The sequence below is a fragment of the Legionella nagasakiensis genome (genome assembly GCF_900639915.1).
In the GTDB taxonomy this organism is placed as follows: Bacteria; Pseudomonadota; Gammaproteobacteria; order Legionellales; family Legionellaceae; genus Legionella_A; species Legionella_A nagasakiensis.
Genome location: NZ_CAAAID010000007.1, coordinates 1 through 57671 on the forward strand (window position 1 = coordinate 1; position 57671 = coordinate 57671).

Here is a 57671-nt window from a genome sequence, read left to right on the forward strand (position 1 = left end):
TTTTTTGGCAGCTTGAAGCAAGAACGAGTGCAATGGAAACATTATCAGACGCGTTCTGAAGCACATCGAGATGTACTAAATTACATCACGGTTTTTTATAATGATTTTCGGCTTCATTCAACGATTGGTTATAAAAGCCCTAATCAATTTGAAAAGGAAAGAGGGTTGTTAAAAATGGTTGCTTAACTGGTGTGTCGCAATTTGTTTGACCACGTCAACTGCCTGGTTTTGGATTTAGTTGCTTAATAATATGGATTATATGATGAAGTCTTTCGTCATTCATATGATACTTTTTCATCAACTGCCGATAATGACGATGACCTAACAACTCGATATCTTCACAAACCATTTGCTTTGCTAGCAAGACATCCGGAGTTTGTTCAAAAAAATCAAGCTGAACCAGCAAGGCCTCTACCAAATCATTGGTTGCACATCCAATTGGGTCAAACCGTTGAATACGATGTTTCACCACCACAATCTCTTCTATATCAACCGGATATAAACGACTAGAAAGCATTGCATGAAGCTCTGTCAAGGGAAGCGTGAGAAAACCATCTTCATTAATGGCGTCAATGATAGCAAGACCAATGGCCCTATCAATATCAGACATTGGCGTTAAATCTAATTGCCATCGTAAATGGGCTCGTAAATCAGAGGTCGTACTGCAACAATTCTCGTAATTTAGAGAACTGTCATCCAGATCAAAATGATGTCTTTTATCAGGATATTGGCTTATTTGTAAGTTGGTGTTGCAGCGCTCATGAGAGAATGATGCAACAGAAGATTGCCATTCATCTTGATTATCGTCTTTTAATTCAAGCATGGGATTTGATTCAATCTCATGTTGAATTTCTTGTTGCAGCTCTACCGTAGATAACTGCAACAATCGAATAGACTGCTGCAATTGCGGCGTAAGTTTTAACTGCTGGTTCATTTTTAGTTGCAGCGATACCTTCATGCCATTCCCTTAATTTATGAAATGATCGTGCTGACTTAGTTTAAACAATACCCGAGTAAAATATGGTTAACAAGTTTTATGGACAGTGGAGAAATATCTACCTCAATTGCGTTGACTTGTCTGGTTGCAATCCTATATGGAGGTTAATTTCTTCAAATGGATCAGGAGCATTGATTAGATTATAAGCCTGTAAATCCGCTGCTTCATGCTCATGTTCAGCAATATAACATTCAGCAGCTTTATCTGATATATAGCCTTTTCGAACAGGGTGTGAATCATTACGATATGAAAAATATTGACTGCCGGCAATACTATGATTTGCTAGTGGTCTAGAACCATGACCGATGGCATGTGATTGTAAAGCCCCTTCAATTTCCTGCATAATATTCAACCAAGAAGCCGCATCAACGGCCTTATTTTGAAATTGATAAATTGTAATTTGTTTACAAGCAACCTCCGCTCTGCCTTCTTCACTGTCTGCCATTTTTCTTGCCAAAACATCAGGACTTAAAACTTTAATGCCAGTGACCCGATGTGCCATCAAAATTGGATAGATGAGCGCCCAGGCTTCAGAGATCTGTGTAGGCTCTATGGATATATGTAACTTCCAACCGGTTGGTTGTGCATGCATGGCAAGAAGTGCAGCGCGGCGGTCAAGCGGTGCGGTACGTTCACGAGGCGCTTTTTTTTCAAGAAAATTAATATGGATGTATGACCCAAGGGCATAAGCCTTATAACATCCTGTTTCTTTACCAAGAATATGGGGCAAATTGTCGTATCTATAAATCTCTTTCACCACAACCTCCTCTTGGTGTGAAACCCTTGGTGGGGCATCAAATACACCCTCTACAGGCTGACTTTTTATTCCTCTAAACCGATGGATCAATTCTGCCGTTTTAAGCACTTGTTTCTTAGACAATAGCATTTTTTGTTTTAAGTCTTCCTCTCGCATCGCTTTCTTTTCTTCAGGCTTTTGCAGACTTCGCTTCGTTGTTTTCATCTTTACAACTCCTGCTCTTTAATAATTCAAATAAATTACCGCTCGGGAGTTAAAAGAGTATATTCCCGCATGGATTTACAAAATGTTTCTTCAATGACCAAAAAACTTAATATAAAAGCAAAAAAACCAAGCACTATCATTAGGCTAAATACCTGTTGATAATCACTAAGCTGGTAAACGCCATGACTACCGGATACGTTTGCCAGAAGATAGCCCAATAATGGGGCATTAATGGCCGCACAAAACATAATCATGGTATTGTTAAATGCAAGTCCGACAGCAAGATAACTTTCTTTGCAATACTCAGCAATAATTGCAAAACCAACGCTTTGACCACTGGCGCCAAGGCCGAGAAGGAAGAAGCAAATGGTGGTGGTCGTTTTGCCAATTGGAAGATAAAGAATACCGGTCAGAGCAATCAACATAACAACGGCACTTAAAATCATAACAGGCGTTCGCTGCTCTAACCAGTCAGAGAGATAGCCAATTAAAGGGCAGCCGAATGCATATCCCAGCCATGCCAACGTTATCATGTAGGAAGAAAAAGTGGAGGAAAATCCTTTGGCCATTAAAAAAGACGTCCCCTCATTTTCGGATAAATATTCAATTGAAAAATAAACCATCGCCGAAAAAAGCGCGATAAACCAAATTTGCCTTTGGCTTATCAGGCGGCGAAGATTCAATAATATCGACGATGAGCGTGATAAAATCAAAAATTTTTCAGTGGTTTGTTTTTTATTAGCGACAAAACTTAATACTAAAACTGAAATGACAGCTGCCACCATCGCAAGAGAAATAAAAAATCCGCGCCAGCCAATACGGTTTGTGTCAGCCAATGCATTTAATGGGCCGGCAGCCAGCATGGGGCCGAGGGTACCTATAAATTGAGACAAACCAATAAATAAGGCGATATTTTTGCGCGGCATCCAATCATAAACAGCCACCAAAAGACAGACGAACCCAAAAGAAGAACCAAATCCCATCATAACCCGAAAAAGAACAGCCATATCAAACTGATGGGTAAAAGCAAAACCCAAATTAGCCAAGCCGCAAGTAAACACAGCAAACAACAATGTTTTTTTCAGTCCGAACCGGTCAACAATGATACCAACAGGCAACTGCATGATGCCATAAATCAACTGATAAGCCGTTGAACTCAAAACAGCAAATTTCAACGGTGAAAGTTGCAAGTCTTTCATAATGGGGTATTGAAAGGTACCTAGCACAGTTCGCAATAAAAATTCATACATAAAAAACAAGGCACAAACAATCCATACGATCAGGCCACGGGGAGTAATTTTATTTGAATTCATACGTTTTCAATTTGTTGAGATTCGTTCCATGCCTCCAAAGCAGTCTCCGCACGTGTATTATCAATAAAAGTAGCTATTTTGAAAATGGTCTGGCCTTCATGAATAAGCGGATGACGATTTACACCAACCACAATCCCATTATGTGGTGCTTTTACCGGCTCAACCGTATCAGCACTAAAAGGATCGCTAATAAGACCAATCACTTGGTTTTTGCGAATCTTTTGGCCTAATTCGACCTCTGTATTAAGCACACCACTACGATGGGAATATATCCATTCTTGATCTTGCGAAAAAATAGGTTTAAAACCACTATCGTCGACGGTTGTATCATTAGGAAGCATTTCAAGCGCTTTCATGACATTTTTGATTCCTGCCAAGCCAAGCTCGATTTCTGACTCACCAAACCGCATTGCCTCCCCCGCTTGATACACTAAAAGAGGCATACTTAAGTTTTCTGTGGTTTGGCGTAATGTATTATTTTCTGTAACCACGTTCGTAATAACAGGTGCTGCAAAACATTGAGCAAGTTTCTTACTTTCAGGGTCAGCCAGATTGCAATAAATCTGCGGTAAAATATCATGATTCAGAGAACCAGTTTGCAGCTCAATGCAGTAATTTGCTTTAGATAAAATCTCTCGGGTAAAAAAGTAGGCAATTCGCTGGCCATACGTTCCATCTTCTTGTCCGGGAAAGCAATGCTCAAGATTTGTTTCATAATTCAGATTGTTTGAATGACTGGTCAGTCCAAGCACATTTAGGACAGGGATAGCAATTAAAGTACCATGCAACTGTTTTAATTCATCCGACTGCAGCAATCGATTAATGATTTCAAGTCCATTGAGTTCATCCCCTTTTACGGTAGAAAAAATAAGCAAGCATGGCCCTGCCTGCTTACCATGAACCACTTTGATGGGCATATAAAAAGAAACACAGGAATAAAATTCTGGGAGAGGCAGCGCCAAATTAGCGGTTTCACCGGGATGTATCGTCACATTACAAATAGGCAAATTAGAATTTTTCATAAATACTTAAAATTTATCTCATTCCTCACTGTATACAAAGAGAACATCTTAACAAATTTTGCAATAACGGGCAAAAAACAGGGGATTCAGCAATAAAATCAAGTCGGCTTTGCCTATGAGGCTTATAAAAAATTCTAGTCTTTAGGCTTAAAAGGTGACAAATGCACCTTAGAAAAAGGATCGTATTCTTCCTGATGATTTGCATTTACTGAACGTTTGTTTTCCTCATGGATACGCTTGAATAATTCATCGATGTCTTCCGGGCATTCCTTCTCATTATCCGTTTGTTTTTTTCTCATTTTATCCGTCATTTCTTTTGACCCTGTTGACATAATCTCCACCTTAAGCAATGACTGTCTAATATTAAGCATAGCAGTTAAAAAATTAACCTGCTTATTAACTCATGAGTGATTTAAACCAATCATTAAAAAAGCTAGAATAAAAATCCAGAATCCATCTTCATAGTGACTATGCGCCATTTTAGCTTATTTGATCATGTTTTATGCGAAATTGATACAGCAATACGTACCTTGCTTGTGCCTAAGAAGCGGGTCGCCCGCCGGCCAAACCCAGGAGAAATCATTCCAGACCACCCCATGAGCGAACAAGAAAAACGTCACGTCGCCGGATTAATGCGTGTCAATCATGCTGGAGAAGTATGTGCTCAGGCACTGTATCAAGGTCAGGCTTTAACCGCGAAATTAACTCGGGTGAAAGCACAAATGGCTGAGGCAGCCGCCGAAGAAATTGATCATCTGGCATGGTGCGAGCAACGTTTAGATGAGCTGAACAGCCAAGTTAGCCGACTCAATCCTTTATGGTATAGTGGTTCATTAATGATTGGCATGCTTGCAGGACTGGCGGGGGATCAATGGAGTCTTGGATTTGTTGCGGAAACGGAACGCCAAGTTTCAATGCATCTAGAAAAACATCTAAAAAAAATTCCTCCAGAAGATGACAAAACCAAAGCGATTTTAGCTCAAATGAAAGCGGATGAAACACATCATGCCCAAATGGCTCACGAGGCCGGGGCTGCAGAATTACCTTATTTTATCAAACAACTAATGAATGGCGTATCAAAACTAATGACCCAAAGCAGCTATTATATATAGGCCGTATTAATGAACTGACTCAGCATGATGCCTTGATGGGGGAAATGCATGGAAACAGGTACACTTTTTATTCTCCTTGTCATTTTAATAGCTTACTTATTTGATTTTATTAATGGATTTCATGATGCAGCCAATTCTATCGCCACAATTGTCACCACAGGCGTTCTAACGCCTCGACAAGCAGTACTTTGGGCAGCCTTTTTTAATTTTATTGCGTTTATGTTCTTTAATCTAATGGTGGCTAAAACCATTGGCCACGATCTAATCGATACCAACATAATGAACACCCAATTAATTTTCTCAGCACTCATTGGCGCAATCAGCTGGAACTTACTGACGTGGTATTACGGCTTGCCCTCCAGCTCTTCTCATGCCCTGGTCGGTGGTTTGGCAGGGGCGGCAATCGCTCTACACGGCACGGCCGCATTAAAGCCAGCTGGATTTATTAAGGTAGCGGTTGGGATATTCATTTCGCCCGTTATAGGATTTTTAATGAGTGTATTGATTGCATTTATTTTATTGCGCATGCTTCATCGTCACAGTGAATACACCTTAAATAAAGCATTTAAACTATTCCAATTAGCTTCATCCGCACTATTAAGTTTGACGCATGGGGGAAATGATGCACAAAAAACCATGGGCATCATTGCTGTATTATTATTTTCAGCATCATGGCTGGATGGTACATTTTATATTCCTTTTTGGATTGTCATTTCCTGTCATGCCGTCATCAGCTTAGGAACGCTGGCTGGAGGCTGGCGAATCGTACATACCATGGGTACTAAAATAACCACACTCAACCCCATGAAGGGATGCATTGCTGAAACTGGTGCCGCATCGATTATTTTCGTTTCGACTGAGCTTGGAATCCCAGTCTCGACGACGCAAACCGTGACGGGCGCCGTTGCCGGAGTGGGACTTACTGCGGGCTTAAAAGGAACGCATTGGCCAGTTCTGGGAAAAATATATCTTTCCTGGCTTCTGACCATTCCAGCAGCAGGCATTATTGCGGCAATCTTACAAACACTTCTTCAGTAAATACGTTCAATGGCATTCGGCAGAACATTCGTCGTCTCGATGTAATGTACTGTTTACCCGACTAAAGGCGAAATAAACCACCACACCAATTATCATCCAAATAATAAAACGCAACATAGTAAACCAAGGCAGATTAAAGATTAAATAAGCACAGGATAAAATTCCCAGTATTGGGATATAAGGCATAAGCGGCGTTTTAAATGGTCTTGGCAACTCCGGTCTAGTATAACGCAAAATGATAACGCCAGAGCACACGATAATAAATGCAAACAGCGTGCCAATGTTCACAAGTTCCGCAAGATCACCAATAGGAACCAGAGCGGATGTTAACGCCATAACCAGCCCACAAAGAATAATAATGCGCACAGGGGTTCTTGTTCTGGTATTAATCACGGAAAAAAATTGTGGCAACAAGCCATCACGTGACATGGCAAAAAATACTCGACTTAATCCATAAAACAACACCAACATCACGGTCGTTAAACCCGCTATAGCACCCACCCCAATCATGCCGGCTATCGTTTTGTGACCCAGCATTAACAAGGAGTGACTGATAGGAGATGCAACATTAAGCGTACTATAATGAACAATTCCCGTTAAAAGACCTGAGACCACAATATAAAGCAAGGTACAAATCAGCAGTGAACCAATGATGCCTATGGGCAGATCCCGCTGAGGATTTAATGCTTCCTCTGCCGCAGTTGAAACAGCGTCAAAACCAACATACGCAAAAAAAATGAGCGAGGCGCCCTGCATGACTCCATTCCAACCAAAAGGAGAAAATGGAATCCAGTTTTTGGGATTAACTTCTATGACAGCAATCGTAATAAAAAGGAAAATAACCAACAGCTTAATCAATACCATGACCGAGTTAAAGCGCGAGCTGGATTTAACGCCCCAAATCAACAGCACAGACAAGACACCAATAATGCTCATTGCCAACAAATTAATAACACCACCATCCATAGGCCCATGCAGGAGAAAGAAAGGCAAATGAATTTTCATCGCCAGTAAAAAATCATTAAAATAACTGCTCCACCCCACAGAAACGGCGGAAACAGCAATAGAATATTCAAGCAACAAATCCCAACCTACAATCCAGGCAATAACCTCGCCAAATCCAGCATACGCATACCCGTAAGCACTACCACAACCACCAATCGATGCGGCAAGCTCAGCATAGGATAAAGCCGAAAAAGCACAGGCAAGTCCTGCCATAATGTATGAAAAGACAATGGCAGGGCCAGTTTGGGTGGCAGCAACAATACCAGTAAGCACAAAGATCCCTGCGCCAATAATGGCGCCGATGCCAAGAAAGGTCAGATCCATTGCGGACAAACATTTAAGCAAATGTTCACTGCAATCCGTCAAACTGTTAATCTCTTTTTTACGCAACAAGTCCATGTTAATATGCCCAAATCAAAGGTGTTATTTTTATAATCATTGGATTACTTCCCTAAAAAACATATCAATTAAATGATAACATTTCATTCAGAATACACTCTTAGATACTTTATCACCAAAGAATATCTTACAAAACATCGGATAATTTTTAAACAAATAAAATATACCATTATTTGCTCCTTTTTTTTGTTATTTCAACCTCATGCTCATGCTTCCGAAATCTGTCATAATTGGCTAAAATGGATTAGACCAGTCTGCCAGCGCATGCATCAAATCTGGCGTGAAGGGGATAATGAACTCTACTTAACCGGCTACGCATGGCATAATCGTTATACTTATTCAAAAGAAAAGATAGACAGCTATAATGAAGCAGCCTGGGGAGGAGGACTCGGAAAAAGCTATTACGATCAGGATGGTGATTGGCATGGGCTGTATGCATTTGCATTTCTGGATTCCCATAAAAATATAGAGCCTATCGCTGGCTATGCTTTTTTAAAAACAGCACATTTAAATGAAAATATTAAAATAGGGGCGGGGGTAACACTCTTTATTACCGCCCGCTCAGATATTTTTAATAACATTCCTTTCCCAGGGGCCTTACCTGTTCTTTCATTGACCTATCGTAAAGCCTCCTTGGGCGCACTCTATATTCCTGGAGCGCAAGGTGCAGGTAATGTACTGTTTTTATTAGGAAAATATCGATTTTAATCTATGTAAACCGCATAACATGCGTTAGTCATTCTTCTCGAAATATGCTATCGTTAGGATGAAAAAGGTCTACACGTCCACAAGGAAGTTAAAATGAAATCATTTACTGAACAAGCCAAATGGTACGCTGAATACCATCAAAAAAAAGCAACGCTGTACACTCATATGGTGGGAGTGCCAATCATCATTCTTTCTTTGATGATTCTACTCGGTTTTGTTCATGTTTATATTCCTGGCATTCTGGATATTAAGCTGGCTGATCTGGCTGTATTGGCATTGCTCATTTATTATTTTCGTCTAAATTGGCTTTTAGCGCTTATAACACTCCCTCTTTTTGCACTTCTTTTATGGATTGCCGATTTATTTAACTATGCTGGGCCAACTTCTTTTGCCCTTTGGTCATTTGTCATTCTTTTAGTTCTCGGCTGTTTTCTGCAATTAGTCGGTCATTTTATTGAGGGAAAACGCCCAGCATTGACCGACAATTTTTGGCAAGCGCTCGTTGCCCCCTTATTCTTGCTTGCAGAACTCTTTTTCTTGGCAGGAAAAATGCAGACGCTTAAAGAAGAGATACACGGAGAAGAATCGACATCGACACCCATTGATACCAAATAAAAGGGGGTCCTAATTACCGCATTTTTTTCCTGACTTTTTGAATGGCGCGAATCTGAGCCACAGCACGTGCAAGCTCAGCTGCAGCAACAGAATAATCAATCTCAGTGTTTTTATTTGCAATGGCTTCTTCGGCACGAGTCTTGGCTGCAAGCGCTGCAGCCTCGTCCAAACTATCAGCGCGTTGGACTGCATCGGCAAGCACCGTGACATAAAATGGCTGAACTTCCAGCATACCACCGGAAATGTAATAGATTTCTTCTGCGCCGCCGGGCAACGTGATCCGAACCTCACCCGGCTTAAGCAGTGTTAGCAAAGGTGCATGTCCTGGAACGATGCCCAACTCACCCAACTCACCAGTTGCCACGACCATTTCAACAATACCGGAAAAAATTTCCTGTTCTGCGCTAACGATATCCAAGTGTGTTGTTATAGCCATGTCTGACTGCCTCATAGATTTTTGGCCTTGGCGACCGCCTCATCGATGTTACCAACCATGTAAAATGCCTGCTCTGGTAAATCATCATATTCACCAGCAAGAATTCCCTGGAAACCTTTAATGGTGTCTTTTAGTGACACGTATTTCCCTGGAGAACCAGTAAACACTTCGGCAACAAAGAAAGGCTGCGACAAATAACGCTGTATTTTACGTGCTCTAGATACGACGCGTTTATCTTCTTCAGATAATTCATCCATACCAAGAATCGCAATAATATCTTTCAGTTCTTTATAGCGCTGCAACGTTTGTTGCACACGTCGAGCCGTATCATAATGCTCTTGTCCAACGATGAGCGGATCCAACTGGCGAGAAGTGGAATCAAGAGGATCAACCGCAGGATAAATGCCTAGTTCAGCAATTTGTCTTGATAAGACAACCGTAGCATCCAAGTGAGCAAATGTTGTTGCAGGGGATGGATCGGTCAAGTCATCCGCTGGCACATAGACGGCTTGAATGGAGGTAATTGAACCGGTTTTAGTCGAGGTAATGCGCTCTTGAAGCATCCCCATTTCTTCCGCCAATGTGGGTTGATAACCTACTGCTGAGGGCATACGACCTAATAATGCCGACACCTCAACACCAGCCAAGGTATAACGATAAATGTTATCGATAAACAATAACACATCACGACCTTCATCACGAAACTTCTCGGCCATGGTCAACCCTGTCAAGGCAACACGTAAGCGGTTACCAGGTGGTTCATTCATTTGTCCATACACAAGTGATACTTTATCCAATACATTGGATTCTTTCATTTCGTGATAAAAATCATTTCCCTCACGAGTACGCTCACCCACGCCAGCAAAGACAGAGTAACCGCTGTGCTCAATCGCAATATTGCGAATCAATTCCATCATGTTAACGGTTTTACCAACACCGGCGCCACCAAACAATCCAACTTTACCGCCCTTGGCAAATGGGCATAACAAGTCAATAACCTTGATCCCTGTTTCCAATAATTCCTGGCTGCCTGCTTGTTCTTCATAACTTGGTGCATGACGGTGAATCGCCCAATATTCTTCAGAATCAATAGGGCCAGCATCATCGACCGGACGACCGAGTACATCCATAATTCGTCCAAGTGTTTTCTTACCAACAGGAACTTGGATAGCCTCACCGGTGTTTTTTGCTTGCACGCCTCGTTTCAAACCATCGGTCGACCCCATGGCAATGGTACGCACAATGCCATCACCTAATTGCTGCTGTACTTCAAATACCAAATCGCCTTCTACCAACTTCAGCGCATCATTAACTTTTGGTACGTCTTCACGCGGAAACTCCACATCAACAACGGCACCAATTACTTGAACAACGGTTCCTAAACTCATCATTTACCCTCTTTATAAAGCATCTGCACCACCGACAATTTCTGCTAACTCTTGTGTAATTGCAGCTTGTCGGGCTTTGTTATAGGCTAGTTGAAATTCTTTAATCAATTCACCAGCATTATCCGTTGCACTTTTCATGGCAATCATTTTTGCGGCCTGCTCACAGGCTATGTTCTCGACAACAGCCTGATAAACTTGCAATTCAATGTACCGCTCTAGCAACTCATCCAACAACTCCTTGGCATCAGGCTCATAGATATAATCCCAATGATGTCCTAATGTTTTGCTGTCTTCTTCAGAAATTGGTAACGGTAACAATTGCTTAATGAGCGGCCTCTGTGTCATCGTGTTGACAAACTCATTATAAATAACGTGCAATGCATCTATTTCTCCCTGGTAAAATGCATCGAGCATCACTTTAACAACACCAATCAATTCATTAACCCCAGGTGCGTCGCCCAAATTATCAATAGAAGCAATAACACGTCCACCCACACGTTTAAAAAATGACTGGCCTTTTCGGCCAATAACGCACAAATCAACTTCCTTGCCTTGAGTATGCCAAGGGCGCATTGAATTCAAAGTTTCGCGCAGTAAGTTGGAATTTAATCCACCACAAAGACCGCGATCAGAAGTTACCACAATAACGCCAACCCGCTTGATTTCACGAGCACTCATAAATGGATGACGATATTCAGAATTTGCACGGGCAATATGCTTCACAACTTCATAAATTTTTGTAGCATAAGGCCTGGAAGCGCGCATTCTATCCTGAGTTTTGCGCATCTTGCTCGCAGCAACCATTTCCATTGCTCGTGTGATTTTTTGCGTGTTTTTGATACTCGCAATCTTCGAACGGATTTCTTTTGCTCCAGCCATAATTTTGCTTTACCTCAGTCATTCACATTGCACATTGATTATCATCTACCAGCTGCCCGTGCGCTTGAATTCTTCAACGGCCGCTTTTAGTTGCGACTCAATGTCTTCATCATACGTACCAGCTTCATTAATTTTCTGCAATAAAGCTTCATAAGAACCATGCATGAAGTCGCGCAGGGACGATTCAAACGCACTCACTTCAGCCACAGGCACATCATCCAGATAACCTTTATCCACAGTGAACAGTGCTAACGCCATCTCAGCAACTGAAAGAGGTGAATATTGAGGCTGCTTCATGAGCTCGGTGATTCTTTGACCACGCTCTAGTTGCTTGCGTGTGGCTTCATCCAAGTCTGAAGCAAACTGCGAAAACGCTTCCAATTCACGGAATTGCGCCAAAGCCAAGCGAGTACCACCGCCTAATTTTTTCATAATTTTTGTTTGAGCAGCACCACCAACCCGAGAAACAGACAACCCTGAGTTAATGGCTGGGCGAATTCCCGAGTTAAATAAATCAACATCAAGAAATATCTGGCCATCTGTAATGGAAATGACGTTGGTAGGAACAAAAGCAGATACGTCACCTGCTTGCGTCTCAATAATCGGCAGGGCAGTTAATGAACCTGTTTTACCCTTAACTTCACCATTCGTCAGTTTCTCAACTTCAGCCGCATTAATTCGCGCAGCACGCTCTAAAAGCCGCGAATGCAGATAGAAAATATCCCCAGGATAAGCTTCACGACCTGGTGGACGTCGTAATAACAGTGAAATCTGGCGATAGGCCCAAGCTTGCTTCGTTAAATCATCATAGACTATCAACGCATCTTCACCACGCTCCATAAAGTATTCACCCATGGTACAACCCGTGTATGGTGCAATAAACTGCAATGCAGCAGCGTCTGCAGCACCAGCAACCACAACAATCGTATGCTCCATTGCGCCATGCTCTTCCAGTTTACGTACGATAGCAGCCACCGAGGAAGCTTTCTGGCCAACAGCCACATAAATGCATTTTATGCCAGTGCCCTTCTGATTGATGATGGCATCAATAGCAATAGCGGTCTTACCTGTTTGTCGATCACCAATAATCAATTCACGTTGACCACGACCAACGGGTATCATAGCATCAACGGCTTTTAGTCCGGTCTGTACAGGCTGGTCAACGGACTTACGCGCAATTACACCGGGAGCTACTTTTTCAATAGGCGATGATTTATCCGTGGCAATTGGACCTTTGCCATCGATAGGATTACCTAGTGCATCGACAACACGCCCTAACATACTTCTACCCACAGGCACTTCCAAAATACGACCAGTGCATTTGCCTTTTTGACCTTCAGACAACGTGCTGGCATCCCCTAAAATAACCGCGCCAACCGAATCACGCTCAAGGTTAAGTGCAAGGCCATAAATGCCACCAGGAAATTCAATCATTTCACCTTGCATGACCTCAGCCAAGCCATGTAAACGCACAATACCATCTTTCAGACTTACAATGGTGCCTTCATTGCGTGCCTCAGAAACAACCGCAAATTGCTCGATTTTTCTCCTGATCAGTTCACTGATTTCAGATGGATTTAATGATATTTGTTCTGACATGGAATCTATCCTCTAAAATTACGCGGCTAAACTTGTGCCAAGTTTATTTAATTTACCTCGCACCGAGCCATCGATGACCAAATCGCCTGCCTGTATAATTGCACCACCCAAGAGTGACTCATCAATTTCCACATCCAAGGTAATTTGTCGCTGCAAACGACGGCTTAATGATTCGATTAAATGCTGCTGTTGCCCGTCGGATAATGTTGAAAAACTACGTACACGAACCTTCAGGGTTTTCTCTTGTGCCGCCCGCAATGCTTCGTATTGAACACTAATATCGGGCAGTAGCATTAAACGTTTATTTTGGGCAAGCAAAGCAATCAAATTCTCTATTGCATTTCGCTCGTTGTCATAACTGGAACTTAAAAACAAAGAACACAATAGTTCACGTTGAAGGGAAATAGTGCTTGTTGGATTATCAATGAATTGCTCGGCATTGGGGTCAAGCACGGCTTGCGCCAAGACATGTAAAACCGTTGACCAGGAAGCAAGTTGACCACTTGCAAGAGCATGCTCAAAAATCGCTCTTGCATAAGGTCTGGCAATAGTAGTCGTATCAGACATGTCAAATCTCTTCGATCAAGTTATCCAGCAATGCACGGCTTGCCTTCTCATCAATTTCCTGCTTGAGTATCCTTTCAGCACCAGCGACTGCTAACGCAGCAATTTGCTTACGTAGGTCATCACGAGCACGATTAACGTCCTGAGCAAGCTGCTCTTGGGCAATCTTAGCAAGTTTTTGTGCTTCAAGGCGGGCTTCGTTTTTTGCATCTTCAATGATTTGGCTTGCACGGCGGTTCGCTTTTTCAACAATATCAGCGGCTTGTACTTTCGCCTGCTTCATATCATCCTTTATGCGATGCTGTGCCAACTCAAGCTCTTTTCGTCCTCGCTCTGCTGCAGCCAGCCCGTCAGCGATCTTATCTTGTCGCTCTTCCAGTGCCTTGGCAAGCGGTGGCCAAACGAATTTCATGGTAAACCAGACAAATGCGGCAAAAACCAGCATTTGTATGACCAATGTTAAATTGATTTCCAAGGTCTTTCTCCTGTAACTTTCAGGTGCTCACACCTTAGTACGTTTTATCAAGAACCCAAACTGCTCAAGAAAGGGTTGGCAAACGTGAAAAACAATGCAATACCAACACCAATCATGGTAACCGCGTCAAGAAGTCCAGCAACAATAAACATTTTAACCTGAAGCATAGGAACCATTTCAGGTTGGCGAGCAGAACCTTCCAAAAATTTGCCACCCAATAATCCAAAACCAATTGCAGTGCCAAGTGCACCCAATCCAATCAACAGCGCGACTGCAATAACAGTCATGCCCTGAACTTGCGCGATTAAACTTGCAGCTTGCATATAATTCCCCTTAATAGATATTATTGATAAAAAACTTGTAATGTCTTAACTAATGCTCTTCATGGGCAAGACTTAGATAAACAATCGTCAACACCATGAAAATAAATGCTTGCAGAGTAATAACCAAAATATGGAAAATTGACCAAGCAAGAGCCAATAAAAATTGAGTAACACTCAGTGTCACGGAGCCAGCAACAGAAGCAGTGGTTGTATTTAAGGTCAGCAAAGCAATGAGAATGAAGATGAGCTCGCCAGCATATAAGTTACCAAATAAACGCAGTGCTAATGAAATTGGCTTCGCAATTAATCCAACCAGTTCCAACAACAAATTAAACGGGATAAATAAAGGATTGTTAAATGGCTGAAGCGTCAGCTCTTTGACAAATTTTTTACCGCCTTTTACCTTGAAACTGTAAAAAAGAATGAGGATAAATACGGAAATAGACAATGCGAACGTCAGATTCAAGTCATTTGTTGGGACAACTCTAAGATAATGCACCCCCAGCAACTGGGCAATAGACGGTAAAAAATCCACAGGAACAATGTCCATAAAATTCATCAGAAAGACCCAGATGAATATGGTCAAGGCCAATGGACCAATGATTTTATTTTTCCCGTGAAAACAATCTTTTACCTGATTATCTGCAAACGTTAACATCAGTTCGGCAAAATTTTGTAATTTTCCAGGCACCCCTGTCGATACCCGGCGTGCGCCAGCATACATCAGAATCAGAAAGAAAACACCCAGCACAACGGAGAAAAATAAAGTATCAAGATTTAACGTCCAAAATCCGCCATCCGGACCAAGACTCATTTTTTTGAGATCATACGTTAAATAAGTTAAATGATGCTTAATGTAATCGGTGTTTGATACCATCTCAGTCACTTTCTGGCCTATTCTGTTTATTAACAAATATCAATGGAGCAAACCAAAATACCATTTGAGTTACGATGTACGCTGCAAAAAATGCAGTGGGAACAACCTTGAAAAAAACGAATACCAGTGAAAACAAAATCATCGATAAAATTATTTTCAACGCCTCGCCTTTATACAGATTGTTAACGATTTGTTTTGCTGCCCTTGCTCCCTGACATCGAAAGAGCTTCCTAGCAAAATAAGCATTGGGCAATGCGCTAATCAAGCCACCCATCACGGCAGACAGCGCTGCCGTACCACCCGAAATCAATGCAGAGAGCGCCGAGATTAGTACGGTTATACCTAGTTGGCATGCAAAAAAGCGCCGCGCACCACGCAAACCTTGCTGATTTTTCACAATTCCACCCATCGTTTGTCGCGGATTATAAAGTAAACAATATGGATAATCAACGTCAATAAGCCAATTTGTTTTATGTTTTATGTTTATTTTTTAATCTTTTTGGGCAAAATAAATCACTCATTTGTTCCGATGAGTATATAATTAATATAGGAAGGGTATTGATTGATGTACTCTTGAATCATCCAACCAATAGAAGGATAAACTCTATGTCTGAAAAACAACAACGCACCGCCGCACACGTGCGGGAAAAAATGATGAATCGCTATAATGATGGCCTACACCACAAACATGACAAATCTCATAAACCCTATCGGCAACACTACCGTTCACATCCAGTCCAGATGGAAAATCATGCTGAAAAAAAGGAAATAAATGAATCAACCGGCCTTTTACGTGCCTTTAAATTACGAAAAATTCGAAAACGACTGGATAAAGGACGCTTCCATTGATAAAGTATAACTATCCACATCAGGTTAGCCACTTTCCTGATTGGGAATAGCAGCAAAAGGCCTGAGATTTCTCAGGCCTTTTTTATTTTGCAACGTGTGAATAGTGACCAAATCTATGCGCTTGGTCGATCGCTCAAATTATAATATTTAAGTAATTTAACGACGCGCTTTACTCCCGCTGTTTTCCTGGCAATCAGGATGACGCGCGCAGCCTGTGAGGGAATAACATCGCCTAGCAAATACACAACACGGTCAACCGTTACAATTTTAAACTTTTTGGGATTAATGGCTGCATCAGCAATGATCTGGCTGCGTATCTTGGCAGTAATCCAGCTGTCTTGCAACAAACTGCTCTGTTTCTGACGAACACTTAATTGATTAAATAGCCTCCGATAACCCGACAAAGACATCATTCGTTTCTGTGCTTCCTCACGTAATGACGTGGAAGGCACGTGGCCCGCTAATAAAATATCGCCATTAAATATGGCCAAATCAATAAAACAATCAGAACACTTGAAAACCTTATCCCGATATAAAGCGCGACTAGCACTTGCTGCCAGCTGAAAATCACCAACTTGTTTATAGACATTATGGCGATCATAAATCAGTGTCGCCCCTGTCCATACACTACTTAAGCAACCAGATAATAAGAGGGCACTAAAAACAAGGAGAAACACCAATATGCAACTTTTGTACATTTTAAGTGATATACCGGAAAATTTTTACAACTTTGCTAACACCATTAACCTGCCTTGCCACATCAACGGCCAGATTGGCCTGTTCATGGGTAGCAATTCCCATTAAATACACCACGGAATTTTCTGTTACAACCCTGATTGAGCCTGATTCTAAACCTTTTTTAGCAAGCATTTGGGCGCGAACCTGACCTGTTATCCAACTGTCTTTACTGCGTTGACTGAACGAAATAGGATCCTGTACCGTGATTTCATTATATACTCGCAACACCTTCGGCGTTTTTTTAGCAATCTTTTCGGCAAGAACACGTAACGTTGCCTTTGGCGTTTGTCCAGCAAGCAAAACGACCTGATTAAAACTACTGATAACAATATGAGAATCACGAAAATTCGGATCACCGGCTATTTCCGTATTAATCATATAGAAAATCCGAGCATCACGTTCAATCATAACCACGCTGCGCCGATCGTAAACGACAAGACCAGCCGCGCCAGCAACAACAGCCGCCACACAACTTGTTAATAGTGCACTTAAGAGTAAGATAATAAAGGCATTCTTTTTCATGTTTATCCCATCATCTGGCCAAATAATGATTGATCAATCAAATCGCAAAAACAATGCAAAATAAATAAATGCATCTCACGAATCCGCGCTGCATTATCAACGGATATACGCAATTCCATGTCTTCCGGTCCCAGATGATTTGTAAGCACACCACCATCTCGCCCGCTGAGTGCAATGGTATCCATGCCACGATCATGGGCGGCATTGACCGCATGTAACACATTATCGGAGTTGCCCGAAGTAGACAATGCCAACAAGACGTCACCCTCCTGACCAAGCGACTGGATTTGCCGTGCAAATACTTGATCAAAATGTCCATCATTGCCGACGGATGTTAATGCTGAAATATCCGCGGCTAAAACAATAATGGGCAGAGCAGGACGTTCTACCTCAAAGCGATTAAGCATCGCTGCTGAAAAATGCAGACAATTGGCAGCTGACCCACCATTACCGCACAAAAGAATTTTGCCATCACTGAGCAAACAATTCACCAAACGGTGGCCCGCTTTTGCAATGCTGGCCGATAATGAATCCGCCACAGCAATTTTTGCTTCAATACTGACACCGAAAAGATGCCGTACTCGCTCTTCCATTTGTGTCATTTTATGTACCTCAAACTTGTTCGCTTAGGGTCTAATAACAAGCTCTAAAAATCAATTCCAAATGCATTTTTTATCCAAGTTATTTTTACTGGCTTTCCTTCTAAACCCACAACATCAAAACGGGTCGCTTGCTTTTCTTGAAGTTGATTCTCTAATAAATACCACGTTGCTGTCTTGATAAGTTTTTGTCTCTTACGATAAGTTACACTGGCTACAGCACCGCCAAAAGCCGTAGACGCGCGCGCACGAACTTCAATAAAAACCAGACATCGACCATCACGCATAATCAAATCTATTTCACCGCATCGACTACGGTAGTTACTAACAACAGGACGTAAACCTTGTGCGATAAGATATTGCTTGGCTTGTTCTTCCGCAGCAAATCCAATTTTTTGCGACATGGTTATTCCTTTAAGTCAGCAAGCCTAAACATCAATTTCTCTAAAGCCTGGGTATCCTTATAATGAATCACTAACGTACCTTTCCCCTTTTTTCCCTGTTTCAAACCGATTTTTGTTTGTAGCCGCTGAGCCAAGACGTCCAGCTGCTCCTTAAATGAAGCAGGAATATCAGCATGATTTTTTTGTGGCAGAGAAGAAACCATCCCTGTTGCCTTCACACGATTTACAAGCGCTTCTGTTTCACGCACAGACAGATTTCTTGCGACGATTAATTGCGCGACGTGACTTTGCTGGCTGTCTTCAAGAATTAAGAGACATCGAGCATGCCCCATATCTAAATCACCATGTTCTAACATTTGTCTGACTTCATGGTTTAGTTGAAGTAATCGCAAATAGTTACTGACTGCCGTCCGCGATTTGGAAAGCAGTTCCGCAACTTGCTGGTGAGTTAGAGCAAACTCAGTCGTCAAACGATGCATCGCTCTGGCCTGATCCATTGCATTCAAATCTTCTCTCTGCAAGTTTTCGACCAACGCCATAGCCATGGCAGTTTCATCATCCACTTGACGTAAAACAACCGGAATTTCTGTTATCCCTGCTAACTGACAAGCGCGCCACCGTCTCTCACCAGCAATAATTTCATAACGTCCTGATGAAACTTCCCGCACAACCAACGGCTGCAACAAACCTTGTTTGCGGATAGATTCCGTCAATTCTGACAAAGAAGCTTCTTCAATTTCACCTCGCGGTTGATATTTCCCAGGTCGCAAATGATCAACTGGAAGATTTATGGTTTCTGAGGTCTGTTTTCCTGATGTTCGCGCAATAGCATCTGTCTGGCTTAATAAGACGGATAAATTTCTGCCAAGACTTCCCCGTTTTCCTATCATAGATACCCCTCGGAAATGAAGATTTGATACATTCAGTTATTCTATTTTTTGCATGGTGTTATAAAACACGAAGCATGGCAAGTTTTAGAGGCCTATTATTCCGTCACCATCTGCCGGCCGATAACCTCTGAGGCCAAAACCATATATGCTGCAGCCCCAGAAGATGATTTATCATACTGTATTGCCGGCATGCCATGGCTTGGGGCCTCGGCAAGGCGCACATTACGAGGAACAACGGTACGATAAACTTTATTATTAAAATGTTCCAATAATTGTTTCGATACCTCAGAGCATAAACGATTGCGAGCATCGTACATCGTTCGTAAGATTCCTTCGATCTGCAAACGCGGATTCACCGAACCCCGAATCTGCTCAATCGTTAATAACAACGCCGCTAAACCTTCTAGAGCATAATATTCACATTGCATGGGAATCAATACAGAATCAGCAGCCACCAGGGCATTAATAGTAAGCGTATTCAATGCTGGCGGACAATCAATCAATATATAATCATAGGAACTTTGTAAGGATTGTAGAGCCTTGAATAAAAAAGTTTCGCGATGATGACGCTCCATTAAACTGACTTCAGCCACGGTAAGATCGCCATTTGCAGGAATTAAATCAAACCCTGAACTCGTGGATAAGGAAGCCTGCTCAGCAAGACAATCCCTCAATAAGACATCGTTACTGGTATGCACTAAAGTATTCTTGTCAACACCGCAACCCATGGTTGCATTACCTTGTGGATCCAAATCCACCAATAAGACCTGCTGGCGGTTCGCGGCCAAAGAAGCGGCCAAATTAATTGCCGTTGTGGTTTTACCTACTCCACCTTTTTGATTGGCAATGGCTATGACTTTCGCCATGGTTATTCCTTCTCAATAATGACACAACAGCGCTGACCCTCAACACCCGGAACAGGATAGTTCTCTACCCGAAAAGGGCGCTTAATAGAGTTCAGCTCAGTGTCAGGACAACGCCCCTTCATCGCTAACCAAATACCGTCCGTTGCTATAAGATGGTGTGTCCAATTGACCATTTTTCCTAGATCACTAAATGCTCGACTAATCACTGTATCAAAACCATACCCGGGATGGTAGTTCTCTACACGTGTTTGCACAATTTCAACATGTTCCAAAGATAATATCCGCTTTACTTCCTGTAAAAAACGGATCTTTTTACCATTACTATCGAGTAATACGACTTGAAATTGATGACAAGCCAGCGCTAATGGAATACCAGGAAGCCCTGCGCCGCTGCCTACATCAAGTACGCGGTATTCTTTTACCCATGGTAAAATGGCCAGACTATCCAGTATATGGCGTGTCACCATGGTTTCCAAATCACGTACCGCTGTTAAATTATAAACCTGATTCCATTTATACAACAGACTTAGATAATCAAGAAAAGAAGCAATTGGTAAATCAAGTCCCAATGCTCGAATGCCTTTTTCCAATTTATCCTCAATAATCGTTAACCCGCTCATGCCAACAGTCGCTGCTTTTTCAAGTGTACCAGCAATAGAGACAGCGCTGCTGGGGTAACGCCAGAAATACGGCCCGCCTGAGCAATAGAGGCCGGTTTTATCGTCATTAATTTTTGAACCACTTCCGTGGATAACCCCAATACCTGTGTATAATCTAATGTGGTAGGTAAGAGGGTATTTTCATGCTTACGCAAACGAGCAATATCCTGCTGCTGTCGCTCAATGTAGCCCGCATATTTGCTTTGAATCTCTACCTGCTCAGCAATCGCATCATCGAGCAAGGGCAAATCCAACGTCGGTAATGCTTGAAGACAGTGATAAGTGATTTCTGGACGTTTTAATAAATCACCAGCCCGACAGTCATGCTGTAAAGGCGTTTCCAGCACATCGCGCAATGCCTCATTATGTTCAAGGCGTACCCAAGTATTCTTAAGTAAATCATTCGTCTTTTCAATAGCTTCACGTTTTTGGCAAAATATCTGCCAACGCACATCACCAACCAATCCAAGCGCTCGACCTTTTTCAGTCAAACGTAAATCGGCGTTATCTTCCCGCAACAATAGCCGATATTCGGCACGGGAAGTAAACATACGATAGGGTTCCTGCGTTCCACAAGTAATCAAGTCATCAATCAAAACACCAATATACGCTTCATCACGACGAGGGCACCATAGTGGTTTGTTTTGAATCAGCAATGCGGCATTCATTCCTGCGATTAAACCCTGCGCTGCGGCCTCCTCATAACCGGTGGTCCCATTAATCTGACCGGCAAAAAATAAATTTGACAATGGCTTAGTCTGTAAAAAAGAGGTTAACCCGCGAGGGTCAAAATAATCATATTCAATCGCATAACCAGGGCGAGTAATATGCGCCTGTTCAAACCCTTTTATGGTACGCACAAACTGCACCTGAACTTCAAATGGCAAACTGGTTGAAATACCATTTGGATAAATTTCATCCGTTGTTAATCCTTCCGGCTCAACAAAAATCTGATGAGACAATTTGTCTGCAAAACGGATCACTTTATCTTCAATGGATGGGCAATATCGTGGACCGACCCCTTCAATAACACCAGCATACATTGGAGACTGATGCAAATTCTTACGAATAATGTCCTGCGTTTGCTCCGTTGTATGTGTAATGTAACAAGGAATTTGCGCTGGATGTTGTTTTGCATGACCCAAATAAGAAAAAACAGGCACTGGCGTATCACCAGGCTGCACACACATTTGACTAAAATCCAAAGTGCGGCCATCAATGCGGGGAGGCGTGCCTGTTTTTAACCGACCCACAGGCAATGCTAAATCACGTAAACGTTGCGCAAGAGCAATGGCCGGGGGATCGCCTGCACGTCCGCCTGCATATTGCCTCATGCCTACATGAATCTTACCATCAAGAAACGTACCAACCGTAAGAATGACAGCGCGTGCACGTAAAACCAACCCCATCTGAGTACGAACACCCGTTACTTCTTCCCCCTCAATGAGCACATCGTCAACCGCCTGCTGAAAGAGCGTCAAGTTATCCTGGGTTTGCAGCATTTGACTTATCGCCTGACGATAAAGCACGCGATCGGCTTGTGCACGAGTCGCCCGCACGGCAGGACCTTTTGAAGCATTCAAGATACGAAACTGAATGCCAGCAAGATCTGCAGCGCGAGCCATCACACCATCCAGGGCATCAATTTCTTTAACCAAATGCCCCTTGCCTATTCCCCCAATGGCTGGATTGCATGACATTTGACCAAGCAAATCCATATTATGGGTAAGTAATAGCGTATCAGCGCCCATGCGTGCAGCAGCCATTGCCGCCTCCGTGCCAGCATGACCACCACCAATGACAATAACATCATATTGTTTTTCAAGATTCATATCAGAGATTCATGAGCGAACAAATCGTGTAATTATACACTTTTTTGGCAACATGCCCAACGACGTTGCTGCAGCGATCATTAAGCTTATCAAAATTAAATGGAAACCCTGTTAGAAAGCGTGTAACTTACACAATTTTAAGAAAACTGTATGAGAAGAAATCATGGGGTTTGTTTTCAAAGTCTGTATCCCCTACACGAATCGTGATTTTTTTGATTACCTCGCTTCAGAACAAGCGCCTTGTATTGGCGCCCGAGTTTGGGTGCCCTTTCGCCAAGGAAAACGTATTGGCCTTGTGATTGGCAAAGGCCTGCCAGATCATGCTCGCATTAAAATCAAATCAATCGAATCAGTCATTGATGAGGCTCCATTATTGTCTGAAGAAATACTATCGCTCTGTCAGTGGGTCAGCCGCTATTATCAATCGCCGCTCTCTGAAGTCATCCCTCTGGCGGTCCCAAAAAAATATCGCGAGGGGAAACCATGCTCATTGCCAACAAGCCATTATTTTTATTTGAAAACCTCTGTTGAACAAGCCCATCGTGTGCTTTCCGCAAGAGCAACTCGACAGCACGCGCTTGTTGATTTCCTTGCAAGTCAACATACTTTCTTATCAAAAAAAATGATCGTACAAGCCGGATTTACCACGAATCAATTACTTGCTTTACAAGCTGCCGGCTTGCTTGATGTGATGGAGCAAATCGACGCACCGTCATTTCCCATCAATCCTAAAAATAAACCTCATTCCTTAAATGAGGAACAAGAGACCGCCGTCAAAACAATCGGTGCAAATTTAGCGTCTTATCATTGCTTTTTGCTGCAAGGCGTAACCGGCAGTGGAAAAACGGAAGTGTATTTTCACATCATCAGCCAAGTGCTTGCCGCAGGCAGACAGGTACTTATCCTTGTGCCAGAAATTGGATTGACACCACAATTATTAAGTCGTTTCAGCAGCCGTTTTCATGAGCCGATGGTAGTCATCCATTCCCATTTAAGTGATGGAGAGCGCCAGACAGCATGGCAGCTTGCGCGAACCCAAAAAGCTCGATTGGTTATTGGAACTCGCACCGCCGTATTTACACCTTTACCAGCACTTGGATTAATTGTTATTGATGAAGAACATGACACTTCTTTAAAACAAATGGATGGTGTTCGCTACTCGGGGCGTGATACCGCTTTGATGCGCGCGCATGCAGCCAATATTCCCATTATTCTCGGTTCAGCCACCCCTAGCCTGGAAAGTCTTTATAATTGCACGCGCCATAAATATCATTTGCTGCAACTGACCCAAAAAGCCATGACTGATCATCCTTTGCAGTTCCAAATCATGGATATTCGTAATCAACCCTTACAACATGGTATAGCCACTCCGACCTTAAAAATAATCAACACGCATCTGCAGCAGCAAAATCAAGTGTTAGTTTTCATTAACCGCCGAGGATTTGCGCCCGTACTTTTATGCCACCTTTGTGGTTGGATAGCTGGCTGCCGTGCCTGTGACAGTCATTTGACGCTGCATCGTCAGCGTAATAAGCTCCTGTGTCATCATTGTGGCCTGGCACAAAATATACCGCCACAATGTCCAGCCTGTGACAGTAAGGAGCTATTGCCTATAGGTACGGGAACACAGCGCGTCTATGACTATTTATCAAGCCAATTTCCTTCAACCTGTATTTTACGGATTGATCGTGATGAAGTTGGCCGGAAAAAAGCACTGGAAAAGGGATTGGAAAGCATCAGCACAGGAAAAGTTCAACTAGTGATTGGCACCCAAATGCTAGCAAAAGGTCATCATTTTCCACGCTTAACACTCGTAGTTATTCTTGATGCTGATAACGGCTTTTATAATCAGGACTTTCGCGCTCTTGAGCGCCTGGGTCAGCTACTAACCCAAGTGGCAGGACGAGCAGGACGAGCAGAACGCCAAGGGCAGGTCGTCATTCAAACTCACTTGCCACAACATCCATTGCTCAATGTACTGATTCAGCAAGGATATGAAACGTTTGCGCAAGCTTTATTGCAGCAGCGTCAGCAAGCTGAATTGCCGCCATTTCATTTTATTGCCATTATTCGTGCCCAGGGAAAAGTGTTAGCGAAATTATTGCAATTTCTTAATAACCTACGGGAACAATTACAGCAATCCAACATCACCACCTTAGGGCCGGCACCAGCCCCCTTGCCACGAAAAGCAAATCAATATCGAATGCAACTGTTGCTTAAATCACCTTGCCGCAGCACATTACAAATCGCATTGACGCAAATACGACACTGGTTAACAATGAATAATATCAGCCGAGGCATACGGTGGAATATTGATGTCGACCCAATGGATTTATCATGACCGAAAAAAAAATCGCAGTACACCAAAGGATATTTGCTATCAGCTGGGGTGATATGGATGCCCTGGCTCATGTTAACAATGGCCGTTATTTTGATTATTTTCAGGAGGCACGCATTGAATGGTTACGTGCCCTAAAACTGGATATGGGGCAAGCCTGCGGACCCGTGGTCATTCATGTTGCCTGCACCTTTTTAAAGCCTGTTATCTATCCAGCTATGTTATGCCTGAACAATAGTATACATAGTTTGGGGCGCTCAAGCTTTATTATGGATCATGATTTGTATCAGGAAAATGTCCTGATGGCGCAAGGCACCAGCAAACTTGTATGGATCAATTACCAAGAAAATAAATCCGTTCCTTTACCGAAAGAAATCCGAGCTTTGTTCTCTTGAGCCTTCATCACAAATAATATAACGCCCATGCCGATATGGATTGCTACGAGAGCGAAACACATACTCACGACAACGCTGGCCGCGGTCATCCACAAACCGTCTTTGCAAACGAAAAGCAAAATCACCAAAATTCATGTCCTGTTGCCATTCACGTTGCTGTTGTGCTTTCTCTTGCTCGTCTCTTTTGTGTAAATACTTGCTCAATTTACTGCCATATACGGTAGATAGACACATCATTCCCAACAACAACACAATGATATTTTTTTTCATCAAAACAACAATTAACAAGACAAACGGTTCCACATTAAACCATATATAGCAATATTATGCCATATGTTAGATGAGGGGAAAATCATACTTTGCTTGCAATATAAACAAAAAGGCTTCATGCTGAAGCTGGAGTGGTATAGTTATCTATTTCATAAATCAACGTATTTTTATCATGAAAACGCTTGGATCGCTTCTTGATTCTCAATTCCAGATTCTATTACTCATGATTGGCAGTGCGTTTTTTGCAGCAACTGGATTTATAATGCCTCTATGGGCTGAATTTACTCAACAGCTGGGGGGGGGGGGGAAATCTAAAAACGGCGGGCATTGCAGTCGCCATTTATTCCATGTCGTTTGGACTATTTGCGTTTTTATTTGGCCTTGTTACAAGCTACTTCAGGCAGAATAAATTATTTCTATGCACATCCTATTTACTTTACAGTGTCTTATGTACGGCTTATCTGTTTGTCTACACGCCTATGCAGCTGTATTGTGTGCAATTACTAATTGCAGTTGCTGCAGCCATGCAATCTCCTGTGCGTAATGCGCTTTATAATAAAACAATAACAAATGGCAAAGAAACCATTGGCTGGGGATTATATAATTTAACGTTTACTTTTTCGATTGGTCTTGGCGCCATGATTGGCAGTCACTTAGCTCATTATTTTGGTTTCAATTGGGTATTTATAGGGATGTCTGTTATGGGCATGACCGCGTTTTTTTTGACTTTAATTTTTGCTTAAACATCAAATCATTAAACGTATTTCATTATGAAAAAAACCAGGCTAATACATATTAGCAATCCATTTCAGTTAATCATACTTATCGTAGCTGGCGCCTTTTTTACTGCCACTGGCTTTTTAACCCCTTTATGGGCTGAATTTGTTAAACATCTGGGTGGAAATTTAAAAACCGCAGGTATTGCTGTGTCAATTTACTCCATGAGTTATGGATTGTTTGCATTTTTATTGAGCTTTATTCAAAACAAAATTAACCAGGATAAATTTTTTTTGTGTTTATCTTATCTGCTTTATGGTGTTTTATGTTTAGGCTATTTATTCATCCGCACGTCGCTGCAGCTGTATTGTTTGCAATTATTGATAGCATTTGCCGGCGCTATGCAATCCCCCGTATGCGACTCACTGTATAGCAAGGCTCTCACCACCGGCAAGGAAACCGTCGGCTGGGGATTGTATGTTTTAATATACACGTTTTCTATAGGTGCTGGCGCGCTCATTGGTTCCCATATTGCTCATTATATGGGCTTTGACTGGGTATTTTTAAGCATGTCTGCCTTTGGTATAACAGCATTTCTCATCGCAGTAATTTTGCTTTGATAGACATCAAACTATACGGCAACTGGGGCCTTGATTGCAGGATGCGACTGATAATCAATAAACTCAAAATCTTCAAAACGATAGTCAAATAATGATTGCGGCATACGACTTATTTGCAATCGCGGCAAAGACAAAGGCTGGCGTTGCAATTGAAGTTTGGCTTGCTCTAGATGATTTAAATATAAGTGACAATCACCTCCTGTCCAAACAAAATCACCGACGTCAAGATGGCATTGTTGCGCTATCATATGAGTCAGTAACGAATACGAGGCAATGTTAAAGGGCACACCTAAAAACACGTCGGCAGAGCGCTGATACAACTGACAAGACAGACGGTTATTCACCACATAAAATTGAAACAAGACATGACAGGGTGCTAACGCCATGTTGTCCAACTCGCCTACATTCCAGGCACTTACCAGCAAGCGACGGGAATCAGGGTTCTTTTTAATTTGCTGCAAAACATCGCTTAATTGATCAATGGTACGACCGTCTGCGGCTAACCAACTTCGCCATTGCTTGCCATAAATCGGACCAAGATCGCCATTTTTATCCGCCCACTCGTCCCAAATGGTCACATTATGCTCATGCAAATAAGAAATATTAGTATCACCCCGTAAAAACCACAATAATTCATGAATAATGCTGCGCGTATGTAGTTTTTTTGTGGTAACCAATGGAAAGCCTTCTGCAAGATTAAAACGCATCTGATAAGCAAACACTGAGAGAGTTCCAGTACCCGTTCGATCCGTTTTTTCTATGCCATGATTTAAAATATGCTCAATGAGTTGTAGGTAAGTTTTCATGTCGTTTCATCCACAAAAAAACTATGCCAATGACGAGCATTGGAATAGATAATAACTGTCCCATCGTCAGCCAGCCAAACGCTATAAATCCCAACTGAACATCGGGCTGGCGAAAGCATTCGACGATGAGCCTTGAAATGGCGTAGCCAATAAGAAATACAGCCGATACACACCCTAAGGATCGCGGCTTGGCCGCATACCACCAAATTAAGATAAATAAGGCAACACCTTCCAAACCAAATTCATACAGCTGCGATGGATGACGCGGTTGGGCGTCAACGTGAGGGAAAATCATCGCCCAAGGTACATCCGTTGGGCGCCCCCATAATTCGCCATTAATAAAATTTCCGGCCCGACCAGCAGCCAACCCCAGCGGCACAAGGGGAACCACAAAGTCAGTCACTGCAAGAAAGGGTTTCTTCACCTTATAAGAAAACAACCATAATGCCAGAATAACGCCTAACAATCCGCCATGAAAAGACATACCACCTTCCCAAAGCTTAAAGATAGCCCAAGGCTGATGAATGAGCTGATGGGTACTATAAAAAATCATATACCCTAACCGGCCGCCAATGATGACCCCTATGGCACTAAAAAAAATCAAGTCGCCGATTTGCTCAGAAGTCCAATCAAGCTGATAGCGCCTCACTCGCCAATGTGCCAAAATCCAGGCAGTAATGAATCCCAGAAGATACATCAGCCCATACCAATGAATACGCATTGGACCTAAAGAAAAAGCGACGGGGTCAATATGTGGAAAAGCCAGCATGTGCATCCTTCATCATCCTAAATAAGCATATCAATTGCAGCTATGATAAGAATTGCCGTCAACCCATATTTTAACTGTTGAACAGGCAAAGCATACGTAAGATGGGCACCAATAGGCGCAAACAAAACACTGGGAATTGCCACCCAGATAACAGCTGGCCAATATACATATCCTGTGGAATAGGCAGGCAAACCCACCTCATTACTACCTGTAATGATCACGGCAATGGTTCCCATCATGGCCACCGATAGGGTACATAGAGCTGATATTGCAGGAATTTTTCGAGTGTCAATTCCGCAAAAACTTAAATAGGGGATAATCAATGCACCACCACCAATCCCTAGAAGACCGGATTTAAGACCGATTAAAAAACTGACCAGGCCATTTAACCATTTACCTGGAAAAGAACGCGGATGGGTTACATGGATATCGGCCAACATTTTAAAACTGATGGCTAATAAAAATAGACCGAATAGGATTTTTAGCCAATAAGTGGATAATTGATCAGCGAGCAAAGCACCAAAAAAAACACCAAGAATAATGCCCGGCCAAAGGCGATGATAAACATCCCATAATAGTTCCCCCTGACGGTGATGGGCACGTACAGATGCCATCGCAGTGAAAATCATAATGGCCAAGGAAGTTCCGGCAGCAACATGCATTTCTACCGCCTGCGGCACAACGCTGGAATGATGAAATATATATAATAAAGCCGGAACAACAATCATCCCCCCTCCTATGCCCAGGGTGCCAGACATAAATCCGGCAAAAGCACCCGTTAAGGCATAAGCCGTGCCGTGCTCTGTTATGCTTTCCAAGATCATGATTTACCCGCCCTAATTAAGCCGCCCAATCCTTCATCTTCAAGCGCTTTTTGTAAATATAACCGTATTTCATCAGAATGCTCAAATTCTAATACGTCAGCAAGAATTTTTCGGGCGTTGGCCATGGAAAAATTGCGAATCACCCATTTTACTCGAGGCAAGCTAAATGAATTCATGCTCAGTGTATCAAACCCCATGGCCAATAATAAAATAACGGCCAAAGGTTCACTGGCCATTTCTCCACAAATGCTGACTTCTACTCCGGCAGCGTGTCCGCCTTCGACAATTTTAAGCAACGCCCGCAACATGGCCGGATGCAAAGCATCATAAAGACCTGCAACACGAGCGTTATTACGGTCTACCGCCAATAAATATTGCGCTAAATCATTGCTGCCAACAGAAAGAAAATCAACACGTTTTGCAAATTCACGCGCCTGATAAACCGCTGCGGGAACTTCTATCATGACACCTATTTGCGGCTTTTCAATCAGGCATCCTTCTTCAAGTAATTCAGTAAAAGCCTGATTGATCAGAAATATGGCCTCATCAAGCTCGCTTAATGTCGTCACCATGGGCAGCATGATGCGCAGATTATTTAATTCTTCATTAGCACGCATCATAGCACGCACTTGTAATAAAAATACGTCAGGATGATCCAATGTGACACGAATGCCGCGCCAACCTAAATAAGGATTGTCTTCTTCAACAGGAAAATAAGAAAGCGCTTTATCCCCACCAATATCCAGCGTGCGCATCGTCACTTTTCTAGGTGCAAATGCCTTGAGAATCTGACGGTAAATGACGTACTGCTCATCTTCTGAAGGAAAGCGGTCGCGACTCATAAAGGGCACTTCAGAACGATAAAGCCCCACCCCTTCAGCACCAACACTCATGGATAAACCTGCATCCATCGCCAATCCAGTATTAACCTGCAGTGATATACGATAATTGTCGGTGGTTTCCGCTTGCTTGTCCCGAAGACTTACCAAGCTTTGATTTAATTCATCTTCTTCCTGTGCCAGCTTCTTATATTCGGCAAGCAAGGCCTTTGATGGGGAGATAAAAATATGTCCATAATAGCCATCAACCACCGCTGCCCGACGGGATAACTGTTCGATATTTAAACCCCTTACCCCCATAACGGTAGGCACTCCCATAGCCCTTGCTAATATAGCCACATGGGAATTATTAGAGCCTTTTGCCGCCACCACACCGGCCAATTGGCCTTCCGGTACCTCAGCAAGCGCCGCGGCGGTAATCTCATCACCGACTAAAATGGTGCGACGCGGATAAACGATTTCTTCTTGTTGAGAGAATTGCAGCTCTGCCAACACTCTGCGACCTAAATCACGAAAATCACTGGCACGTTCGCGCAAATAATCATCTTTCATGCTTTCAAATTGAAAAACATGCTTTTTTATGACGGCTGCAAGCGCAGCCTGGGCACTTATTTGCTCTTCACGAATCACTTTTTCTACTTCAGCACCCAGATTATCTTCATCCAGCAAGCGTAAATACACGTCAAACAGTGCATGCTCATTTTCAGCAACGCTGGATTTTACACGTCGACTTAAGCGGCGCATCTCATCACGAGCAACCTTAAGTGCTTCATAAAAAACAGCGACTTCATGTTCAATGTCTTCGATCACTCGCCGGGGAACTGCATCGATATCAGCAGAAGGGTAAACCACAACGATCGTACCAATACCTACACCAGGAACACTGCCGATGCCGGTCAAAGAAATTTGCGTCACTTCAAGCCTGGCAAGGCCAAGAGGTTGTGGCTGAGTTAATTGGCTTAACTCTCCCGTGGCTTCAGCGTGCGCAATAATCCCACCCAATTGGGCTGCCAAGGTAATCAAAAAGGCTTCTTCCGCATCATCAAAATACCGCTGCTCTGCCCTTTGGGCCGTTAATACACCATATAATTTACGATGCTGAATAATAGGAACCCCTAAAAAGGCGTTAAGATGTTCTTCGCCTAAAAGAGGGTTTTGATGGAAAGCAGGATGCGCAGGGGCATTATCAATGTTAATGGGTTCTTCTCGACGACCAACTAAACCAATCAAACCATTGTCTAAAGGCACACGTACTCTTGATTCAGCTTGCTTATTCAATCCCTCGGTAGCAATTAATACGTATTCGGCGTGCTTATTATCGATGAGAAAAACTGAAACCGCTTCCGCAACCAATGCCTTTCGCAGCTGCTGCACCAAAATGGCCAGTGCATCCGCTAAATGGCTTGTCGTGGTGACATCCTGTACAATGCGCTTTAATATTTTTAACATCTAACGATTATGATTACCTCGTCTTCGGCGCTTCCCATAAGGCGTGCGGCGTTTCTTAAGAAAGTGTTCAAGCTCTTTTAATGCCTGCATGTACACTTGTTTTTTAAAAAAAATAACTTGTTCTTGTGGTTCGAAGTAATCAATCCAACGCCAACTATCAAACTCGGGAGAATCACTTAAATCAAGACGAACTTTTTGTTCACTGGCAATCAGCTTTAATAAATACCATTTTTGCTTCTGGCCAATAACGAGAGGATCACTTCCATGTCGCAGGTACTGTTTGGGCAAGCGATATTTAAGCCAGCGCCTGGTAGAGCCTAATACTTCAATGTCGCCACTTTCTAAGCCAATTTCTTCCCGTAATTCCCTAAACATTGCTTCCAGAGCAGTTTCCCCTGAAATCAATCCGCCTTGAGGAAACTGCCAAGCATCATGCCCATGTCGCCTTCCCCAAAAAACGCGCCCAGAATCATTGACAAGAACAATTCCTACATTCAATCGGTAGCCGGCACGATCAATTACCATGTTTTTACTGCTTACATTTACCATTAATTCCCTGATTTTTTCATAAAATGCAATAGTTTGGCAAATAAAACCACGTTTACAGGACTTCTTTCCGAGCTCTGCTGGACAATAATTCCGAAAAAGAAGAATATGATGAACATTATTTTCTTTCGTTGCAGAAATTTTTCAATAGATTTCATAGACCTTATGAAAAAAAACATATTAATTCTAAATACTGGCGGCACCATAAGCAGTGTCAAAACTCAACATGGTTACGAACCAGTTCAAGGGTACGTACAATCTGCATTAAAAAACATCTCAGCGCTTGCCCATGCTGATATGCCACACTACGTCATCAAAGAATACGATCCCCTACTTGACTCGGCAAACATGACCGTGAGCGAATGGAATCGGATTGCCACTGATATTGCAACGGAATATAAAAACTATGACGGCTTTGTGATTTTCCATGGAACTGATACGATGGCCTATACTTCATCCGCATTATCATTCATGCTGGAAAATCTTGATAAACCAGTTATTCTTACTGGCTCGCAAATTCCCTTATCAGAAGTACGCAACGACGCCATTGACAACATCATTACGTCTTTATGGTTATGCTCTCATGATCCCATTAAAGAAGTATGCATTTATTTCAATCAACATTTACTACGAGGTAATCGCGCACAAAAAGTAAGCGCCCAGCGGTTTAATGCATTTGACTCTCCGAATTTCCCGCATTTGGCAAGCATCGGCATTGACATTGAGATTCATCACGAGTTGCTGATTCAGCCATCTGAAAAGCCTTTTCGTCTGCAAACCATAGTTCCTCATTTTATCGCGAATTTCCGCTTATTTCCTGGCTTTTCTGCCGATGTATTAGCTTACATTTTGCAACACCCTCTACGTGGATTGGTTCTGGAAACTTATGGTACCGGAAATGCCCAAAATAATGATCCGCGCTTTCTGCAATTACTGGAAGATGCCTGCCGGCGAGGTGTTGTCATTGTAAACTGCAGCCAATGCCAACATGGAAGCGTACACATGGATCAATACGCCACGGGATATACCCTGAAGCAGGCAGGGCTCATTAGCGGTCATGATATGACGCCAGAAGCCGCCCATTGCAAACTTTTGTACCTATTTACAAAAAATTCTGATGTAAATCATGTCAAGCAACACATGGAAATGAATCTATGTGGAGAGCTGAGCCAGTGATTAGTCGCATTTTTTCTGGCAATGTATAAAATATCAGTACTATTTATCTAAGGACTTTAAAACATCATGTCATTGCATATCATTATTCTTGCGGCAGGACAAGGCAAGCGCATGCACTCCAAAACCCCCAAAGTCTTGCATCAGCTGGGAGGAAAACCCATGCTTTTGCGAGTCATAGAAGCCGCACAAGCATTAAATCCGGAAAAAATCCATGTTGTTATTGGGCATGGTGGTGATCATATCAGGCAAGCGCTGCCAGAACTTCCCGTCCATTGGGTGGAACAAGCAGAGCAGTTAGGCACAGGCCATGCTGTCATGCAAGCATTGCCTTATATTTTATCGACAAGTCAGGTATTGATTCTCTCCGCAGATGTACCTTTGATTCAGACCAATACCCTACAGGCATTATTAAACCATTGTAACGCGGAATCAAAGCAGTCATCCCCCCTAGGTTTATTATTGGCGAACGTCGTAGAGCCCGCAGGGTTAGGTCGTATTATTCGCAATCAAAACAATCAAATTTCTGCCATTATTGAAGAAAAAGACGCAGATGAGTCACAGCGGCAAATCAATGAGATTTATAGTGGGATATGTTGTGTATCAGCTGCAGCACTTCATCGTTGGCTGCCGAAATTAAGCCGAGCTAATGCCCAAGGAGAATATTATTTAACAGAAATTATTGGCATGGCGGTGGCAGAAAATTTGCCTATTGTCTCGCTCCACACCTTGGATCCTAATGAAATCCTAGGCGTTAACAATCGCTTGCAATTGCAGCAATTAGAGCGTCTATGGCAAAAGCAACTGACCACAAAACTCTTGCTTGCCGGCGTTAGCCTGGCGGATGCTAACCGCGTTGATATCCGCGGTGAATTGCATTGCGGTGAAGACGTATTTATTGACATCAACACCCTATTTGAAGGGAAAGTTATTCTTGGGGATGGCTGCTCCATTGCACCTAATTGCATCCTTAAGAATGTGACAATAGGTGCAAACAGTGCCATTCTAGCCAACACCGTGCTTGAGAACTGCACGATTGGAGAATATTGCCAGATTGGTCCTTTTGCTCGAATAAGGCCAGGCACGCAATTGCAAGCACACTGTAAGATTGGTAATTTTGTCGAAGCCAAAAATGCCCTATTTGGCACAGGCAGCAAAGCCAATCATTTAAGTTATTTGGGGGATGTAACGCTTGGCAAACAGGTGAATATTGGGGCAGGCACCATTACTTGTAACTACGATGGCGCCAACAAACATCAAACCATTATCGAAGACGGCGTATTTGTTGGCTCCGATACTCAGCTGGTGGCGCCAGTTACCATTGGTGAGAATGCTACCATTGGAGCGGGAAGTACAATCCGTAAGAACGTCCCTGCCGGTGAGTTAACCTTAACAGAATCCCGACAAAAAACAGTATACGGCTGGATAAGGCCAAAAAAACAGAAATAACGCTGACAATACAAATTTATCTGCGCCCGCATTCTATATGGCTGATTTAAAAATTATTCAAGCGCTTGTTAACAAACTCTAAAAGCCCCCTCTCGAGCCTATCGTCTTATTTTCAATGCCATAGACGACTAGCCAGGAAATGCCAAGCGAGGCCAATAACGATGAGTCCTAAGCCAAACGCCCAAATCATCGCTGGAACCCAAAACGCTAAAAAAAGGCAAGAGATAAGTCCGCCTATAGCAAACGCACTAGGATAAAGACGATCCTCTTTGGCAAGACGCAAAGCAGCAAGGTTGGTGATTGAATAGTAAATTAATACTGTAAATGCACTGAATGCCCATGTTGTTTCAACACTGCCCGTTAAAGAAAATCCAATGATTACAATACCAATACCGATGATGGCTGCTGAGGGCACACGTCCCTCTTTTGAGAGCTGGCCAAATAATGGAGGGAGGTCGCCTTTACGGCCCATTGCCAGTACTACTCGAGAAAGTCCTAGTATAAGATTCAATAGCACGCCTAACATGGCAGTGCATGCACCTAGCGCTACCATCTTGCTGAGCCCTGGAGTACCCATGGTATTTGCAGCAATCTCCAGTGGCGTAGCTCGGCTTTGTGTCATCTGTGCAAGACGTTCCGATCCGACAGCGCCCACCGCAATTAAGCCAACTGTAATGTAAAGAATAGCGCTGACAATCAGTGTGATTACAATGGCACGGGGAATAAAATGGCGAGGATTTTTTACCTCTTCGCCAAGAGTGGCTATACGTGCATAACCTGTATAAGCCACAAACATTAAGGCTGTAGCATAAAAGAACCCTCTCATCCCCCCTTGTTCTGATTGCGGAAAAAATGGCATCAGATTAGATGCACCATGACGAAAGAAATCGGGTAATCCAAACAGAACAAAGGCTAAAAGTGAGAGTAATGTCAGTGATACAATAATGATGTTTGCCCAATTAGATCGTTTTAGACCACTTAACACCATGAGCGTTATTACACTTGCAATACTGACGGCGACGGGAACGATTGAAATCGAATCAAATCCTAATAAATGCAATAGATAGCCTGCAAACCCGAGGGCGGCCGTCGCTGCCGAAGCCGTTTTGGCACACAAAAACATCCAGCCGGCAGTGAAACCAAGCCAAGGATGCAGGTAACGATAGCCATATTCATAGGTTCCACCACTGACTGCGTGACTGGCTGCAAGTTGAGCACTGGAGAAAGCATTGCACGTGGCCACCAGTGCCGCCAAGGCAATGGCAAGAATAACAGAGGGACCAGCGACACCTGCTGCTACCCCAATACTTACAAAGACACCCGTGCCCACAATGGACCCAAGCCCCATCATAGTCGCGTCAAATACCCCTAATTCACGCTTCAATCCATTTTTTTGTGAATTGGCCGTCATTATTTCCCTCAAAGATTGGCTTATTGATTGCTTTTGAATTGATTTAAATTGGTGCAAAATCCATGCATCTTGGGTATATAGTAATATCAGCCCCGCCGATTTCCTAATCCAGCAATTCCTTCGCTATATGGGTGGCGCGCTTTACGCGCACGTTTTGCTTTATCTCCTGGAGGAGCAAACAATTGCAACGCCATCACCGTCCAGCCTAGCGCTGCACTATCTCCTCGTGGACGCTTTCTATCGCCTCCCAATTGCCTATCCGGCTTTTCACCCCCACCGTCTTCTGCAACAGCACCTTCTGCAGCAGCACCACTGACAACAAGTCCCGGCGGATCAGATTTCAACGCCCCTGTAGAAGGGGCCAATGCTTCCTCCGCTCTTTCTTTGACAGCCGCTTCCAGAACAATCGGGGGGGCACGCCTAGCTCTAGAAGGAAAAGAGAGCAATGGAGGACGAAATGGTGGTAATGATAACTCAAATGCCTCATCAACACCTTCCACAGCACCTCCCTCATGAGGGGCCACCCCCGCCGAAACGACTCTACGTGGCGCACTTACAGCGGCTGCAAAAGGAGCTACGGGTGTTGTTATTGTAATTTCTGCTCCCTTGACATCAGGGGTGTTGCGAATGGCAACCGCTGTCTCTCGTTCGTTCACTTGATGGATTTTTTCAAATTGCTCATCACCTCTTGAAAATCCGCCATGGACAACACAATCACATAAAATAGGCAATCCTCTCCCTGCGCCACCAAAACAATAATCATTATATTGGCGCTTCTCTCTTGAAGAGGTTTTATCATACCTCCTGGATCTAACATTTGTATCAAAACTTGCCAAATAAGCGGCCGGAAAACCGCCAGCATTATCTGTAATTACAATGGATAATGTTTCTCCAACCAAACGCAAAGCAACACGCATCTCCAGCGTTGTATTCGCTGTACGCATTGCTTCTGCCTTTAAATAATTAAGCACAATCGCATCAATGCTGTTTTTTAATAATTCAATAAAGCTGTTATCAAGGCTTTCAAGAGCCAGAGGAGCCGTTCCTGCATCACAGATAACAGAAGACAAGGAAGAAAACAACCGATTTTCTATTGGATCATCCCGATTGCACTGTTCGCTGAGCAAACGTTTGATTTCACACCAATGAAGTTCCCCCTGTAACCCTCTTAAACTCTCGATATAAGGTTCTCGTATCCGTTTAAAATGTTCTTTTGCCTCTGCTGCTGTCAATTGAGCCACACGTTCATGAGCAGCAGCATCTGCCCCAGCCTCACGAGATGCGTGCAACTCTTCTAATGCTTTGCAACTATCATACAACCGTTTAGCCGCCTCGCAGTAAGCCTTCATATCCATCGTCAGTTTTACCGCTAACCTAGAATCCCTATCCAAAGTAATCGTTATCATCTTCTTATACCCTGTCCCCAAGCCCGTCTACTTTTGTACAATAAAATTCATTGAATGTCAAAAATTATCCAACGGGGGTGATTCAAGATCAATTTGGCCTTCATGTTTCCCTTCATAAAGGGGATTGGGACGCTTTTTTGTAAAGTCCTGAAGGAATTAGATTGAGTAGCATCTTTAAAAGAAGAGAAATTCAGGCGGAATATGGCCTTTTCACAATAGAGGTAGTTACGTTTTTGTCTTATGAGGATATTCGCATAAATCGCAAATGATGCATTGAGGACAACGAGGCTTTCGTGCGATACACACATAACGGCCATGCAAGACCAACCAATGATGAGCATTCACTAAAAACTCTTTGTCAATCTGTTTAAGCAGTGCCTTTTCAACAGCCAGTGGCGTTTTGCCTTTAGCAAGTCCCGTTCGATTAGCAACCCTGAACACATGCGTGTCAACAGGAATAGCAGGCTCATTAAATGCAGTATTCAGGATGACATTGGCAGTTTTTCGCCCAACACCGGGTAATTCCTCCAAGGCATCTCGCGTCTCAGGCACTTTTCCCCGATGTTTTTCTAAAAGTAGTTCACATGTCTTAATAATATTTGCTGCTTTGCTATTAAATAACCCAATGGTTTTAATATACTCTTTTAGCTTTTCTTCCCCCAGGGCAAGAATCGCTTTTGGTGTGTTTGCCAGGGAAAAAAGTCGAGCCGTTGCTTTATTCACACCCGCGTCCGTTGCCTGAGCAGACAAGATGACCGCAATTAATAACTCAAAAGGAGATTCATATTTTAATTCTGTCGTGGGATGAGGATTTTGTTGTCGAAAACGTTCAAACATTTCACGACGCTGTCGCTTATTCATGTTTATCCTGATGTTTTGCCTTTACTCTTGCTAGAGCTTTTTGGATAAAATCCTGCTTGGCTTTTTTATCCTTCTGTTTTTCTTCACCCTGTGCGGCAAGTGTGCGTTTCGCTCGATACTGCTGCTGCTTTTCATGTGCTTCACGAAGTAGTCGTATTTGCCTTGCATGATAACGTTGACGCGCAAGGTCTTTATCATAGCCTGCTTCAGGCAATGGCACCATCTCTATGCAATCAACTGGGCAAGGTTCTACACAAAGCCCGCAACCGGTACATTCATGCGCAAGCACGGTATGCATCAACCGGCTGCTGCCAACGATGGCATCCACAGGACAAGCCTGAATGCATTTCGTACAGCCAATACATTCAGATTCACGAATCACCGCTCTGGATGGCAAGCGATGTTTGGCTGCAACCATAGAACCATAAGGTGTGGGATCTATATTCAATAATTGGCCCAAAGCTCTAAGCGTTTCCACACCACCAGGTGGACATCCATCAATCGTAGCGCCACCCTGCGCTAATGCTTGCGCATAAGGAAAGCACCCCGGATAACCACACTCGCCACATTGTGTTTGCGGCAATAGCTTATCAATGTCCTTTGCTAACGCCATCATTCATTCTCTGCAAGCATTGCATCGACTTTTTCTTTGTCAACCCGCACCATCAGCGGCACAAACTCATTAATGGTATGACTCAACAACGGTGTATCCACTCGGCGCCAAGTCAATGGCTCATCGTTTAAAAACATTTCTACCGTTGCCGCCATCTGCGGTAATACTGGCTTTAAACACGTCATGAGAACACGAAACAAATTTAAGCCCATCGTACAAATCGCCTGCACTTCGAGAAGACGCGCGGAGTCTTTAGCCAACACCCATGGTTTATTTGCGTCAATATATTGATTAACGCGATCAGCGCCTTCCATGATAAGACGAATAGCATGAGCATAATCGCGAGCAACCAAAGCCTCGCTCACTTGATCCTTGACAGTCAATAGTTCCGCATAAAGAGCTGGCTCACTAAGCGAATCAGCCAACGTTTGCGCAAAACGCTTATTGATGAATCCGGCACAACGGCTGGCAATGTTGACGACTTTGCCGACCAAGTCCGCATTAACTCGCTGGGTAAAATCCTCGAAATTTAAATCAAGATCATCAACCCGGCCGTTGAGTTTGGCCGCAAAATAATAACGTAAATAGTCAGGATGCAAATGCGCCAAATATCTGCGGGCTTCAATAAAGGTTCCTCGTGACTTTGACATTTTCTGGCCGTTAATGGTTAAAAACCCATGCGTAAAAATCGCCGTAGGAAGACGATGATTGCTACCCGCTAATAAAGCCGGCCAGAACAGCGCGTGGAAATAAACAATATCCTTACCAACAAAATGATACAGCTCAGCCGAGGAATCTTTATCCCAGAAATCAGCAAAGGAAATGCCTTCTCGCTCGCAGTATGTTTGGAAACTGGCCATGTACCCGATGGGAGCATCCAGCCATACATAAAAATACTTGTCTTTAGTGCCAGGAATAAGAAAGCCGAAATAGGGTGCATCACGAGAAATATCCCATTGCTTCAAACCTGCAGCAAACCATTCGTCAAGCTTATTGACCACTTCGGGTTGTAAATGTCCTTGACGTGTCCACTCTTTCAATAAGGCTTCATAACGCGGTAAATCAAAAAAATAATGCTCGGATTCTTTCTCAATTGGCTTAGCGCCTGAAATAGCAGATACGGCATCAACCAAATCCGTTGGCGCGTAAGTGGCACCACAGGCTTCACAATTATCACCGTATTGATCAGGCGTATCGCATTTTGGACACTGGCCTTTGACATAACGGTCAGGAAGAAACATATTTTTTTCCGGATCATAGGCTTGCCGGATGGTTTTTTTCACAATATCGCCTCGGGCTTGCAATTGTGTATAAATTTTTTCGGCAAGCATCCGGTTTTCCAAGGAGTGCGTCGTATGATAACTATCGTATTCAATGCTAAACGCCGCAAAGTCACGCTCATGGCTTGCTTTCATTTCAGCCGTCAGTGCCTCTGGAGAAACGCCTAACTGCTCGGCTTTCAACATAATTGGCGTACCATGCGCATCATCGCCACAGACGCTAATACACTGATGACCCAGCATTTTATGGGTCCGAACCCAAATATCGGTTTGGATGTGTTCGACCAAATGCCCCAAATGCAAATGTCCGTTGGCATAAGGAAGAGCGCTGGTAACCAGCATTTTGCGATCTTGTGTCATATTCATCCACGCAATAAAAATAGCAAATTGCAAGATTATAACCCATCCGTGCGGTGATTGCTGTATTATGAGATATAATATCAGGGAAAATGCTTTATACTGTGCTAATTTTGCCACCATTGTAGCATGGGATGGTTTATAGACGTTGTGTAAACCATCAAGATTCCCCCTTTTTTAAAGGGAGGTTAAGAGCGACTAAGAGGATATTTATATGAGCAAACCCCGCCTTATTATTGGCATCAGTGGTTCGTCAGGCATTATTTATGGTGTTCGCCTTTTACAAGTCTTGCAGAATATGGCGGTAGAAACTCATCTAGTCATCAGTAAAGCAGCGCAGTTAACCAGAGCTTATGAAACCTCGCTGACGGCAGCTGAATTGAAGTCGCTTGCGGACGTCTATCATCCCTGCACGGATATTGCTGCGTCCATTGCCAGCGGTTCTTTTAAAACATTAGGCATGATTATCGCGCCTTGCTCAATGAAGACGCTAGGAGAAATTACCCATGGAATCACCGGTAATCTTCTCACCCGTGCGGCCGATGTCATTCTCAAAGAGCGGCGCCGCTTAGTCTTGATGCCGCGAGAATCTCCTCTGCATCTAGGACATTTGCAAAATATGGTAGCGGTCACGCAAATGGGGGGGATCGTTTGCCCGCCTGTACCGGCTTTTTACACTAAACCGGAAAGCATTGATGATTTAATTGACAACAGTATCGGCAGGGTACTGGATTTATTTAGTTTAGACCATCCGTTAGCAAAACGTTGGGGGGAATAAAAAAACGCGGCCTAAGCCGCGTTTTTCAAGGAGAATTATTAGCAATTACATGCCATGGCCACTTAAGGTCAAAGGAGAAGCATCAAGCTCGCGTCGAACGTCTTCGACAGGGGGAACTGGACGCAGGCGAGGAGCTTGAAGTGGAGAAGCGTGGTGAGCATCATCAAACGCTTCTTCTTCATCAGCAACTGCATCAAAACGAGCACGTGCAGCGCCAAGAAGAGTAGCTGTTCTGCTAGGACTATCTACTAATTCTGCTTCGTCATCCGATTCCGCACTAAGTGCGTCATCGTTTGCTGCAGGGTGGCTGCTGCGAGAGAACTTGCTGGCAATCCAGCTGGCTGCTTTTACAACGCCATTAGCCAAAGCACCGGCAGCAAAAACAGCAGCGGCAGCAGCGGCAGCAACAACCCCTGTAGCAACGGCAGCAGCGGCACTACCGAAGACTGCAAAAACAGGAGAAGAAGCCAAGGCAATAATACCGCCGGCGACTAATGCAGGTGGGAAAAATACAACAGCAGCGGCAGCGGCCAAAGCCAATGCGCTCAGAGCCAACATTTTCCAGTGTTTACGCAAAAAATTTAACATAATAATTACTCCGTGGGTTAAAAATCCGGGGCAACTATAACATGACTGCCAATTAAAATGAAAGAATTTTATCCAAAGAAATGTAACTTTTTTGTAAAGTTAATATTAACTTATTGATAATAAGTGGGATCTTTGACGTTTGCTGCTTTAAATCCTTGGGCACGCAACATACAGCTATCACAACGCCCACAAGCAGCACCCTCCTGATTCAATTGATAACAAGACACGGTAAGACTGTAATCCACTCCAAGCCGCAAGCCAGCCTGAATAATTTCAGCCTTACTCAAGTCAAGCAAAGGTGCATGAATCGTAAAAGGCTGGTCTTCGACACCTGCTTTGGTTGCAACATTCGCGAGATGTTGAAATGCCTTAATAAACGCCGGTCGGCAATCAGGATAACCGGAATAATCCACAGCATTAGCGCCAATAAAAATATCATAGGCACCTACAGCCTCTGCCAACCCTAGTGCTGTGGCAAGGAAAATCGTATTGCGTGCAGGCACATAAGTGATGGGAATCTCGCCATTATCTTGATAATCAGGCACATCAATACCATGATCCGTCAATGCAGAAGCACCAAATTGGCCAATATCAAAATAAACCACACGATGCTCAAAAACTGCCATGTCTGTCGCTATTCGCCGCGCTGCAACCAATTCATATTCATGCCTTTGGCCATAATTAAAGCTTAAAGCATAGCAGGTAAACCCTTGCGCCTTAGCCATGGCAAGGCAGGTCGCCGAATCCAGTCCGCCGGAAAGTAAAATCACTGCTTTTTTCATATAATACTATCAAAAAATTTTATTGCATAAATTATTAACTCCTCCCTTGATTAAAGGAAGGTTGGAAGGGATTTTTGCAGCTTAAATCCGCTTATTTTAAATACTTTCCACAAAATTTGCTACCTTAAATCAGATGCTGTTAAAATGCTGCGCCATGAAGTCATTAAATGAAGCCCAATGAACCCCGAACTTTTTCCTGTGATTCTTGCCGGCGGCTCTGGCACCAGATTATGGCCGCTATCTCGTAAAAATTTTCCCAAACAATTTTTGCGGCTGCAAGGCAAAAACTCTCTCCTGCAACAGACAATGCAAAGAGCCTTGAGCTTGCCGCATCGTACTATTTTGACCGTCAGCAATGAAGCCCATTATTTTCTTTGTCAAGAACAACTGCAATCCTTTCAGTCCTCAGTAACTTATCTGTTGGAACCCTGTCCTCGTAACACAGCACCAGCGATTGCAGTGGCTGCTCATTATCTTGTTCGTCATATTAGCCGTCATGCCATGATGCTCATTCTTCCTTCTGATCACTGGATTGCTGATATATTTTCTTGGCAAAAAGCCATGTTGCAAGGAGTTGAGGTCGCTGCTTCTGAGCCGGTCTTGGTGACGTTTGGGATCAAACCAAGCAGTGCAAAAACAGGTTATGGATACATCGAAGTAATCCCTTCGGAATCAAAAAAATCGATGCTGGTTCAAAGTTTTCATGAAAAACCGGATATGAAAACGGCTGAAGAATTTCTTGCCAAAGGCTATTACTACTGGAACAGCGGTATGTTTGTTTGTCGTGCTCAAACCTATCTAAACGAATTACAACGGCATGCGCCTGACATTTTTCAAGCCAGTGAAGAAGCGTTTCTGGCCGGCCAACATGGCCATGACTATCTTCGTTTAGACGCGGAAACCTTTGCTCAATGCCGCAATGAATCTATTGATTATGCGGTTATGGAAAAAACCAGCAACGCCGTTATGATTCCAACCAATATTCAATGGAGCGACCTTGGCTGCTGGAGCGCCGTTGCCGAAGCAAACCAATTGGATGAGCATGGCAATGCACTTCATGGTAAAGTAATCGCCAAAGACAGCCACAATTGTCTAATCAGCAGCGAAGATACTTTGGTAACAACGCTTGGAATTCAGGATCAAATTATTGTTGCAACCACGGATGCGATCCTTGTCGCAGATAAACGCTACTCTCAGCAGGTTAAAGATATCGTTCAGGCGCTTGGAGAAAATCATGCGCAACTTGCTGATGAACACTTACGAGTCATGCGTCCCTGGGGGTACTATGAAATCTTGGCTGAAGGGCCCGCATTCAAAGTCAAACGACTTATGGTAAAACCAGGAGCCAAACTGTCTTTACAAATGCATGAACATCGTGCCGAACATTGGGTCATTGTCGGCGGCACGGCTGAAGTCATTAACGATGAACAAACCATGGAACTTACGGTAAATCAATCCACTTATATTCCCCAGAAAACTCGCCATCGTCTAAGTAACCCCGGGCATGAAGCTTTATATGTTATCGAAGTGCAAAGTGGCCATTATCTGGGTGAAGATGACATCATACGCTTTGATGATGTGTATCAACGAGAAACGTCATTTATATCAAACCAAAACTCTTAACGTGCCTGCTTTAACAAGTAAAGCAATTGTAAATAATCTTGCAATTCTGTAAAGATAGTTCGCCCTCTCTTGTTTATCAAAACCATGATATGTTATAAAATAATACATATTGTTCCGAAAAAATATATGCTTTGCCTGATTTTTTAACCGAGGTAACGTTATGTCCATAAGCAGCATTTTGCGACACACTTCATTCAGCACACTTGATGAAGCCGACCAAGATGCTGTGCGTCAATTATTTAATGATGTTTATCAAAAAGAACAAACAATGACGCTGGATATACTTGAACTATTTAAACATCGGCAATTTCTATCCACCTCTCTTGAGCTTTATAGCAAAAAGCTAGCACGCACCAACCCTGCAAGCTTTAAGTTTTTAAGTAAAGAACAACGGATTGTTCTTGAAGAAGAACTTTTGTTTACGTTTTATCTTTTATCAGCCCAATATCGATTGGATGAAGCGGAGTCGCGACGACAAAATTTGCAACAACGAAGTGAGCAAATCAAGCATTGTGCCAAATTGATCAATCAACTGCGGCAAAGCAGTTTGAAAACAACACCGGAAACTCTATTAAACAGCGCCATTGATGATTCAGAAAAACATTTAAAATACTTAGGATTAACCATTGCAGGCCCGTTTGTTGCCGAGAGAGTTGTAGAATTCAGCGGTGGAAAAACGGGCGTCATCAAAGGCTGGATGGGTGATATCAATGAGCGACGCCTTTACTGGGTATGGGGCGGAGGATTACTTAGCAGTGTTATTGGCCTTATGCCCGATCATATTGGTCATAAAGATTCGGCACAGCAAGCATTGAATGCACCTGCGCCTGTATTGGGCTATGCCAGCTGGATTCTTTATTATGCCCGCTTCGGAATCGAGCTATTCTTGCTCCTGAAACACACCATTAAAGGCCCATGGATGAGCAAGGCAGAAAAACAAATTCCTGCCTGGGAGCGCTTCAAAACACAGTGGCAGCAGCGAAAATTCATGTTGCTGAATGACGCCGTCTGGGCAACCGTTAATCTGGTCACTTTCTTCTGGTTAAACGGTAGCGGCATGCTGGGCTATTGGGGCAACGTCATCACTGCAGGCCTATTATTGATAGATGCCTCTCTGAATTTATGGCGATTTTATGAAGAAACCACTCAGCATAACGAAGAATTGGCCCGTTATGCTCGTGACATAGAGGCTCTTCATGCAAAACTGCGTGATGAAGATGAAAAAAATGCAGAAGCCCGTCGTTTATTACAGCGTCAAATTGCATCGCTGGAAAAGACGCAGCAACAATGTGAATTTGATTGGAAATATAAAAAATACAAACTGATAAACGACGTTACCTATGCCTTGGCCATTATTGTGGCATTCAGTGTGGTTTGCTGCTTTTTCTTCCCCCCGGCTGCCATTGCACCTGCTTCAGCTTTAATCCTTGGCGTTGCCGGTGCCGCGCTTTGTTTTGGTTTAACCCTTGGCTATGCGGCTGTTTCCGGCGGGATTGACATTGCCAAATCCCGTACCACCGGAAAACTGGCCCTTGCGGAATGCAAAACGTTACTAGAACTTTTTAATGAAAGTGATAACGAGTTTGAAAAAAAACAATTATATCTGGATATGAAACAGTTGATGGCAGAAACGGATTATCAAGAAAGACTCATTCGCTTTCAAAAAATCAGTCTGGTTCGCTCCGTGCTGATTGATGCCATGCTTCCAGCATTGATGTTTGTCTCGCTGATGTTCATGCCGTTGGGAATAGGAATTGGTGTGATTGCCGCCGGGATGGCGTTAGCTGTTTTGTCGCGCATCATTCTCAAACGCTTTGAACCGAAAGAAAAAGCATTGCCTGAATTTGATGAAGAAGATTATCAGCAATTTGCAAGCAATCCTGTACTGGCTCATTTTAACAAGGACGATGATGCCAAGAAACCAGGATTCTTCGAAGCAAGTAAACAGCAAAGCAAAGACGGTTATAAACCAGTATCGCAAACACCAGAGGAGAGCGAACCCCTGATACTGCAAAGCGGTGAAATTTAGAATATTTTTTATCGCTGCCAGGCATGGCTGGCAGATTGGCCTGGTGCTGAAAAAACCTTTACCACAATACGCTCAATACGATGACGTTTCAATTCACCTTCATCTTTAACCAACTCATTGACAAACCACCGCGATAATTCCTCGACGGTAATATTAGTCAGAGGCATTAATGTAACATCTTCCTTCAGAAATGGTATTTTTTTATGATTAAACGTAAAATAATAATAAGTATCATCTTCGTCATACTGTAAGAAAGGTGAATACTTTGGCATAAGAAAAGTTTGATTTAAATGCCTGCATAGAGCATGAATACGCTCCTTGTAATAACGATAATCAAACGTCATCCCATTCTCTTCTACCCAAGTTGTTAACGCCAAATAAACACCGTATTGATGGCCATGCAACGGCTCACGTTCCGTTGCCGAAAAAATGGTGGTATGGCCTGCAGAAAACTTCATTGATTCTTTTTGCAATTCTACTGTCGTCAAATATTTATCCATCATTACAAGCTCGCCCGTTTATCATGCAATTGAAAACCACGCAATGACGCTTCAAAGTCTTTCGTTAATGCCAATACTTTAAACAGCTCGCCCATTTCGTTAGCCTGAACCAACTGTTTTACCGCTTGTTGTTCTTGTATTCGTTCTCCCTCACGCTCAATCGCCGCCAGCAAGTTTAGTAAATCATTAGCCAACAAAAAGGAAGCTTGATTAGTGAAACCCCCGACGTGGAAACCAGCATTATAGGCTGCTTCAGCGACGTGCGTAAAATCCACGTGGGCGGTGATGTCTTCTTCGCCAGGATGAGCCAGTGGATTGGGATGAGACTGATGATAATAATGACACATTAAGGTGCCCGTACAACGTTCCGGATGATAATACTCATGACGAGGAAAGCCATAATCAATAATAAAAAAAGCTCCTCTTATCAACATGTTAAAACATTGCTGCAACCAATCATCAATAAATAAATTAGCTTCTGATTGATAAGGGCATAAGTCAGGCGATAAAATGGAGTTCACGTGCTGAATTAGACGACGATCGCTGCAAGGCTTGAATACCTCCGTGAGCTCACCTTGTTGGTTCACGGTTATATAGCTTTCCAGCAACCCCTCTTTGGTCTGTGTAAAACGATGAACTGGCATGGCATCCAGTACTTCATTGGCAATCATTACCCCTTCAACAGGTTCTTGTGGCCAACAAGACCACCATCGTACTTTGTTCGCTAAATGCGGAATACACTGCTTAACAAGCGCTTCCTGCCTATGCCGCAAGTTACTGCTCACTTCGAGAATATGATATTCCTCTGGCAGGCAACCCAGTTGCTCAAGCCGCATTAAAACATCAACACACAATTTCCCGGAACCTGCGCCAAATTCAAACACAACAGGATAATTTAACGCACAAAGCACTTGCTGGCACTGGTTAGCCAGAGTTTTTCCAAACAAAGAAGTTAATTCAGGAGCGGTTATAAAATCACCCTTGGAACCAAATTTTTGCAAACCAGAGCTATAATAGCCAAACTGCGGAGCATAGAGAGCCTGATGCATAAATTCAACAAAAGGCATATCCCCTTTGATGCTTAATTGCTTATAAATGAGTTCAATTAGATTCATAACTTAGTAAGGCATTAGGGCGAATAACTCTGCCCGATATTGCATAATAATACCGCATTTTTAATAAGGAATATACCGTGAAACAAACAAACCACGCAGCACCGGTAGCACTGATTACAGGTGCTGCACGTCGAATCGGCGCATCCATTGCTTGGCACTTACAACAAGCAGGGTTTCGTGTCATTGTTCATTTTAATCGCTCCCAAAAAGAAGCAGATGCTTTAGTGCAAAAAATGAATCAAGATAAACCTGAAAGCGCACGAGCACTAAATGGAGATTTGACCATAAAAGAGGTCTGTTATCAGCTTGTTACCGAAGCAGCGAACTGGGCAAAGCGCTTGGATTTATTGGTCAATAATGCGTCCGTTTTCAAGCGGACTGATTTTTCCAATCTGGTTGAAGACGACTGGGATAATCTTTTTAATACCAATGTCAGAGCACCTTTCTGGTTAAGCCATGCTTCCAGGCCATATCTGACTAAACAGAAAGGCTGTATCATCAACATGACTGACATACATACAGACAAGCCCTTAAAAGATTATGCCATATATTGCCAATCAAAAGCGGCTCTGGCAATGCAAACCAAAGCGCTGGCACGTGAATTTGCCCCATCCATTCGTGTTAATGCCATCGCCCCTGGTGCTATCGCCTGGCCTGAAGGTAACAATACACTAAGTAATATTGTGCGGGAAAAAATCATTGCCCAAACGCCTCTGCATACTCACGGAAATCCAATAGTTATCGCACAAGCAGTTTTAGCCCTTGTCAAAAATCCATTTATCACCGGCGAAACGTTGCATGTAGATGGCGGGCGCAGATTAATTTAATGTACGATAACAAGAACAGGACTTACGAAAAAGCCAGAAATCAAGGTAAAAAGACATTTTGACGAGAGGCTTTAGACTAACTAACTGATTGAATCAAAATGTCTTTTTAACGCAGAGATTGGAGTTTTTCGCAAGTCCTGAAGAATTTTGGAGTAAAAGCAAATGAATAAACAATACCTTAGTGCAGTTGATATGTTAAAGATAGCGGCTGAACACGCTTATTGTGCGGAATATTTATTAAAACAAAATGCGGAAGTTCATCTGGATAAACATCTTAGTATCGATGCACTTTTACCGATTATCTCATTAATTCATTTGGCTTTTGAATTAACTTTAAAAGCCTGTTTGCTGCATGAGCATCGACAAATAAGGCACTATAAGAATCTGATGGAGCTTGTTGAGCTCAATCATCATCTAGGTTTATCCAAAGAAGATTTAAAATTAATCACAACACTCTCGCGTCAACAGGCATTTCGCAAGGGCACAGATTATATGCTTTGGGAAAACCGCCAGCAATTACATGCATTTTGCGAACAAACGATGCGCTTTTACGCCCGCTTGCAAGAATTAATGCCCTTAGAATTGCAAGTCGATTACCAATAAGCTTTATACCAGGGTCTGTTGACATTTCATTTTGCGAAACTCAACGACTCCTTCCTTTCATAAGGCAATGTTGCATCAATCAATCTTTTAAATTCCTCCCTTTTTAAAGGGAGGTTAGAAGAGATTTTTTTAATGAAATACCCTAACCATGATCACTTATGCGCTCCGCCATCCCTTGCTTAAATTGCCCCCAAGCAAGAATACGAGCAATCTGCCCATTAGGATTTAAATACAATATGCCACTTTTATCACTAACACCCATTGCCGGGAATAGCAATAATTGATTCAACTGTCTTGATAAAGCATAACTATCCATTCCCAAAGCATACAAACGATTATAGCTATTATATTGCTCAGGCCAATGCTTATGCCCCATATGATGATTAAATACCCAAGGCATATCGCAGAATATAACACCGTTTAAATCACGATCTTTCATGGAGTTGGGCGTTCCAGCATAGACGCTGGATGTCGCATACACAGGAACATCCCCCGCATAATAATATTGCAGCAATGGCACGATTTGCCGTGCTTTGCTGGGATAAGCAAGAAGAAAGATCATATCAAAATCCTGTCTTCTTCTTGGGGTGGATTCAATATTACGACCCAACAGTTGTTTTAATTGCTTTTTACGTGCTTCGCTATCAGTAATATGCAGAAAATCACGAACAGAGGCATTAAGATTTTCATTTGCATGATAACGCAACGCGTCAATAATGCGACCTCCATTGGCTTGCCATTGGCTAGAAAAAGCAGCAACGATCTCATCTCCCCAACTACCTTCGGGTGCTATAATTAATGCTCTAACATAACCATTTTTACGCGTCTTGGCAGCGACTTGTCTTGCCTCATTACTTGGCGAAAGCCCAAATTGATAAGCATTATTTTTTGTCGCTGAATTCAAATCATTAAGTAATAAAGTGGGTACTGGATGCTCCATCGCTGCAACGGCAGCAACATCCATTTTAGTTAATGGACCAACAATATAATCTGCTCCTTCAGATATAGCCTGTTGATAAAGTGCGGCTGCATTAGCAGCATTTGTATTATAAAAACGTATTTTAACATGGCCGGCTTCCTTGCTGGCAGAATAGGCAGCCATAAATCCATCTTTAACCGCATGACCCGGTCCTGCAAGCGGTCCTGATAACGGTAAGAGTAATGCCATGTTTTTGGGCGGCAAAAATAAACGCCGCTCAGCATCAGTCCTCTGTAAGATAGAATGAGCAGAATGATTTGGATAGTCCTCTTGCCATGTTGCAAGCGCAGCCAGCATTGCTTGTGGTTGATCATAATCGTGTCTTGAAATAAGAGCTAGTTGCATCCACCCTTTTAATTCAGAATCATCTGGTGCTTCAATAGCCAAGGTGTTGAGTTCGGCAGGAGGCAAGGTTGTCAGCGTCAACCAAAGGGCACGAAGATTATTTGCTCTCGATGCTTCATCTGGCAACAGATGTTCCAGTTTAATCCGCTCGCCAACAGACTCTGTTGCATTGCCCGTGCTCTGATAAGCTTGGGCCAGCATTTCATGAAACTGTGCCTGGTAATAAATAGGCATACTGGCTACTGACTGAACCTTTGCCAGTCGATTTAGGGCTGAACGCGGTTGCTCAAGAATTAAATCGATTTTTGCTAACAGCAAGTCCTTTTCGTCGGTCAATTCACCTGATAAATGTTTCATTCGCAATAAAATCGTGCGGCCTTGCCGCCACTGTCCATCATAAATCAAACGGCCAGCAGCCTTCATCAATAACGATTGCTGCGCCTCGCCGGTCTGATTTTTTGCTAAAGCCAGATAAGCAGCAGCCGGCATCGTATAGGGACTTGCTAATTGTTGATTAACCTGTAAATGACTGTCGGTTACTTTCGTACAGCATGAAAGTACTAAGACGCAACAAAAAATGAAAACCCATTTAATTAAAAGAGAATTTGACAGCATGAATTTTATCCAAAATCATATGCACAGAAAAAATTAGAACGAAAGAGAATAAACCATGACCGCCAGTTCAGCAACAACTCCAGGCAAGCTCTATATTGTTGCAACACCCATCGGCAATCTTACTGATATGAGTGAGAGAGCTATAAAAACATTGCAATCCGTCGACTTAATTCTTGCTGAAGACACTCGGCACTCGCAACCGCTACTCACCGCGTTGGGTATAAAAAAACCGATGAGATCACTGCACGCACACAATGAAGCGAGCCAAAGCGAACAATTTATCTTTACCCTACTCCAAGGACAATCTTTAGCCTTAATTAGTGATGCAGGAACTCCTTTAATCAGTGATCCCGGTTTTCCTCTCGTTAAACTAGCTCATGAAAAAAACATTTCCGTCGTGCCAATTCCTGGTGCCTGCGCGCTGATAGCGGCTCTTTCCGCAGCAGGCGTTTCCTGTGATACATTCACTTTTGCCGGATTTTTGCCGGCAAAACAAATAGCCAGGTGCCAAAAATTAGAAAAACTGAAATCTTACGAGCATACCCTGGTTTTTTATGAATCCACTCATCGCATTCTAGAGTGCATTAAGGACATTGCTGCAATTTTTGGTGAAACAACAGAAATCGTCTTGGCTAAAGAATTAACTAAATCATTTGAACGCTTTATCTCGGGAAATTTTACACACATCATGGAATGGCTACAGGCAGATAAAAACCATATTAAAGGGGAGTTTGTCTTAATTCTTCCACCAAGAGCCGTTGAAAAAGACAAAAAGAACTATGAAGATACTTTATCCATTCTCTTAGCTGAACTTCCACTCAAACAAGCAGTGAAAATCACATCACAGTTAACGAAAGCCAATAAAAATGAATTATATAAAATAGCGCTGGATTTACAAAAATAAAAGTGTCAGGACTTACAAAAACCCCCAATCTCTGCATTAAAAAGAGAAATACGCATGGCAGCTAGCAACAACATAAGTATTGCCTAGCTTCTTCTTCAATCCCTTCTTCTTTTTTCTCCACAATAGGAGAAGGCAAAGCTGGTTTACTGGGTTGATTAAAATAGCCTTTTCCGCACTCATACCCAATAAACAACACCGTCAATACAATCGCAGCTGGCCAGGAAACCGCAAAGGTAGCCATAATTAACAAAGGCATCACCGTATTTTTAACCATGGACATCATGAAAGCGCTGCGAGCTTCTTCCATTTCATGCAAAGCGTGCGAACTATCTTTTCCCGTTTGTTCAGCTCGCTGCAATAGCAAGCTTTTTTCATGATATTTTCCATACGCATCGGCAGAAATGTACATAGCAATGCCTATCACGCAAACGAAAAAGCAAGCTGGAACAGCCACAGGAGAAGCCAATAAAAGAGAGGCAGAAAACCCAGTCATCAACAGGACTGCTGCAGAAATATTAAACCAATACGTTGTATTCGTCGCTTGCCAATGAATATCAAGCTCGGCCAACTGTTCATCAAGCAATTGACAACGTTCACGGTCATCAGCATAGCTTGCCTTTTCGTGAAGGTATTGTTCTTTTTTAAGCAAATAGTCTTGTTCAGCAAGCCATCGCCGATAGAAAAGCAAAGAAACATCAAACAATAGAAATCCTGCGGTTATCCAATTAGCCACCGGAGCAGAGATATTAAAGTACATCGAATAATTGGTGAGGCCATTAACTACACCCCAAACCATATCATTCAGAAGATCGCAATGCCTTTTGCTCAGCTCTTGGGAAAATCTTTCTTTTAAGGATAACGATTTTTCAGCGTCCGAAGGAAAAAACGTATGTTTAAGGATCATGCCAATATTGATGGCAAAACGCGCAGCGAATACCCCGACGCTAAGCATATTAAAAACACCAGCCGGCTTATCTAAGGTAGATAACATATCACCAATATCAATCTTCTCCAGGAACGATGAACCCTGAATCATGACCAGCAATTGCTTTAATGTTAAGCGGGAAAAAACCAGCTGCATTCGGGTAATATTAGTCAATGAAACCCAATCGCGTATTTTTGAACTATGTTTTGGCGTGCTCGCCAATTCACCCAAATCATGACTAAACCGATTTTGCCAAGACTGAATGATTGAGGCTTCTGGAAACGTTCCCTTTTCATAAAAATAGGCGATTTCTTCACCTAATTTACGATATTTTTCCGCCTGATCAAATTTACCATAAGCTTGGTAATAAGATTGCAACATTAAGCTGCAGTAATAACAATAAAGCCAAAAAGCTTCGCGATTTTCAGCGTTTTTCTTAAGACTAGCAAATAAATGATTAAATTCTTGTTCTATAAGGAATCGATTTCTGGCAAGAAAATCATATTCTTTCTCAGAGGCTCGAACGCGAACGGTTTCGATGGAATTAACTGAAGAAGAAAAAAAACCTTGTTTGTCCAAAGTAAAGGGTCTGTATTGCGCAGTTTCAGCCATCGTATCCCCCATAAAAAATGGACAAAACGTTAAAAATAATAACTTACATCTTGTTTAATTCCAGATCAAGTGTTTATGTGCTTATTTTTTTCATATTGAGTTATGACAAACAATCCGTTTACCATAGGAACTTATTTTTCATTAAAAGGACTAGAGACGAAGGCATGTCTTCAAAGGTTAGGAGGGATCAACCCTTATTTACCGATACAAAAACTGGAAAAAATTTTTCCAAGAAGATCATCGGGAGTAAATTCACCGGTAATTTCACAAAGCGATTGATGGGCCAAACGCAAATCGTCTGCAAGTAATTCACCCGCACGATGAATGGTTAATTGTTCTTGTCCAGCTAACAATAAAGATTTTGCTTCATCCAATGCTTGCAAATGCCTTCTTCTTGCTAGAAACAGGCCTTCAGTCGGCTGATAGCCAACCACCTCTTTTATTTTAGCCTTTAATAATAGCAAACCATCGCCTGATTTAGCGGAAAGATAAACGACATTTTCTTCTTGTTTTGCAGAAAGGCCAAGCGCGTCAATTTTGTTAAAAACACGAATGATAGGCACATCTAATGGCAATATGGCACCAATTTCATGACTTAATGAATTGATTTCATGACTTTCTAACGTAGCATCAATCACTAACAGAACACAATCCGCACGGCTTACCTCGTGCCAGGCACGTCTTATTCCTTCTCGTTCAACAAGATCATCGCTATCTCGCAATCCAGCAGTATCAATGAGATGAACTGGAATTTCATCAAGCAATATGTGCTCTCGCATCACATCTCGCGTTGTTCCAGCTACTTCAGTAACAATAGCGACTTCTCGTTCAGCCAATCCATTGATCAAGGTAGATTTACCGGCATTTGGTCGGCCTGCTATAACTACAGAAAGCCCTTCACGTATCATTGCACCTTGTCCGGCACTTTTACGGATAACTTCTAGCTCATGAATCAAATGATTCAGCATGGATGCTATTTTACCGTCATTAAGAAAATCAATTTCCTCTTCTGGAAAATCAATAGCCGCTTCTACATACAAACGCAAATTAATTAACTTCTCGTTTAATGCAGCAATTTTCTTAGAAAAATCGCCTTGTAGAGAACGAATAGCCATTCGAGCAGCAGTTTGCGAACTAGCATGGATCAAATCAGCGATGGCTTCCGCCTGAGTCAAATCAATCTTATTGTTAAGAAAAGCACGCTCCGAAAATTCGCCAGGCTTTGCAATTCGTGCGCCAAGCAAAATACACACGTGTAATAAATGATCCAAGACCATGGGTGCGCCATGCACTTGCAGTTCAATAACGTCTTCACCAGTAAAAGAGTGAGGGCTCTTGAAGAAGAGAAGAATGCCTTTATCAATCAATTCATGATTTGTATCAAAAAAAGAGCAATAAATAGCTTGTCGTGGGTTAAACTGTGGCTGATTTGTTAAATGCAGGGCAATTGAATAAGCGTTGGGTCCAGAAAGACGAATAATGCCTACTCCACCACGACCTGGCGGAGTAGCAATTGCAGCGATGGTATCCACAACCATTTATTTTACAGTAGCTAATTTTTTTTGCGGCTTATCATCGCTGTATTTACGGGTAATGTACCATTGTTGCAGGATCGATAAGCTGTTATTCACAATCCAGTACAATACTAGACCCGCGGGAAAATTCCAGAATAGCGCGGTAAATAGAACGGGTAAAAACATCATGATTTTGGCCTGCATAGGATCAGGCGGTGCTGGATTCAGTTTTTGTTGAATAAGCATGGTTGCTCCCATGATCACAGGCAATACATGATAAGGATCTGCAGCAGCGAGGTCTTTTATCCAAAAAATGAAAGGAGCTTGCCTTAATTCCACACTCTCTAATAAGACCCAGTAAAGAGCAATAAAGACTGGAATCTGAATGATGATGGGTAAACAACCACCCAAAGGATTCACTTTTTCTTGGCGATACAGCTCCATCGTTGCCTGGCTTATTTTAGCCTTATCATCGCCATAACGCTCCTTCAATGCCTGCATTTTTGGCTGTAATTTACGCATAGAAGCCATTGATTTGTAACTGGTTGCAGACAAGCGATAAAACGCTAGTTTAATCAGCACCGTAACCAAGACAATGGACCATCCCCAATTTCCTACCACTGAATAAATAGCTTTCATAATGGAAAAAAGCAACGATGAAAGGAACCATAACCAACCGTAATCAACCGTCATATCAAGTCCTGGGGCGATGGCCTTCAGAACACTGGTTATCTCCGGGCCAACATATAACCTGGATCCGGTTTCTTCTTTTTCTCCTGGCGCTATTATGAGGGGTTGACTTACTGAACCAATGGTAAAATCATTGGCAAAAGAACGTGTATAAAAGCGATTTTTGCTTTCAGCATCTGGAACCCAGGCACTAAGGAAATAATGCTGCTGCATCGCTACCCATCCACCTTTGGCCTCAACATCCAGATTGCTTTTAGTCATGTCCTTAAAGGTAACTTTCTGATAACGATGCTGGCCTGGATTTGAATAAGATGCACCGGTGTAAGAACCAATGTGAAACATGCTCGATTGATCTTCTTTTGGCGAGCTTTGTAAAAGCTGCGTATTCATATACCCTTTCCAGGTTGTAGAACCTTCATTGGTTAGCAAATACCGAACTTCGATGAGATAGCTGCCTTTGGAAAAAACAAACTCTTTAATGGCCGTAAGACCATCAGCGCTTTTTCCCTGCAAAGTCACCACCAATTTTTCCTCATCAGCAGGTAACTGGTATTGTTGTTTTGCAGTGGTAAACTCAAAATCAACGTTTTTTACTTTCTGCTCACTGACAACAAACAAACTGCTGTTGGCAACATAACGTTCTCCTGCATTGCTCTGCAGCAAAGTAAAGGGTTTATCTTTTTCCTCAACACTAACAGGATAGTCAAGTAACTGTGCACCAATAATATCCCCTTGCTGCAAATCAATAGCAACATTTAATACATCCGTTTTTACCTTAATCGTTTTTGATTTTTCCGTGTTTTTTTCATGGTCAACCATTATCCGTGTTTCTGATGGCTCTTCTGCAGCTATCGTTGGCAGCAGAGGATTGTCCGATGCTGTTTCAGCAGCCATTCTATTTTGAGGGACAGCTTGAGGAGGATAATCCGCCTGCCAACTGCTCCACAGCGAATAAACAACAAAAGCTAATGCTGCATATAAAATTACACGTCTAATATCCATTAAAGCTTCTCTTCATTATTAGGTAATACAGGGTCATATCCACCGGG

The 57671-nt window shown here is 42.8% G+C and carries 62 protein-coding genes (1 of these 62 running past the window's edge); 19 read left to right on the forward strand and 43 right to left on the reverse strand.

Features of this window, described 5'->3' with window-relative positions:
* Positions 1–186, forward strand: a 186-nt coding sequence (locus E1O52_RS07135; RefSeq protein ID WP_165474738.1) for an IS3 family transposase, incomplete at its 5' end; no start/stop codon positions are given.
* Between the two features lie 28 nt (positions 187–214).
* On the opposite strand, the gene E1O52_RS07140 is transcribed toward E1O52_RS07135, so the two are convergent.
* The 5 genes from E1O52_RS07140 to E1O52_RS07160 form a co-directional block, all read right to left on the reverse strand.
* Entirely contained in the window at positions 215–958 is a 744-nt protein-coding gene (locus tag E1O52_RS07140) for an RNA polymerase factor sigma-54 (RefSeq protein ID WP_133128030.1), read from the reverse strand.
* Between the two features lie 97 nt (positions 959–1055).
* Positions 1056–1958, reverse strand: coding sequence for a hypothetical protein (locus tag E1O52_RS07145; protein ID WP_133128031.1), 903 nt, complete (start codon positions 1956–1958; stop codon positions 1056–1058).
* Between the two features lie 35 nt (positions 1959–1993).
* Positions 1994–3271 (reverse strand): MFS transporter, encoded by a 1278-nt coding sequence (locus E1O52_RS07150; RefSeq protein WP_242602194.1) that lies wholly within the window; start codon positions 3269–3271, stop codon positions 1994–1996.
* Positions 3268–4293 carry a succinylglutamate desuccinylase/aspartoacylase family protein gene (locus tag E1O52_RS07155; protein ID WP_133128032.1) on the reverse strand — a complete coding sequence of 342 codons (1026 nt, stop codon included), beginning with the start codon at positions 4291–4293 and terminating at the stop codon, positions 3268–3270. The genes E1O52_RS07150 and E1O52_RS07155 overlap by 4 nt, the downstream gene beginning before the upstream one ends.
* 134 nt (positions 4294–4427) lie before the next feature.
* Entirely contained in the window at positions 4428–4625 is a 198-nt protein-coding gene (locus E1O52_RS07160) for a hypothetical protein (protein WP_133128033.1), read from the reverse strand.
* A gap of 138 nt (positions 4626–4763) precedes the next feature.
* Between E1O52_RS07160 and coq7 the strand changes: the two genes are divergently transcribed.
* Positions 4764–5405, forward strand: coding sequence for a 2-polyprenyl-3-methyl-6-methoxy-1,4-benzoquinone monooxygenase (coq7, locus tag E1O52_RS07165; RefSeq protein ID WP_133128034.1), 642 nt, complete (start codon positions 4764–4766; stop codon positions 5403–5405).
* 48 nt (positions 5406–5453) lie between these two features.
* Positions 5454–6443, forward strand: coding sequence for an inorganic phosphate transporter (locus tag E1O52_RS07170; RefSeq protein WP_133128035.1), 990 nt, complete (start codon positions 5454–5456; stop codon positions 6441–6443).
* 6 nt (positions 6444–6449) lie between these two features.
* Here the strand turns inward: E1O52_RS07170 and E1O52_RS07175 are convergent, their stop codons facing one another.
* Positions 6450–7847 (reverse strand): amino acid permease, encoded by a 1398-nt coding sequence (locus tag E1O52_RS07175; protein ID WP_133128036.1) that lies wholly within the window; start codon positions 7845–7847, stop codon positions 6450–6452.
* A 186-nt stretch (positions 7848–8033) separates the two neighbouring features.
* Between E1O52_RS07175 and pagP the strand changes: the two genes are divergently transcribed.
* The gene (gene pagP, locus E1O52_RS07180; protein ID WP_423202721.1) at positions 8034–8555 is read left to right on the forward strand and encodes a lipid IV(A) palmitoyltransferase PagP; all 522 of its coding nucleotides are present in this window, start codon (positions 8034–8036) and stop codon (positions 8553–8555) included.
* 93 nt (positions 8556–8648) lie between these two features.
* The gene (locus E1O52_RS07185; protein ID WP_133128038.1) at positions 8649–9170 is read left to right on the forward strand and encodes an Mpo1-like protein; all 522 of its coding nucleotides are present in this window, start codon (positions 8649–8651) and stop codon (positions 9168–9170) included.
* Positions 9171–9183: 13 nt separating this feature from the next.
* On the opposite strand, the gene E1O52_RS07190 is transcribed toward E1O52_RS07185, so the two are convergent.
* From E1O52_RS07190 to E1O52_RS07230, 9 genes are read right to left on the reverse strand one after another with little or no spacing between them, the layout of a single operon-like run.
* A complete protein-coding gene (locus E1O52_RS07190) occupies positions 9184–9606 on the reverse strand; it encodes a F0F1 ATP synthase subunit epsilon (protein WP_133128039.1) in 423 nt (140 codons plus the stop codon).
* 11 nt (positions 9607–9617) lie between these two features.
* The gene (gene atpD / locus E1O52_RS07195; protein WP_133128150.1) at positions 9618–10994 is read right to left on the reverse strand and encodes a F0F1 ATP synthase subunit beta; all 1377 of its coding nucleotides are present in this window, start codon (positions 10992–10994) and stop codon (positions 9618–9620) included.
* A gap of 12 nt (positions 10995–11006) precedes the next feature.
* Positions 11007–11873 carry a F0F1 ATP synthase subunit gamma gene (atpG, locus tag E1O52_RS07200; protein WP_133128040.1) on the reverse strand — a complete coding sequence of 289 codons (867 nt, stop codon included), beginning with the start codon at positions 11871–11873 and terminating at the stop codon, positions 11007–11009.
* 45 nt (positions 11874–11918) lie between these two features.
* On the reverse strand, positions 11919–13472 hold the full coding sequence (gene atpA, locus E1O52_RS07205; protein ID WP_133128041.1) for a F0F1 ATP synthase subunit alpha: 1554 nt from the start codon (positions 13470–13472) through the stop codon (positions 11919–11921).
* Between the two features lie 18 nt (positions 13473–13490).
* Positions 13491–14039, reverse strand: coding sequence for a F0F1 ATP synthase subunit delta (locus tag E1O52_RS07210; RefSeq protein WP_133128042.1), 549 nt, complete (start codon positions 14037–14039; stop codon positions 13491–13493).
* A gap of 1 nt (position 14040) precedes the next feature.
* Complete coding sequence (locus E1O52_RS07215) at positions 14041–14511, reverse strand: F0F1 ATP synthase subunit B (RefSeq protein WP_133128043.1); 471 nt, start codon at positions 14509–14511, stop codon at positions 14041–14043.
* Positions 14512–14558: 47 nt separating this feature from the next.
* Positions 14559–14834, reverse strand: coding sequence for a F0F1 ATP synthase subunit C (atpE, locus tag E1O52_RS07220; RefSeq protein WP_019215645.1), 276 nt, complete (start codon positions 14832–14834; stop codon positions 14559–14561).
* Positions 14835–14883: 49 nt separating this feature from the next.
* Positions 14884–15711 carry a F0F1 ATP synthase subunit A gene (gene atpB, locus E1O52_RS07225; RefSeq protein ID WP_133128044.1) on the reverse strand — a complete coding sequence of 276 codons (828 nt, stop codon included), beginning with the start codon at positions 15709–15711 and terminating at the stop codon, positions 14884–14886.
* Position 15712: 1 nt separating this feature from the next.
* A complete protein-coding gene (locus E1O52_RS07230; protein WP_242602195.1) occupies positions 15713–16108 on the reverse strand; it encodes a F0F1 ATP synthase subunit I in 396 nt (131 codons plus the stop codon).
* Between the two features lie 209 nt (positions 16109–16317).
* On the opposite strand from E1O52_RS07230, the gene E1O52_RS07235 reads away from it, so the two are divergent.
* Positions 16318–16560 carry a hypothetical protein gene (locus E1O52_RS07235; protein ID WP_133128046.1) on the forward strand — a complete coding sequence of 81 codons (243 nt, stop codon included), beginning with the start codon at positions 16318–16320 and terminating at the stop codon, positions 16558–16560.
* Between the two features lie 113 nt (positions 16561–16673).
* Here E1O52_RS07235 and E1O52_RS07240 read toward each other — a convergent pair whose 3' ends face one another.
* The 8 genes from E1O52_RS07240 to mnmG form a co-directional block, all read right to left on the reverse strand.
* Positions 16674–17258, reverse strand: a complete 585-nt coding sequence (locus E1O52_RS07240; RefSeq protein WP_133128047.1) for a BON domain-containing protein — start codon at positions 17256–17258, stop codon at positions 16674–16676.
* A gap of 1 nt (position 17259) precedes the next feature.
* The gene (locus tag E1O52_RS07245; RefSeq protein ID WP_133128048.1) at positions 17260–17820 is read right to left on the reverse strand and encodes a BON domain-containing protein; all 561 of its coding nucleotides are present in this window, start codon (positions 17818–17820) and stop codon (positions 17260–17262) included.
* Between the two features lie 2 nt (positions 17821–17822).
* Positions 17823–18422 carry a D-sedoheptulose-7-phosphate isomerase gene (locus tag E1O52_RS07250; RefSeq protein ID WP_133128049.1) on the reverse strand — a complete coding sequence of 200 codons (600 nt, stop codon included), beginning with the start codon at positions 18420–18422 and terminating at the stop codon, positions 17823–17825.
* Between the two features lie 44 nt (positions 18423–18466).
* Positions 18467–18823, reverse strand: a complete 357-nt coding sequence (locus E1O52_RS07255) for a YraN family protein (protein ID WP_133128050.1) — start codon at positions 18821–18823, stop codon at positions 18467–18469.
* A gap of 2 nt (positions 18824–18825) precedes the next feature.
* Positions 18826–19713, reverse strand: a complete 888-nt coding sequence (locus E1O52_RS07260) for a ParB/RepB/Spo0J family partition protein (protein WP_133128051.1) — start codon at positions 19711–19713, stop codon at positions 18826–18828.
* A 95-nt stretch (positions 19714–19808) separates the two neighbouring features.
* Positions 19809–20579, reverse strand: coding sequence for a ParA family protein (locus E1O52_RS07265; RefSeq protein WP_133128052.1), 771 nt, complete (start codon positions 20577–20579; stop codon positions 19809–19811).
* A 2-nt stretch (positions 20580–20581) separates the two neighbouring features.
* Complete coding sequence (rsmG, locus tag E1O52_RS07270; protein WP_133128053.1) at positions 20582–21199, reverse strand: 16S rRNA (guanine(527)-N(7))-methyltransferase RsmG; 618 nt, start codon at positions 21197–21199, stop codon at positions 20582–20584.
* Entirely contained in the window at positions 21196–23070 is a 1875-nt protein-coding gene (gene mnmG, locus E1O52_RS07275) for a tRNA uridine-5-carboxymethylaminomethyl(34) synthesis enzyme MnmG (RefSeq protein WP_133128054.1), read from the reverse strand. The genes rsmG and mnmG overlap by 4 nt, the downstream gene beginning before the upstream one ends.
* 163 nt (positions 23071–23233) lie before the next feature.
* Here mnmG and E1O52_RS07280 point away from each other — a divergent pair, with 163 nt between their 5' ends.
* Positions 23234–25411 (forward strand): primosomal protein N', encoded by a 2178-nt coding sequence (locus tag E1O52_RS07280; protein ID WP_133128055.1) that lies wholly within the window; start codon positions 23234–23236, stop codon positions 25409–25411.
* Positions 25408–25803, forward strand: a complete 396-nt coding sequence (locus tag E1O52_RS07285; RefSeq protein ID WP_133128056.1) for an acyl-CoA thioesterase — start codon at positions 25408–25410, stop codon at positions 25801–25803. The genes E1O52_RS07280 and E1O52_RS07285 overlap by 4 nt, the downstream gene beginning before the upstream one ends.
* Here E1O52_RS07285 and E1O52_RS07290 read toward each other — a convergent pair.
* Complete coding sequence (locus E1O52_RS07290; RefSeq protein WP_133128057.1) at positions 25771–26073, reverse strand: hypothetical protein; 303 nt, start codon at positions 26071–26073, stop codon at positions 25771–25773. The genes E1O52_RS07285 and E1O52_RS07290 overlap by 33 nt on opposite strands.
* A gap of 172 nt (positions 26074–26245) precedes the next feature.
* On the opposite strand from E1O52_RS07290, the gene E1O52_RS13165 reads away from it, so the two are divergent.
* Genes E1O52_RS13165 through E1O52_RS07300 form a run of 3 tightly spaced genes read left to right on the forward strand, consistent with a single transcriptional unit; the run spans position 26246 to position 27410 of the window.
* Positions 26246–26482: a hypothetical protein gene (locus tag E1O52_RS13165; protein ID WP_165474737.1), complete on the forward strand. Its 237-nt coding sequence runs from the start codon at positions 26246–26248 to the stop codon at positions 26480–26482.
* Positions 26421–26816: an MFS transporter gene (locus E1O52_RS07295; RefSeq protein ID WP_133128058.1), complete on the forward strand. Its 396-nt coding sequence runs from the start codon at positions 26421–26423 to the stop codon at positions 26814–26816. The genes E1O52_RS13165 and E1O52_RS07295 overlap by 62 nt, the downstream gene beginning before the upstream one ends.
* Before the next feature lie 27 nt (positions 26817–26843).
* Complete coding sequence (locus tag E1O52_RS07300) at positions 26844–27410, forward strand: MFS transporter (protein WP_133128059.1); 567 nt, start codon at positions 26844–26846, stop codon at positions 27408–27410.
* A gap of 11 nt (positions 27411–27421) precedes the next feature.
* On the opposite strand, the gene thyA is transcribed toward E1O52_RS07300, so the two are convergent.
* From thyA to E1O52_RS07325, 5 genes are read right to left on the reverse strand one after another with little or no spacing between them, the layout of a single operon-like run.
* Positions 27422–28216 (reverse strand): thymidylate synthase, encoded by a 795-nt coding sequence (gene thyA, locus E1O52_RS07305; protein WP_133128060.1) that lies wholly within the window; start codon positions 28214–28216, stop codon positions 27422–27424.
* Complete coding sequence (gene lgt / locus E1O52_RS07310) at positions 28191–28985, reverse strand: prolipoprotein diacylglyceryl transferase (protein ID WP_133128061.1); 795 nt, start codon at positions 28983–28985, stop codon at positions 28191–28193. Before lgt ends, thyA begins: the two co-directional genes overlap by 26 nt.
* 17 nt (positions 28986–29002) lie before the next feature.
* Positions 29003–29809 carry a sulfite exporter TauE/SafE family protein gene (locus E1O52_RS07315; RefSeq protein WP_133128062.1) on the reverse strand — a complete coding sequence of 269 codons (807 nt, stop codon included), beginning with the start codon at positions 29807–29809 and terminating at the stop codon, positions 29003–29005.
* The gene (gene ptsP, locus E1O52_RS07320; protein WP_133128063.1) at positions 29806–32097 is read right to left on the reverse strand and encodes a phosphoenolpyruvate--protein phosphotransferase; all 2292 of its coding nucleotides are present in this window, start codon (positions 32095–32097) and stop codon (positions 29806–29808) included. Before ptsP ends, E1O52_RS07315 begins: the two co-directional genes overlap by 4 nt.
* Positions 32098–32622 carry an RNA pyrophosphohydrolase gene (locus E1O52_RS07325; RefSeq protein ID WP_133128064.1) on the reverse strand — a complete coding sequence of 175 codons (525 nt, stop codon included), beginning with the start codon at positions 32620–32622 and terminating at the stop codon, positions 32098–32100.
* A 186-nt stretch (positions 32623–32808) separates the two neighbouring features.
* On the opposite strand from E1O52_RS07325, the gene ansA reads away from it, so the two are divergent.
* Both ansA and glmU read left to right on the forward strand, forming a co-directional pair.
* Complete coding sequence (ansA, locus tag E1O52_RS07330; RefSeq protein WP_133128065.1) at positions 32809–33819, forward strand: asparaginase; 1011 nt, start codon at positions 32809–32811, stop codon at positions 33817–33819.
* Positions 33820–33885: 66 nt separating this feature from the next.
* Positions 33886–35265, forward strand: a complete 1380-nt coding sequence (glmU, locus tag E1O52_RS07335; protein WP_133128066.1) for a bifunctional UDP-N-acetylglucosamine diphosphorylase/glucosamine-1-phosphate N-acetyltransferase GlmU — start codon at positions 33886–33888, stop codon at positions 35263–35265.
* Between the two features lie 112 nt (positions 35266–35377).
* On the opposite strand, the gene E1O52_RS07340 is transcribed toward glmU, so the two are convergent.
* The 5 genes from E1O52_RS07340 to metG form a co-directional block, all read right to left on the reverse strand.
* A complete protein-coding gene (locus E1O52_RS07340) occupies positions 35378–36676 on the reverse strand; it encodes an APC family permease (protein WP_133128067.1) in 1299 nt (432 codons plus the stop codon).
* A gap of 86 nt (positions 36677–36762) precedes the next feature.
* Positions 36763–38082: an ATP-binding protein gene (locus E1O52_RS07345; RefSeq protein WP_133128068.1), complete on the reverse strand. Its 1320-nt coding sequence runs from the start codon at positions 38080–38082 to the stop codon at positions 36763–36765.
* Between the two features lie 225 nt (positions 38083–38307).
* Entirely contained in the window at positions 38308–38943 is a 636-nt protein-coding gene (gene nth / locus E1O52_RS07350) for an endonuclease III (RefSeq protein WP_133128069.1), read from the reverse strand.
* Positions 38936–39556 (reverse strand): RnfABCDGE type electron transport complex subunit B, encoded by a 621-nt coding sequence (locus tag E1O52_RS07355; protein ID WP_133128151.1) that lies wholly within the window; start codon positions 39554–39556, stop codon positions 38936–38938. Before E1O52_RS07355 ends, nth begins: the two co-directional genes overlap by 8 nt.
* Entirely contained in the window at positions 39556–41196 is a 1641-nt protein-coding gene (gene metG / locus E1O52_RS07360; protein WP_133128070.1) for a methionine--tRNA ligase, read from the reverse strand. The genes E1O52_RS07355 and metG overlap by 1 nt, the downstream gene beginning before the upstream one ends.
* A 211-nt stretch (positions 41197–41407) precedes the next feature.
* Between metG and E1O52_RS07365 the strand changes: the two genes are divergently transcribed.
* Positions 41408–41971 (forward strand): UbiX family flavin prenyltransferase, encoded by a 564-nt coding sequence (locus tag E1O52_RS07365; RefSeq protein ID WP_133128071.1) that lies wholly within the window; start codon positions 41408–41410, stop codon positions 41969–41971.
* A 45-nt stretch (positions 41972–42016) separates the two neighbouring features.
* Here the strand turns inward: E1O52_RS07365 and E1O52_RS07370 are convergent, their stop codons facing one another.
* A complete protein-coding gene (locus E1O52_RS07370; protein WP_133128072.1) occupies positions 42017–42559 on the reverse strand; it encodes a hypothetical protein in 543 nt (180 codons plus the stop codon).
* 110 nt (positions 42560–42669) lie between these two features.
* The gene (gene queC / locus E1O52_RS07375; protein WP_133128073.1) at positions 42670–43341 is read right to left on the reverse strand and encodes a 7-cyano-7-deazaguanine synthase QueC; all 672 of its coding nucleotides are present in this window, start codon (positions 43339–43341) and stop codon (positions 42670–42672) included.
* Between the two features lie 177 nt (positions 43342–43518).
* Between queC and E1O52_RS07380 the strand changes: the two genes are divergently transcribed.
* The gene (locus E1O52_RS07380; RefSeq protein ID WP_133128074.1) at positions 43519–44964 is read left to right on the forward strand and encodes a mannose-1-phosphate guanylyltransferase/mannose-6-phosphate isomerase; all 1446 of its coding nucleotides are present in this window, start codon (positions 43519–43521) and stop codon (positions 44962–44964) included.
* Between the two features lie 160 nt (positions 44965–45124).
* The gene (locus E1O52_RS07385) at positions 45125–46993 is read left to right on the forward strand and encodes a hypothetical protein (RefSeq protein ID WP_133128075.1); all 1869 of its coding nucleotides are present in this window, start codon (positions 45125–45127) and stop codon (positions 46991–46993) included.
* Positions 46994–47001: 8 nt separating this feature from the next.
* Here E1O52_RS07385 and E1O52_RS07390 read toward each other — a convergent pair whose 3' ends face one another.
* Complete coding sequence (locus E1O52_RS07390; RefSeq protein ID WP_133128152.1) at positions 47002–47493, reverse strand: 6-pyruvoyl trahydropterin synthase family protein; 492 nt, start codon at positions 47491–47493, stop codon at positions 47002–47004.
* A 2-nt stretch (positions 47494–47495) separates the two neighbouring features.
* Positions 47496–48608 carry a class I SAM-dependent methyltransferase gene (locus E1O52_RS07395; protein WP_133128076.1) on the reverse strand — a complete coding sequence of 371 codons (1113 nt, stop codon included), beginning with the start codon at positions 48606–48608 and terminating at the stop codon, positions 47496–47498.
* A gap of 77 nt (positions 48609–48685) precedes the next feature.
* Between E1O52_RS07395 and E1O52_RS07400 the strand changes: the two genes are divergently transcribed.
* Entirely contained in the window at positions 48686–49435 is a 750-nt protein-coding gene (locus E1O52_RS07400) for a pteridine reductase (protein ID WP_133128077.1), read from the forward strand.
* 162 nt (positions 49436–49597) lie between these two features.
* Positions 49598–50038, forward strand: a complete 441-nt coding sequence (locus E1O52_RS07405) for a hypothetical protein (protein WP_133128078.1) — start codon at positions 49598–49600, stop codon at positions 50036–50038.
* Between the two features lie 142 nt (positions 50039–50180).
* Here E1O52_RS07405 and E1O52_RS07410 read toward each other — a convergent pair whose 3' ends face one another.
* On the reverse strand, positions 50181–51977 hold the full coding sequence (locus E1O52_RS07410; RefSeq protein ID WP_133128079.1) for a penicillin-binding protein activator: 1797 nt from the start codon (positions 51975–51977) through the stop codon (positions 50181–50183).
* Positions 51978–52032: 55 nt separating this feature from the next.
* Between E1O52_RS07410 and rsmI the strand changes: the two genes are divergently transcribed.
* The gene (gene rsmI / locus E1O52_RS07415) at positions 52033–52881 is read left to right on the forward strand and encodes a 16S rRNA (cytidine(1402)-2'-O)-methyltransferase (protein WP_133128080.1); all 849 of its coding nucleotides are present in this window, start codon (positions 52033–52035) and stop codon (positions 52879–52881) included.
* 61 nt (positions 52882–52942) lie between these two features.
* On the opposite strand, the gene E1O52_RS07420 is transcribed toward rsmI, so the two are convergent.
* The 4 genes from E1O52_RS07420 to yidD form a co-directional block, all read right to left on the reverse strand.
* Positions 52943–54418, reverse strand: coding sequence for a hypothetical protein (locus E1O52_RS07420; RefSeq protein ID WP_133128081.1), 1476 nt, complete (start codon positions 54416–54418; stop codon positions 52943–52945).
* 194 nt (positions 54419–54612) lie between these two features.
* Complete coding sequence (mnmE, locus tag E1O52_RS07425) at positions 54613–55956, reverse strand: tRNA uridine-5-carboxymethylaminomethyl(34) synthesis GTPase MnmE (RefSeq protein ID WP_133128082.1); 1344 nt, start codon at positions 55954–55956, stop codon at positions 54613–54615.
* Positions 55957–57624 carry a membrane protein insertase YidC gene (yidC, locus tag E1O52_RS07430; RefSeq protein WP_133128083.1) on the reverse strand — a complete coding sequence of 556 codons (1668 nt, stop codon included), beginning with the start codon at positions 57622–57624 and terminating at the stop codon, positions 55957–55959.
* Positions 57624–57671 carry the end of a membrane protein insertion efficiency factor YidD gene (gene yidD / locus E1O52_RS07435; RefSeq protein WP_133128084.1) on the reverse strand. Its footprint extends 204 nt past the window's final position, so 48 of the gene's 252 nt are visible here — the last part of the coding sequence; its start codon lies beyond the right edge, outside the window — the gene reads right to left on this strand; it ends in the stop codon at positions 57624–57626. The genes yidC and yidD overlap by 1 nt, the downstream gene beginning before the upstream one ends.

What these genes read in the sequence shown, in the direction of transcription:
- E1O52_RS07155 (WP_133128032.1), bottom strand. Translation starts at nt 4,293, where the DNA reads ATGAAAAATTCTAATTTGCCTATTTGTAATGTGACGATACATCCCGGT.
- E1O52_RS07175 (WP_133128036.1), bottom strand. Translation starts at nt 7,847, where the DNA reads ATGGACTTGTTGCGTAAAAAAGAGATTAACAGTTTGACGGATTGCAGT.
- E1O52_RS07160 (WP_133128033.1), bottom strand. Translation starts at nt 4,625, where the DNA reads ATGTCAACAGGGTCAAAAGAAATGACGGATAAAATGAGAAAAAAACAA.
- atpG (WP_133128040.1), bottom strand. Translation starts at nt 11,873, where the DNA reads ATGGCTGGAGCAAAAGAAATCCGTTCGAAGATTGCGAGTATCAAAAAC.
- E1O52_RS13165 (WP_165474737.1), top strand. Translation starts at nt 26,246, where the DNA reads ATGAAAACGCTTGGATCGCTTCTTGATTCTCAATTCCAGATTCTATTA.
- E1O52_RS07265 (WP_133128052.1), bottom strand. Translation starts at nt 20,579, where the DNA reads ATGGCGAAAGTCATAGCCATTGCCAATCAAAAAGGTGGAGTAGGTAAA.
- E1O52_RS07300 (WP_133128059.1), top strand. Translation starts at nt 26,844, where the DNA reads ATGAAAAAAACCAGGCTAATACATATTAGCAATCCATTTCAGTTAATC.
- mnmG (WP_133128054.1), bottom strand. Translation starts at nt 23,070, where the DNA reads ATGAATCTTGAAAAACAATATGATGTTATTGTCATTGGTGGTGGTCAT.
- E1O52_RS07185 (WP_133128038.1), top strand. Translation starts at nt 8,649, where the DNA reads ATGAAATCATTTACTGAACAAGCCAAATGGTACGCTGAATACCATCAA.
- nth (WP_133128069.1), bottom strand. Translation starts at nt 38,943, where the DNA reads ATGAATAAGCGACAGCGTCGTGAAATGTTTGAACGTTTTCGACAACAA.
- glmU (WP_133128066.1), top strand. Translation starts at nt 33,886, where the DNA reads ATGTCATTGCATATCATTATTCTTGCGGCAGGACAAGGCAAGCGCATG.
- coq7 (WP_133128034.1), top strand. Translation starts at nt 4,764, where the DNA reads ATGCGCCATTTTAGCTTATTTGATCATGTTTTATGCGAAATTGATACA.
- atpD (WP_133128150.1), bottom strand. Translation starts at nt 10,994, where the DNA reads ATGAGTTTAGGAACCGTTGTTCAAGTAATTGGTGCCGTTGTTGATGTG.
- E1O52_RS07260 (WP_133128051.1), bottom strand. Translation starts at nt 19,713, where the DNA reads ATGATAGGAAAACGGGGAAGTCTTGGCAGAAATTTATCCGTCTTATTA.
- E1O52_RS07325 (WP_133128064.1), bottom strand. Translation starts at nt 32,622, where the DNA reads ATGGTAATTGATCGTGCCGGCTACCGATTGAATGTAGGAATTGTTCTT.
- E1O52_RS07170 (WP_133128035.1), top strand. Translation starts at nt 5,454, where the DNA reads ATGGAAACAGGTACACTTTTTATTCTCCTTGTCATTTTAATAGCTTAC.
- E1O52_RS07140 (WP_133128030.1), bottom strand. Translation starts at nt 958, where the DNA reads ATGAAGGTATCGCTGCAACTAAAAATGAACCAGCAGTTAAAACTTACG.
- E1O52_RS07365 (WP_133128071.1), top strand. Translation starts at nt 41,408, where the DNA reads ATGAGCAAACCCCGCCTTATTATTGGCATCAGTGGTTCGTCAGGCATT.
- E1O52_RS07380 (WP_133128074.1), top strand. Translation starts at nt 43,519, where the DNA reads ATGAACCCCGAACTTTTTCCTGTGATTCTTGCCGGCGGCTCTGGCACC.
- E1O52_RS07240 (WP_133128047.1), bottom strand. Translation starts at nt 17,258, where the DNA reads ATGTACAAAAGTTGCATATTGGTGTTTCTCCTTGTTTTTAGTGCCCTC.
- lgt (WP_133128061.1), bottom strand. Translation starts at nt 28,985, where the DNA reads ATGCTGGCTTTTCCACATATTGACCCCGTCGCTTTTTCTTTAGGTCCA.
- E1O52_RS07285 (WP_133128056.1), top strand. Translation starts at nt 25,408, where the DNA reads ATGACCGAAAAAAAAATCGCAGTACACCAAAGGATATTTGCTATCAGC.
- atpB (WP_133128044.1), bottom strand. Translation starts at nt 15,711, where the DNA reads ATGGTATCAAACACCGATTACATTAAGCATCATTTAACTTATTTAACG.
- E1O52_RS07245 (WP_133128048.1), bottom strand. Translation starts at nt 17,820, where the DNA reads ATGAAAAAGAATGCCTTTATTATCTTACTCTTAAGTGCACTATTAACA.
- E1O52_RS07250 (WP_133128049.1), bottom strand. Translation starts at nt 18,422, where the DNA reads ATGACACAAATGGAAGAGCGAGTACGGCATCTTTTCGGTGTCAGTATT.
- metG (WP_133128070.1), bottom strand. Translation starts at nt 41,196, where the DNA reads ATGACACAAGATCGCAAAATGCTGGTTACCAGCGCTCTTCCTTATGCC.
- rsmI (WP_133128080.1), top strand. Translation starts at nt 52,033, where the DNA reads ATGACCGCCAGTTCAGCAACAACTCCAGGCAAGCTCTATATTGTTGCA.
- mnmE (WP_133128082.1), bottom strand. Translation starts at nt 55,956, where the DNA reads ATGGTTGTGGATACCATCGCTGCAATTGCTACTCCGCCAGGTCGTGGT.
- ptsP (WP_133128063.1), bottom strand. Translation starts at nt 32,097, where the DNA reads ATGTTAAAAATATTAAAGCGCATTGTACAGGATGTCACCACGACAAGC.
- E1O52_RS07420 (WP_133128081.1), bottom strand. Translation starts at nt 54,418, where the DNA reads ATGGCTGAAACTGCGCAATACAGACCCTTTACTTTGGACAAACAAGGT.
- E1O52_RS07145 (WP_133128031.1), bottom strand. Translation starts at nt 1,958, where the DNA reads ATGAAAACAACGAAGCGAAGTCTGCAAAAGCCTGAAGAAAAGAAAGCG.
- E1O52_RS07390 (WP_133128152.1), bottom strand. Translation starts at nt 47,493, where the DNA reads ATGGATAAATATTTGACGACAGTAGAATTGCAAAAAGAATCAATGAAG.
- E1O52_RS07385 (WP_133128075.1), top strand. Translation starts at nt 45,125, where the DNA reads ATGTCCATAAGCAGCATTTTGCGACACACTTCATTCAGCACACTTGAT.
- E1O52_RS07255 (WP_133128050.1), bottom strand. Translation starts at nt 18,823, where the DNA reads ATGTCGCAAAAAATTGGATTTGCTGCGGAAGAACAAGCCAAGCAATAT.
- E1O52_RS07295 (WP_133128058.1), top strand. Translation starts at nt 26,421, where the DNA reads ATGTCGTTTGGACTATTTGCGTTTTTATTTGGCCTTGTTACAAGCTAC.
- thyA (WP_133128060.1), bottom strand. Translation starts at nt 28,216, where the DNA reads ATGAAAACTTACCTACAACTCATTGAGCATATTTTAAATCATGGCATA.
- rsmG (WP_133128053.1), bottom strand. Translation starts at nt 21,199, where the DNA reads ATGAGCGGGTTAACGATTATTGAGGATAAATTGGAAAAAGGCATTCGA.
- atpE (WP_019215645.1), bottom strand. Translation starts at nt 14,834, where the DNA reads ATGCAAGCTGCAAGTTTAATCGCGCAAGTTCAGGGCATGACTGTTATT.
- E1O52_RS07340 (WP_133128067.1), bottom strand. Translation starts at nt 36,676, where the DNA reads ATGACGGCCAATTCACAAAAAAATGGATTGAAGCGTGAATTAGGGGTA.
- E1O52_RS07370 (WP_133128072.1), bottom strand. Translation starts at nt 42,559, where the DNA reads ATGTTAAATTTTTTGCGTAAACACTGGAAAATGTTGGCTCTGAGCGCA.
- E1O52_RS07210 (WP_133128042.1), bottom strand. Translation starts at nt 14,039, where the DNA reads ATGTCTGATACGACTACTATTGCCAGACCTTATGCAAGAGCGATTTTT.
- E1O52_RS07345 (WP_133128068.1), bottom strand. Translation starts at nt 38,082, where the DNA reads ATGATAACGATTACTTTGGATAGGGATTCTAGGTTAGCGGTAAAACTG.
- yidC (WP_133128083.1), bottom strand. Translation starts at nt 57,624, where the DNA reads ATGGATATTAGACGTGTAATTTTATATGCAGCATTAGCTTTTGTTGTT.
- E1O52_RS07355 (WP_133128151.1), bottom strand. Translation starts at nt 39,556, where the DNA reads ATGGCGTTAGCAAAGGACATTGATAAGCTATTGCCGCAAACACAATGT.
- E1O52_RS07150 (WP_242602194.1), bottom strand. Translation starts at nt 3,271, where the DNA reads ATGAATTCAAATAAAATTACTCCCCGTGGCCTGATCGTATGGATTGTT.
- E1O52_RS07235 (WP_133128046.1), top strand. Translation starts at nt 16,318, where the DNA reads ATGTCTGAAAAACAACAACGCACCGCCGCACACGTGCGGGAAAAAATG.
- queC (WP_133128073.1), bottom strand. Translation starts at nt 43,341, where the DNA reads ATGAAAAAAGCAGTGATTTTACTTTCCGGCGGACTGGATTCGGCGACC.
- E1O52_RS07290 (WP_133128057.1), bottom strand. Translation starts at nt 26,073, where the DNA reads ATGAAAAAAAATATCATTGTGTTGTTGTTGGGAATGATGTGTCTATCT.
- E1O52_RS07190 (WP_133128039.1), bottom strand. Translation starts at nt 9,606, where the DNA reads ATGGCTATAACAACACACTTGGATATCGTTAGCGCAGAACAGGAAATT.
- atpA (WP_133128041.1), bottom strand. Translation starts at nt 13,472, where the DNA reads ATGTCAGAACAAATATCATTAAATCCATCTGAAATCAGTGAACTGATC.
- E1O52_RS07395 (WP_133128076.1), bottom strand. Translation starts at nt 48,608, where the DNA reads ATGAATCTAATTGAACTCATTTATAAGCAATTAAGCATCAAAGGGGAT.
- E1O52_RS07410 (WP_133128079.1), bottom strand. Translation starts at nt 51,977, where the DNA reads ATGCTGTCAAATTCTCTTTTAATTAAATGGGTTTTCATTTTTTGTTGC.
- ansA (WP_133128065.1), top strand. Translation starts at nt 32,809, where the DNA reads ATGAAAAAAAACATATTAATTCTAAATACTGGCGGCACCATAAGCAGT.
- E1O52_RS07315 (WP_133128062.1), bottom strand. Translation starts at nt 29,809, where the DNA reads ATGATCTTGGAAAGCATAACAGAGCACGGCACGGCTTATGCCTTAACG.
- E1O52_RS07405 (WP_133128078.1), top strand. Translation starts at nt 49,598, where the DNA reads ATGAATAAACAATACCTTAGTGCAGTTGATATGTTAAAGATAGCGGCT.
- E1O52_RS07280 (WP_133128055.1), top strand. Translation starts at nt 23,234, where the DNA reads ATGGGGTTTGTTTTCAAAGTCTGTATCCCCTACACGAATCGTGATTTT.